This is a genomic window from Rothia sp. LK2492 (assembly GCF_040946345.1).
Taxonomy (GTDB): Bacteria; Actinomycetota; Actinomycetes; order Actinomycetales; family Micrococcaceae; genus Rothia; species Rothia endophytica.
On the sequence record NZ_JAYWLX010000001.1, the window covers coordinates 113,110 to 170,780 of the forward strand.

The 57,671-nt window shown below is 56.4% G+C and carries 50 protein-coding genes and 4 tRNA genes (2 of these 54 only partly in view); 24 read left to right on the forward strand and 30 right to left on the reverse strand.

What is annotated here, in order from left to right:
* A protein-coding gene (locus VVR27_RS00535; RefSeq protein ID WP_368546612.1) for a 6-phosphofructokinase crosses the window boundary here: on the forward strand, nt 1-121 show its final stretch. Its footprint begins 911 nt before the window's first position; 121 of the gene's 1,032 nt are visible here — the last part of the coding sequence; its start codon lies beyond the left edge, outside the window; it ends in the stop codon at nt 119-121.
* Nucleotides 122-226: 105 nt separating this feature from the next.
* Here the strand turns inward: VVR27_RS00535 and VVR27_RS00540 are convergent, their stop codons facing one another.
* The 3 genes from VVR27_RS00540 to VVR27_RS00550 all read right to left on the reverse strand — a co-directional run bounded on the left by VVR27_RS00540 (nt 227) and on the right by VVR27_RS00550 (nt 3,090).
* Nucleotides 227-1,378 (reverse strand): folate-binding protein YgfZ, encoded by a 1,152-nt coding sequence (locus VVR27_RS00540; protein WP_368546613.1) that lies wholly within the window; start codon nt 1,376-1,378, stop codon nt 227-229.
* A 23-nt stretch (nt 1,379-1,401) separates the two neighbouring features.
* Nucleotides 1,402-2,079, reverse strand: coding sequence for an FABP family protein (locus tag VVR27_RS00545; protein ID WP_368546614.1), 678 nt, complete (start codon nt 2,077-2,079; stop codon nt 1,402-1,404).
* A gap of 258 nt (nt 2,080-2,337) precedes the next feature.
* The gene (locus tag VVR27_RS00550) at nt 2,338-3,090 is read right to left on the reverse strand and encodes a hypothetical protein (protein WP_368546615.1); all 753 of its coding nucleotides are present in this window, start codon (nt 3,088-3,090) and stop codon (nt 2,338-2,340) included.
* Between the two features lie 144 nt (nt 3,091-3,234).
* Here VVR27_RS00550 and VVR27_RS00555 point away from each other — a divergent pair, with 144 nt between their 5' ends.
* From VVR27_RS00555 to VVR27_RS00590, 8 genes are all read left to right on the forward strand, one after another.
* A complete protein-coding gene (locus VVR27_RS00555) occupies nt 3,235-3,921 on the forward strand; it encodes a winged-helix domain-containing protein (RefSeq protein ID WP_368546616.1) in 687 nt (228 codons plus the stop codon).
* A 109-nt stretch (nt 3,922-4,030) separates the two neighbouring features.
* Nucleotides 4,031-5,005 carry a mycothiol synthase gene (gene mshD, locus VVR27_RS00560; protein WP_368546617.1) on the forward strand — a complete coding sequence of 325 codons (975 nt, stop codon included), beginning with the start codon at nt 4,031-4,033 and terminating at the stop codon, nt 5,003-5,005.
* Nucleotides 5,006-5,041: 36 nt separating this feature from the next.
* Entirely contained in the window at nt 5,042-7,264 is a 2,223-nt protein-coding gene (locus VVR27_RS00565; RefSeq protein ID WP_368546618.1) for an RNA degradosome polyphosphate kinase, read from the forward strand.
* Nucleotides 7,265-7,367: 103 nt separating this feature from the next.
* The gene (locus VVR27_RS00570) at nt 7,368-8,372 is read left to right on the forward strand and encodes an NUDIX domain-containing protein (RefSeq protein ID WP_368546619.1); all 1,005 of its coding nucleotides are present in this window, start codon (nt 7,368-7,370) and stop codon (nt 8,370-8,372) included.
* 90 nt (nt 8,373-8,462) lie between these two features.
* Nucleotides 8,463-9,284, forward strand: coding sequence for a thymidylate synthase (locus tag VVR27_RS00575; protein WP_346872186.1), 822 nt, complete (start codon nt 8,463-8,465; stop codon nt 9,282-9,284).
* Nucleotides 9,285-9,292: 8 nt separating this feature from the next.
* Nucleotides 9,293-9,874: a dihydrofolate reductase gene (locus VVR27_RS00580; RefSeq protein WP_368546620.1), complete on the forward strand. Its 582-nt coding sequence runs from the start codon at nt 9,293-9,295 to the stop codon at nt 9,872-9,874.
* Nucleotides 9,875-9,975: 101 nt separating this feature from the next.
* Entirely contained in the window at nt 9,976-11,115 is a 1,140-nt protein-coding gene (gene asd / locus VVR27_RS00585) for an aspartate-semialdehyde dehydrogenase (protein WP_368546621.1), read from the forward strand.
* Between the two features lie 9 nt (nt 11,116-11,124).
* Entirely contained in the window at nt 11,125-11,586 is a 462-nt protein-coding gene (locus VVR27_RS00590) for a GntR family transcriptional regulator (protein WP_368546622.1), read from the forward strand.
* Nucleotides 11,587-11,623: 37 nt separating this feature from the next.
* Here VVR27_RS00590 and VVR27_RS00595 read toward each other — a convergent pair whose 3' ends face one another.
* The 10 genes from VVR27_RS00595 to VVR27_RS00640 all read right to left on the reverse strand — a co-directional run bounded on the left by VVR27_RS00595 (nt 11,624) and on the right by VVR27_RS00640 (nt 20,399).
* Complete coding sequence (locus VVR27_RS00595) at nt 11,624-12,019, reverse strand: PGPGW domain-containing protein (RefSeq protein WP_368546623.1); 396 nt, start codon at nt 12,017-12,019, stop codon at nt 11,624-11,626.
* Nucleotides 12,020-12,037: 18 nt separating this feature from the next.
* Nucleotides 12,038-13,129 (reverse strand): UDP-N-acetylmuramate dehydrogenase, encoded by a 1,092-nt coding sequence (locus VVR27_RS00600; RefSeq protein ID WP_368546624.1) that lies wholly within the window; start codon nt 13,127-13,129, stop codon nt 12,038-12,040.
* A gap of 86 nt (nt 13,130-13,215) precedes the next feature.
* Complete coding sequence (locus VVR27_RS00605) at nt 13,216-14,466, reverse strand: MFS transporter (protein WP_368546625.1); 1,251 nt, start codon at nt 14,464-14,466, stop codon at nt 13,216-13,218.
* Nucleotides 14,467-14,869: 403 nt separating this feature from the next.
* Complete coding sequence (locus VVR27_RS00610; RefSeq protein WP_368546626.1) at nt 14,870-15,325, reverse strand: MaoC family dehydratase; 456 nt, start codon at nt 15,323-15,325, stop codon at nt 14,870-14,872.
* A gap of 1 nt (nt 15,326) precedes the next feature.
* A complete protein-coding gene (locus VVR27_RS00615; protein ID WP_368546627.1) occupies nt 15,327-15,773 on the reverse strand; it encodes a MaoC family dehydratase N-terminal domain-containing protein in 447 nt (148 codons plus the stop codon).
* Nucleotides 15,774-15,895: 122 nt separating this feature from the next.
* A tRNA-Thr gene (locus VVR27_RS00620) sits at nt 15,896-15,967 on the reverse strand.
* Between the two features lies 1 nt (nt 15,968).
* Nucleotides 15,969-16,042 (reverse strand) — tRNA-Met (locus VVR27_RS00625).
* Nucleotides 16,043-16,084: 42 nt separating this feature from the next.
* Nucleotides 16,085-16,156: transfer RNA gene (locus VVR27_RS00630), tRNA-Thr, on the reverse strand.
* 181 nt (nt 16,157-16,337) lie between these two features.
* Nucleotides 16,338-18,359 carry a DEAD/DEAH box helicase gene (locus tag VVR27_RS00635; RefSeq protein WP_409349907.1) on the reverse strand — a complete coding sequence of 674 codons (2,022 nt, stop codon included), beginning with the start codon at nt 18,357-18,359 and terminating at the stop codon, nt 16,338-16,340.
* 462 nt (nt 18,360-18,821) lie between these two features.
* Nucleotides 18,822-20,399, reverse strand: a complete 1,578-nt coding sequence (locus VVR27_RS00640; protein WP_368546629.1) for a DUF2079 domain-containing protein — start codon at nt 20,397-20,399, stop codon at nt 18,822-18,824.
* Nucleotides 20,400-20,610: 211 nt separating this feature from the next.
* On the opposite strand from VVR27_RS00640, the gene VVR27_RS00645 reads away from it, so the two are divergent.
* Nucleotides 20,611-21,651 carry a DNA-3-methyladenine glycosylase gene (locus tag VVR27_RS00645; RefSeq protein ID WP_368546630.1) on the forward strand — a complete coding sequence of 347 codons (1,041 nt, stop codon included), beginning with the start codon at nt 20,611-20,613 and terminating at the stop codon, nt 21,649-21,651.
* Between the two features lie 64 nt (nt 21,652-21,715).
* Here the strand turns inward: VVR27_RS00645 and trxA are convergent, their stop codons facing one another.
* From trxA to VVR27_RS00670, 5 genes are all read right to left on the reverse strand, one after another.
* Entirely contained in the window at nt 21,716-22,099 is a 384-nt protein-coding gene (gene trxA, locus VVR27_RS00650) for a thioredoxin (protein WP_345444137.1), read from the reverse strand.
* Between the two features lie 126 nt (nt 22,100-22,225).
* Entirely contained in the window at nt 22,226-23,794 is a 1,569-nt protein-coding gene (locus VVR27_RS00655; protein ID WP_409349908.1) for a catalase, read from the reverse strand.
* Nucleotides 23,736-24,155, reverse strand: a complete 420-nt coding sequence (locus VVR27_RS00660) for a Fur family transcriptional regulator (protein WP_368546632.1) — start codon at nt 24,153-24,155, stop codon at nt 23,736-23,738. The genes VVR27_RS00655 and VVR27_RS00660 overlap by 59 nt, the downstream gene beginning before the upstream one ends.
* A 171-nt stretch (nt 24,156-24,326) precedes the next feature.
* Nucleotides 24,327-24,408, reverse strand: a tRNA-Tyr gene (locus tag VVR27_RS00665).
* Nucleotides 24,409-24,534: 126 nt separating this feature from the next.
* Nucleotides 24,535-24,891 carry a hypothetical protein gene (locus VVR27_RS00670; RefSeq protein ID WP_368546633.1) on the reverse strand — a complete coding sequence of 119 codons (357 nt, stop codon included), beginning with the start codon at nt 24,889-24,891 and terminating at the stop codon, nt 24,535-24,537.
* A gap of 171 nt (nt 24,892-25,062) precedes the next feature.
* Here VVR27_RS00670 and VVR27_RS00675 point away from each other — a divergent pair, with 171 nt between their 5' ends.
* On the forward strand, nt 25,063-25,554 hold the full coding sequence (locus tag VVR27_RS00675; RefSeq protein ID WP_237202342.1) for a YajQ family cyclic di-GMP-binding protein: 492 nt from the start codon (nt 25,063-25,065) through the stop codon (nt 25,552-25,554).
* A 91-nt stretch (nt 25,555-25,645) separates the two neighbouring features.
* Here the strand turns inward: VVR27_RS00675 and htpX are convergent, their stop codons facing one another.
* Together htpX and VVR27_RS11575 are read right to left on the reverse strand one after the other, a co-directional pair.
* Nucleotides 25,646-26,542: a zinc metalloprotease HtpX gene (gene htpX / locus VVR27_RS00680; protein ID WP_368546634.1), complete on the reverse strand. Its 897-nt coding sequence runs from the start codon at nt 26,540-26,542 to the stop codon at nt 25,646-25,648.
* A 138-nt stretch (nt 26,543-26,680) separates the two neighbouring features.
* Nucleotides 26,681-28,903 carry a sigma-70 family RNA polymerase sigma factor gene (locus tag VVR27_RS11575; protein ID WP_409349909.1) on the reverse strand — a complete coding sequence of 741 codons (2,223 nt, stop codon included), beginning with the start codon at nt 28,901-28,903 and terminating at the stop codon, nt 26,681-26,683.
* A 901-nt stretch (nt 28,904-29,804) separates the two neighbouring features.
* Here VVR27_RS11575 and VVR27_RS00695 point away from each other — a divergent pair.
* Nucleotides 29,805-30,332 (forward strand): Fur family transcriptional regulator, encoded by a 528-nt coding sequence (locus tag VVR27_RS00695; protein ID WP_251379301.1) that lies wholly within the window; start codon nt 29,805-29,807, stop codon nt 30,330-30,332.
* A gap of 69 nt (nt 30,333-30,401) precedes the next feature.
* On the opposite strand, the gene VVR27_RS00700 is transcribed toward VVR27_RS00695, so the two are convergent.
* Both VVR27_RS00700 and VVR27_RS00705 read right to left on the reverse strand, forming a co-directional pair.
* A complete protein-coding gene (locus tag VVR27_RS00700) occupies nt 30,402-32,861 on the reverse strand; it encodes an MMPL family transporter (protein WP_251379302.1) in 2,460 nt (819 codons plus the stop codon).
* Nucleotides 32,862-32,890: 29 nt separating this feature from the next.
* Nucleotides 32,891-34,195, reverse strand: a complete 1,305-nt coding sequence (locus VVR27_RS00705) for an SseB family protein (RefSeq protein WP_251379303.1) — start codon at nt 34,193-34,195, stop codon at nt 32,891-32,893.
* Between the two features lie 200 nt (nt 34,196-34,395).
* Here VVR27_RS00705 and VVR27_RS00710 point away from each other — a divergent pair, with 200 nt between their 5' ends.
* Both VVR27_RS00710 and rarD read left to right on the forward strand, forming a co-directional pair.
* Nucleotides 34,396-35,733, forward strand: coding sequence for a DUF6882 domain-containing protein (locus VVR27_RS00710; RefSeq protein WP_251379304.1), 1,338 nt, complete (start codon nt 34,396-34,398; stop codon nt 35,731-35,733).
* Nucleotides 35,734-35,811: 78 nt separating this feature from the next.
* Entirely contained in the window at nt 35,812-36,729 is a 918-nt protein-coding gene (gene rarD, locus VVR27_RS00715; RefSeq protein ID WP_251379305.1) for an EamA family transporter RarD, read from the forward strand.
* 37 nt (nt 36,730-36,766) lie between these two features.
* Here rarD and VVR27_RS00720 read toward each other — a convergent pair whose 3' ends face one another.
* The 3 genes from VVR27_RS00720 to VVR27_RS00730 form a co-directional block, all read right to left on the reverse strand.
* Complete coding sequence (locus tag VVR27_RS00720) at nt 36,767-37,528, reverse strand: amino acid ABC transporter ATP-binding protein (protein ID WP_251379306.1); 762 nt, start codon at nt 37,526-37,528, stop codon at nt 36,767-36,769.
* Nucleotides 37,529-37,560: 32 nt separating this feature from the next.
* Nucleotides 37,561-38,355 carry an amino acid ABC transporter permease gene (locus VVR27_RS00725; RefSeq protein ID WP_251379307.1) on the reverse strand — a complete coding sequence of 265 codons (795 nt, stop codon included), beginning with the start codon at nt 38,353-38,355 and terminating at the stop codon, nt 37,561-37,563.
* 116 nt (nt 38,356-38,471) lie between these two features.
* Nucleotides 38,472-39,236 carry an ABC transporter substrate-binding protein gene (locus VVR27_RS00730; RefSeq protein WP_368546635.1) on the reverse strand — a complete coding sequence of 255 codons (765 nt, stop codon included), beginning with the start codon at nt 39,234-39,236 and terminating at the stop codon, nt 38,472-38,474.
* A 229-nt stretch (nt 39,237-39,465) separates the two neighbouring features.
* On the opposite strand from VVR27_RS00730, the gene VVR27_RS00735 reads away from it, so the two are divergent.
* From VVR27_RS00735 to VVR27_RS00755, 5 genes are all read left to right on the forward strand, one after another.
* The gene (locus VVR27_RS00735) at nt 39,466-40,164 is read left to right on the forward strand and encodes a demethylmenaquinone methyltransferase (protein ID WP_346872420.1); all 699 of its coding nucleotides are present in this window, start codon (nt 39,466-39,468) and stop codon (nt 40,162-40,164) included.
* Nucleotides 40,165-40,286: 122 nt separating this feature from the next.
* Entirely contained in the window at nt 40,287-41,309 is a 1,023-nt protein-coding gene (locus VVR27_RS00740) for a polyprenyl synthetase family protein (RefSeq protein ID WP_346872595.1), read from the forward strand.
* A gap of 309 nt (nt 41,310-41,618) precedes the next feature.
* The gene (locus VVR27_RS00745) at nt 41,619-43,211 is read left to right on the forward strand and encodes a sodium-dependent transporter (protein ID WP_368546636.1); all 1,593 of its coding nucleotides are present in this window, start codon (nt 41,619-41,621) and stop codon (nt 43,209-43,211) included.
* A gap of 3 nt (nt 43,212-43,214) precedes the next feature.
* Nucleotides 43,215-43,367 carry a methionine/alanine import family NSS transporter small subunit gene (locus VVR27_RS00750; protein WP_368546637.1) on the forward strand — a complete coding sequence of 51 codons (153 nt, stop codon included), beginning with the start codon at nt 43,215-43,217 and terminating at the stop codon, nt 43,365-43,367.
* 120 nt (nt 43,368-43,487) lie between these two features.
* Complete coding sequence (locus VVR27_RS00755) at nt 43,488-43,868, forward strand: cupin domain-containing protein (protein WP_251379311.1); 381 nt, start codon at nt 43,488-43,490, stop codon at nt 43,866-43,868.
* On the opposite strand, the gene menD is transcribed toward VVR27_RS00755, so the two are convergent.
* Both menD and VVR27_RS00765 read right to left on the reverse strand, forming a co-directional pair.
* Nucleotides 43,865-45,550, reverse strand: a complete 1,686-nt coding sequence (gene menD, locus VVR27_RS00760) for a 2-succinyl-5-enolpyruvyl-6-hydroxy-3-cyclohexene-1-carboxylic-acid synthase (RefSeq protein ID WP_368546638.1) — start codon at nt 45,548-45,550, stop codon at nt 43,865-43,867. The two genes, VVR27_RS00755 and menD, sit on opposite strands and share 4 nt — an antisense overlap.
* Before the next feature lie 208 nt (nt 45,551-45,758).
* Nucleotides 45,759-46,787, reverse strand: coding sequence for an o-succinylbenzoate synthase (locus VVR27_RS00765; protein ID WP_368546639.1), 1,029 nt, complete (start codon nt 46,785-46,787; stop codon nt 45,759-45,761).
* 210 nt (nt 46,788-46,997) lie between these two features.
* On the opposite strand from VVR27_RS00765, the gene VVR27_RS00770 reads away from it, so the two are divergent.
* Nucleotides 46,998-48,473, forward strand: coding sequence for a phosphatase PAP2 family protein (locus VVR27_RS00770; protein WP_368546640.1), 1,476 nt, complete (start codon nt 46,998-47,000; stop codon nt 48,471-48,473).
* Nucleotides 48,474-48,556: 83 nt separating this feature from the next.
* On the opposite strand, the gene VVR27_RS00775 is transcribed toward VVR27_RS00770, so the two are convergent.
* Nucleotides 48,557-49,471 carry an MBL fold metallo-hydrolase gene (locus tag VVR27_RS00775; protein ID WP_368546641.1) on the reverse strand — a complete coding sequence of 305 codons (915 nt, stop codon included), beginning with the start codon at nt 49,469-49,471 and terminating at the stop codon, nt 48,557-48,559.
* 201 nt (nt 49,472-49,672) lie between these two features.
* On the opposite strand from VVR27_RS00775, the gene gluQRS reads away from it, so the two are divergent.
* The 4 genes from gluQRS to VVR27_RS00795 all read left to right on the forward strand — a co-directional run bounded on the left by gluQRS (nt 49,673) and on the right by VVR27_RS00795 (nt 54,356).
* Nucleotides 49,673-50,641 (forward strand): tRNA glutamyl-Q(34) synthetase GluQRS, encoded by a 969-nt coding sequence (gene gluQRS / locus VVR27_RS00780; protein ID WP_409349917.1) that lies wholly within the window; start codon nt 49,673-49,675, stop codon nt 50,639-50,641.
* A gap of 20 nt (nt 50,642-50,661) precedes the next feature.
* Nucleotides 50,662-51,603 carry a DMT family transporter gene (locus VVR27_RS00785; RefSeq protein WP_368546643.1) on the forward strand — a complete coding sequence of 314 codons (942 nt, stop codon included), beginning with the start codon at nt 50,662-50,664 and terminating at the stop codon, nt 51,601-51,603.
* Between the two features lie 202 nt (nt 51,604-51,805).
* Complete coding sequence (gene putP, locus VVR27_RS00790; RefSeq protein WP_346872429.1) at nt 51,806-53,302, forward strand: sodium/proline symporter PutP; 1,497 nt, start codon at nt 51,806-51,808, stop codon at nt 53,300-53,302.
* Nucleotides 53,303-53,402: 100 nt separating this feature from the next.
* The gene (locus tag VVR27_RS00795) at nt 53,403-54,356 is read left to right on the forward strand and encodes a 1,4-dihydroxy-2-naphthoyl-CoA synthase (protein WP_368546644.1); all 954 of its coding nucleotides are present in this window, start codon (nt 53,403-53,405) and stop codon (nt 54,354-54,356) included.
* A 588-nt stretch (nt 54,357-54,944) separates the two neighbouring features.
* Here the strand turns inward: VVR27_RS00795 and VVR27_RS00800 are convergent.
* On the reverse strand, nt 54,945-55,481 hold the full coding sequence (locus tag VVR27_RS00800) for a type 1 glutamine amidotransferase domain-containing protein (RefSeq protein ID WP_368546645.1): 537 nt from the start codon (nt 55,479-55,481) through the stop codon (nt 54,945-54,947).
* 274 nt (nt 55,482-55,755) lie between these two features.
* On the reverse strand, nt 55,756-57,671 hold the 3' portion of the coding sequence (locus VVR27_RS00805; protein WP_368546646.1) for an excinuclease ABC subunit A. It continues 757 nt past the right edge of the window; 1,916 of the gene's 2,673 nt are visible here — the last part of the coding sequence; the start codon falls outside the window, past its right edge; the stop codon is at nt 55,756-55,758.

A 57,671-nucleotide genomic window follows, 5' to 3' on the forward strand; every position in this document is an offset into this window, starting at 1 on the left:
CAAGATGGTTGCTATGCAGGGCACCGATATCAAACGCGTTGATTTCTCAGAGGCACTGGACGGTCTCAAGACCGTTCCCGCCTACCGTTACGAAGAAGCTAAGGTGCTCTTCGGCCGCTAAGTAGCAAAGCTAAGCAGAGAAAAGCCGCCCGCCCTCACCGGGGCAGGCGGCTTTTCTGTAGCTGATAACCGTTTGAGAATGCTTTTAGCTATTCGATTCAGGCAGTTAACCTCGGAAGAAGTCGCCCATAGTGCGGCGGCCAGCCACCTGACCGGCATCCGGAGCAACGATAACGGTCTGGGAGCAGGCGTAGTGGGTGGCAGGTGCCGGGTTGCCGTCCCCATCAAAATCACTGTCATCGATAGCGCGTAGATCTGCGGCCGGGTCAACCGACCGCTTGAGCAGAGCCAGTGCAATGGGGCCAGCCTCATGGTGCAGGGCAACCGAGCTGATGTAACCTACCTTCTTCTCGCCGGCGAAGACCGGGGATCCCACCCGCGGTAGGGTGTGTTCAGAGCCGTCCAGGTCAAGGAAGGTCAGGCGGCGCGGCGGGTGGCCCAGGTTATGCACGCGAGCCACGGTTTCTTGGCCCTTGTAGCAGCCCTTATTCATATGGACTGCCGTGCGCATTAGGTCTAGCTCATGCGGGATGGTGCGCTCATCTACCTCAGTGCCAAATCGCGGCCGCCACGCCTCAATACGCAGGGCATCGGCAGCCCAAGAACCCGCAAGAGCCACCCCTTCGGTGGCATCCAGCAGCTGGTGAGAGGGGACGACGGTCAGGTACCAGCTATAGCCAGAGCCGGGGTGCTCTACCCCTGCCTGTGTATAGGTGTAGCCGCCCTCCGCCACACCGTTAGCCCAGGGGTCCTGCCAGACGATACCCCCGCGCAGGGCAGCCGGGGCACTCTCAACGGTACGGGGGTCAAGGGTGCTACCCAGTACCGCGTGAGTATCGGTGCGGTTGGTGATCTCAACCCGCAGCATAAACTTCATGCGCTCCAGGTAGGTGGTGAGCTCCGCGGCGGCCGCCCGTTCAGTGATGAGCCAAACTGCGCCCTCCTTCTCAACCGCCGCAGCCCAGAAGTCAATGCGCCCCTGGGGCGACAGCAGCAGTAACTCAGCGCTCTGACCCTCGTCTAGGTTGTTCAGCACTTGGCTAGAGAGGGTGGTGAGCCAAGATAGTCGATCGGGCCCTTCCACCGTCACTACACCCAACTGGGAATAGTCCACCAGGGTCAGGGGCACCTTACGTGCCAGAGCGCGCTGTTCGGCGTTGGGATCCCCGTAGTGGGCAGCGACGCCGGCATCCGGCCCCAGGGCGCCAAAAGCACCCTTTCGGCTGAGCAGGGGGCTGCGGTAATCGGTCTTAGTCATGTTTTTACTTTTCCAGCCGGGTTTTACTTGGACTCGCTGTCGCCGGGTTCATCATCCAGGCTGCCAAACATGGTTGCACCCAGATCATCACCGGTCATGGACGAGGTCTTACGAAGCTCAGCCGAAGCGTGCTTCTCCAGCTTGCGGGTAACGGGGTTAGCTGTTTCCCAGTCCCACATGAGATTGCCGTTGACTAGACCCCAAAGACGCACCGAACCGGCGTACTCCTTGGTGATGTCATCCTGCAACATGTTGCCGGTCTGCAGGCGCACTACCGGCCCCTTGATCATACCCACGTAGTTCTCGGTGAGGCCGCCGGGGTGGGCGATGGTGGCAAGGATGTTGAAACCGTCGTCCTCATTGCGCAGAGTTTCAACAGAATCTGCGTCCTTATGGACGGGCACCACGTCAGCTGGCACGAGACCAGGGCCGACGTCCCCATCGACCTGGGGGCGGTCAATCTGCCAGAAGCCAGTCTCGACGGTCAGCGGGCGCAGCTTTTGCCCCTGATCATCGAGTAAGAAAGACTCAGCACGGTACTCCACAAAAGGAAGGCCGTCTTGGGTGAAGGTAATAATCTGCCCGAATGGGGTTTCCTCAGCTCCCTCATACCAGAGAGAACCGGTGCCTTCCCAGGTGCCCAGTAGCCAGGAGAGGGGCACAAGTTCAGGGGTGAGATTTGAAGGAATTTCAATAGCCATAGCCACCAGTTTAGCCCGGGATGGGGCGCTGGTCAGCGGCTTAGGCGGCGGGCGAAACAGGGCTCAGGCTTCAAAAACCGTTTCCCGGTACGCACAAGACCCCGCGCAACGGTGCACGGGGTCTTGTGGTAAGGGGCTTATTATTTCTGGCCGCGGAACAATCCGGTTAGCACAAAGCCGATGCAGGTGAAAATTGCTAGACCTGCTAGGCCCAGGAGGGTCAGAAAGAAGATTTCAAGTGCAAGAATACTCATACGGCTACCCTACCATGCGAGTGAGGAATGTCGCACATACGTAACCGATAACGCCAATGAAGGCCACCGGTGTTACGCCCAGCGTAATAGCGCCGCGACGGGGGCCTTCTTTGGGGCCGGCAGAGATAACGCGTACCCCGATGAGACCCAACAGCACACCAACAATGATGCCGATGGAAACCACAGGCAGGCTACTGTTTTCAAGACGGGTCAGGGCAGCAAGCCCTACCCACCCCGCGACTGATACCGACGCCAGCACCCCGGTAACACAGCTAATCACTGACTCTAGGCGTCCCACTGCCCCTTCACCGCGTGCCAGCTCTACTAGGAAGCTGGCAACAACACCCACAGCTGCGATGGCTGGTAAAGCCTCGAGGGGAAGGGATCCATCAGTGAGCCAGGAATATAGCACAGAGGTGGTGCCTGCCAAGAAAACAATGACCGAGTGAGAGGTAATACGGGTACGGCCTCGCAGCTCGGCAATACCCGTTGCCGCTGGCCACCCGCCAGCGATAAAGAGAACGGCGATAAAGCCCATCAGAGCAGCAACCCAGGGCGCGATAGAGGCGGCAAGCACTAACCCCACCAGAGTTACCACCGCAGAAATGGCAACCAGCAGGTAGCGCGAACGCCGTGTAGCCCCAATTTTCCCCAGGGGACCCTCATACACCGTTTTTTGACGGGCTCGGCGTAGCCTACTCAACTCTGGCACGAAAGTGCGCATGGTCCGGGTGGAGGTGGGTTCTTTGGTAGACACAGGGGCCGTTCTTCTTACGTAGTGGGGTGCGCGTTCAGTATTCATATCATCTTCCCGTATACCGAACCTTTTTATCAATGTTTGGGGTGGGGCGTTTTATACTTACTGTTGGAGCGTTGAGCGCGCAGAAAGGCGGTGATCGGTATGGTGCAGATTGTTCTGTTGAGCGATGCGGCGGTTGAAGGCAGCGATGTCGCCCCGTCCCTAGGTCTACTGACTCACGGTCTGACTGTCTTGCCGCTGAACGCAGCAGCGCCGGTGGTGAGCTCACATTCACCCGATGTGGTGATGGTGGACGCTCGCGAGCAGCTGGTAGCTGCCCGCAACTGCGCCCAGTTGCTCAAAGGTACCGGTCTAGCGACTCCCTTGATGATGGTACTCACCGAAGGCGGTCTAGCCGCTGTCTCAGCACAGTGGATGGTAGATGACATCATGCTGGCCAGTGCTGGTCCAGCGGAGTTAGAAGCCCGGCTACGTTTACTGGCGACACACAGCGCGCCGGCAGAAACCCCGGATGAAACCGTGATTCGTGCCGGCGGCGTCACGGTGGATGAGGCCTCCTATTCAGCCCGTTTGCAGGGCTCCCCTCTCAACCTGACCTATAAAGAGTTCGAGCTTCTGAAGTTTTTGGTGCAGCATCAAGGGCGTGTTTTCACCAGGGCCCAGTTGCTCTCCGAGGTGTGGGGGTATGACTACTACGGTGGCACCCGCACCGTGGATGTCCACATTCGTCGTTTGCGGTCCAAGTTGGGCCCTGACCATGAACAGCTCATCACGACCGTCCGCAATGTGGGTTACAGCTTCAATTCCCCCCGGCTCACTGACCGTTAGACGGGGTTCTCGGTAAATCTTTGACCTCTTTTAGTCCAACCCACCCCGTAAGCGGGGGGCCGCTGCTAGTAGAGTGGTTTTAGGTAAAGAAGTGTAGGGGGACACACCAGTGAGTTCAAGAGATTTTCTATGGCAAGAACCGAGCAGTGCGACTGTTGAGCGGCTTGAAGCCCTAGCCCAGCGAGCCTTTAGCTTCGATGAGGCTCAGCCCTTCTCGGAACAGACCCTGGTTGAAGCACGTAAGTGGTCTCGCGGGGAGAGTAGCGCAGTGCGTATTCTCGAAGTTTGTGAGGCTGGCGAAACCAGAGGTTTTGCTGCTCTGGTGACTGATGGTGATAGCTATCTTCTTGAGGCCGCCGTGGACCCCTCAGCCCGCGAGCGCGGCCTGGGCACAGCCCTCATTACAGAAGCCTTGACGCGGGTGGGTGGAGAGGTAGCCGCCTGGGTACACGGTGGACCTGATGCTTCAAGTTCTGCAATGATTTCCGCCCAAAAGCTGGCTAAGAGCCAGGGATTTGTGGCTCAGCGTGAGCTTTTCAAAATGGGGCTTGCCTTGACTGATGAGGCACGTGCTAGCATCCTCGCTGCAGCTGAGGCTGCCCCCTTACCTGCTGACATCAGCTTGGAGACCTACACCGAGAAGGACGCCGCTGGCTGGGTAGAGGCTAATGCAGCGGCTTTTGCTGACCACCCCGAGCAGGGAAAGCTGACCCTCAAAGATCTTGAGGAGCGTACCGGTTCTGATTGGTTCAGAGCCGAGGGTTTCTTCTTAGCCAAAGATGGTGCTGGGAGCATTGCCGGTTCCCACTGGACCAAAATTCCGCACCACCAGACCGGGGTGCTAGAGGGTGAGGTCTATGCCGTGGGTGTTACTCCCGACTGGCAGGATAAGGGGCTAGGACGGTCGCTGACTCTAGCGGGTATGGCGTATTTAGCGCGGACTCACTATGCCCCGGGTAAGAAACTCGACCGGATCGTGCTTTACGTGGATGCAGAGAACTCCCCTGCTGTTACCCTTTACCGCTCTCTCGGTTTCTCACCGCTAACGATTGATCGCCAATATCTGGCTACCACAGAACGCTAAACTTCATTCAACCCCACACAGTAGGAAAAGGACTCCATGACTACTCAATCTGATACTCGAGTTCATACCAGCAACCATATCGGCGGTGACATCAACAAGATCGAACGTGCAGAGACCCGCGTAGACCGCATCGATATCGGTGAGAAGATTAAGCTACCTAACCTTGCCGGTGACTTTGGTAGTGACCGTTTTTTGGACCGTGAAACCAGCTGGATTGAATTCAATACCCGCGTGCTGGAATTGGCAGAGGACCCCCATCTCTTCTTGCTAGAGCGCCTCAACTTCCTTTCGATTGTGACCAGCAACCTCGACGAGTTCTTCATGGTGCGTGTGGCAGGGTTGAAGCGTCGTATCGCTACCGGTATCGCGGTACCTGCGCCCTCAGGGTTGACTCCTGAAGAGCAGATGGAAGAAATCGCTGAGGCAGCCCACGCTCTGCAGGAGCGCCAGGCCCGTGTCTTTCACGAGCAGGTTTACCCCGAGCTGGAAAAAGAGAAAATCCGTATTGTGGGCTGGGATGACCTTGAAGATGCTGCCAAGGAGAAACTCACCCGTTTCTTCCGCGCTGAGCTCTTCCCCATCCTCACTCCCCTAGCCGTGGACCCGGCACACCCCTTCCCCTACATCTCTGGGCTGTCGCTGAATCTGGCCGTTATCGTGCGTAACCCACAGACCGGCAAAGAGCTCTTCGCCCGTCTCAAGGTACCCGAGACCATCGACCGCATGATCTCTATCGACGGCTCCCGCGCCGTTAACTCTTCCTCCTCAGAGGCACGATTCATCCCTCTGGAAGCTATTATCGCCCAGCATCTGGATGTTCTCTTCCCCGGCATGGAGGTCGTAGAGCACCATGCCTTCCGCGTTACCCGTAACGAAGATTTGGAGGTGGAAGAGGACGACGCTGAGAACCTGCTCAAGGCTCTAGAAAAGGAGTTGCTACGTCGCCGCTTTGGACCGCCCGTGCGTCTTGAGGTTGAAGACACCATCAACCCCAATATCCTTGATCTTCTCGTCTCTGAACTGGGGATCGACGGTCACGAAATCTACAAGCTGCCCGCTCCCCTCGATATGCGCGGCTTTGCTGCTATTGCCAAGGCAAACCGCCCAGCTCTGCACTACCCCAAGCACGTGGCGCATACGTCCCGCTGGCTCAACGCTAACGAAACGTCCAAGGCTGCTGACGTCTTTGGGGCAGCACGTGAACACGATGTACTGTTGCACCACCCCTACGATTCCTTTGCTACCAGTGTGCAGGCCTTTTTGGAGCAGGCGGCAGCTGACCCTAACGTCCAGGCCATCAAGCAGACCCTCTACCGCACCTCGGGTGACTCCCCCATCGTGGACGCTCTCATTGAGGCAGCAGAGTCAGGCAAGCAGGTGCTGGCGCTGGTTGAGATTAAGGCGCGCTTTGACGAGCAGGCCAACATTGAATGGGCCCGCAAACTAGAACGCGCTGGCGTGCATGTAGTCTACGGTATCGTGGGCCTGAAAACCCACTGTAAGCTCTCACTGGTGGTGCGCAAAGAGGCTGACGGTCTGCGCCGCTACTGCCACATTGGTACCGGCAATTACCACCCCTCCACCGCCCGTTTCTACGAGGATTTGGGGCTGATTACATGTGATCAGCAGATTGGGGAGGACGTTTCTCGTCTCTTCAACCAGCTATCCGGCTACGCCCCCAAGACCACTTACAAGCAGCTCTTGGTGGCTCCGCGTTCCCTGCGCTCAGGTCTAATTGACAACATCAATAAGGAGATTGAGCACAAGCTGGCAGGCCAAAAAGCCAAAATTCAGATTAAGTGCAACTCCATGGTGGATGAAGCTATCATTGATTCCCTCTACCGCGCTTCCCAGGCCGGGGTTGAGGTCAACGTGATTGTTCGCGGTATCTGTGCCCTGCGCCCCGGAGTTCCTGGCCTTTCTGAGAATATCAAGGTGCGTTCTGTGCTGGGCAGGTTCCTGGAGCACTCCCGTGTCTTCACCTTTGAGAACGGCGGATCACCTAAGACCTACATTGGTTCAGCCGATATGATGCACCGTAACCTGGACCGCCGTGTCGAGGCACTGGTTCAGGTCAAGGCACCCGCCCACGTGAAGTATCTCCTGGATATGTTTGATAATTACCTCTCTCCCAAGACCAGCAACTGGCACTTGGACGCCAATGGTAAGTGGGAAAGGCACCACCTCAACAAGGACGGTCAGCCGCTCCTCGACGTCCAGGCTTCCTACCTATCAAGTAGGGATAAGAAGAAGAAGTAGACAGGGGGCGTACCGCCCCTACTCCGACAGATAGAATGTCCTTGGGTTAACGCAGGGTTAGCCCAAGGGCATGGCCCTGCCCGTCACACAGAGAGCTCAGCTTATGCCCAAAGCAACCACAGAATTCGTCTATGCAGCACACAGCGCAGACGAATCCCTCAGCATTCAGCGCGGAGCCGGCAACAGTGCAGAGATTAATGCAGCTGGCGCCCTGATCTGGCGTTACCGCCGTGATCAACTGCAGGTTTTGGTCATCCACCGCCCCAACTATGATGACTGGTCGTGGCCCAAGGGCAAACAGGACCCGGGAGAGACGCTGCCTGAGGTTGCGGTGCGAGAGGTCAGGGAAGAGGTGGGGCTGCAAATCACCCTGGGTGTGCCGCTGGCTGTCACTGCCTACCGCGTTAAGAAACGCTCCAAAGAGGTCTTTTACTGGGCGGCAGAGCTACCCCAAGGTGCCAAGGCTAAAGCAGATGAGAGTGAAGTGGATGAACTGCGGTGGGTTAGCCCCCAGCAGGCCCGAGAGATGCTCACCAACCCTACCGATTGTGAGCCTCTGGATGCCCTGATCAGCCTCTACGAAAAAGGCCTCTTGCGCACCCGCCCCGTGATCGCCATCCGCCATGCAAAAGCGAAGCCTCGTTCTACCTGGGCTGGAGCCGAAGGCGAACGAAGCCTCGCTGCAACCGGTAAACGTCAGGCGCTTGCCGCTGGTCGTCTCATGGAAGCCTGGGGGCCTGAGAAACTGATCTCCTCGCCCTGGGTGCGTTGCATGCAGACCCTTTACCCCTATGCTAAGAGCCAGGGGCTACCTATCAAAGAAAAGCGTGCCTTGACAGAGGCAGCTAATGAGCGTTCACCTAAAGCAGCTGCCAAGATAGTAGAATCCCTTTTTGACAAGTACGATAAGCCGGTAGTTCTCTGCACCCACAGGCCTGTACTGCCCACTATTCTGGGGGTTCTCACCCAGCGCCTACCCTTCTCTCTTTCTCGGCACCTCCCCACCGAAGATCCCTACCTGAAACCCGGTGAGATGTGGGTGCTACAGGTAACTCGCCAGGAAAAGACCGTGGTGAGCCTAGAACAGATTAAACCCTTCGACGACTAACTCTTCCTCTGCGGGCGCCCTGGGGCCCGATGAATACTGAGTTAGGTTCAGACTCCCCTACCGTGACCGCCGTTTGATTGAAAGATTGCCATGAGCACCATCCCCACCCCCTATGAAGACCTGTTACGCGAGATTATGGACAGCGGGAATGAAAAAGGCGACCGCACCGGCACCGGCACCAAGAGTGTTTTTGGGCGCCAGATGCGCTTTGACCTCTCTGAGTCCTTCCCCCTCATTACCACCAAGCGGGTGCATTTTAAGTCGGTTGCTATTGAGCTGCTCTGGTTTTTGCGCGGTGAATCGAATGTGCGCTGGCTACAGGAGCGCGGTGTGAGTATCTGGGATGAATGGGCTGATGAAGACGGTGAGCTGGGGCCGGTCTACGGCGTGCAGTGGCGCTCATGGCCTGCTGGCTACGGGGAAACAATCGACCAGATCGCTAGGGTCATCGACTCCTTGAAAACTAATCCAGATTCCCGCCGTCACATCGTCAGCGCCTGGAACCCCGCTGAGGTTGATGATATGGCGCTACCACCCTGCCACGCCCTCTTTCAGTTTTACGTCAAAACTCGCCAGGACGGGGTCCAGGAGCTTTCCTGCCAGCTCTACCAGCGAAGCGCCGATATGTTCCTTGGCGTACCTTTCAACATCGCCTCCTACGCTCTATTGACCCAGCTCATCGCCCAAGAGGTGGGCATGGAGCCCGGCGAATTTGTATGGACCGGGGGTGACTGCCACATCTATTCCAACCATTACGAACAGGTTGAAGAGCAGCTCTCCCGGGAACCCTACCCCTACCCTCAACTGCGCATTAAGAATAAGAAGGCCTCTATCTTTGACTACGAATTTGAGGACTTCGAGCTGGTGGATTACCGCCACCACCCCACCATCAAAGCGCCCATAGCTGTTTAGGGGTGGGTATGAGCAAGCCGGTATTGGGTGCAATCTGGGCACAAAGCCTCAACGGGGTTATCGGTCGGGACGGAGATATGCCCTGGTACGCCCCCGAGGATCTAGCACACTTCAAAACGGTGACTCTGGGAGCGCCAGTCATCATGGGCCGGAGAACCTGGGAGTCCTTCCCACCCCGCTTCCGCCCCCTGCCCGGGCGCACCAATATTGTGATCACCTCTTCTGCGGCCTCTCAGGTAGAGAAAAATGGGGTTCTTTGGGTGCCCTCTTTCGATGATGCCCTTATGGAGGCCGCTGGTGAGCAACCCCAAACTATTTGGGTCATTGGGGGTGGCTCAGTCTACGCTGAAGCCTTAAGTAGAGCTGATGTGCCCGTGATTGACGGTGGGCGCATACAGCGGGTGGAGCGCACCGTCTTTGATCTTGAGCTCACCGGGGACACCTATGCTCCTGCCCTCGATAGCTCCTGGAGGCTGGTCACTGAGGGCGAGCGCGTCCTCTCAGAAAAAGGGTATGGACTTTCAGCAGAGGGCACCAAGCTACCGCTAGTTATGCGTTTCCAGACCCTGAAGCATATCTCAGCACCATAATCTTTTCTCCGCTGCCTACGAGAGATATCGCGCATCAGATTTTGCGTTTCGAACAGTGAACGCCCCATCTCATTTTGAGGCAGGCACGTTAGACTGGGAGCATGACTTTTACACCCGGTGACTCAGTTGGTTTTGTAGGATATCGTGGCATGGTCGGCTCCGTGCTCATGCAACGCATGGTTGATGAGGGAGACTTTGAGGGCATTAACCCCGTCTTTTTCTCCACTTCTCAAGCAGGCTCACCAGCTCCTACCCTGGGAGGTGCCCTGGAAGAAAGCACCCTCAAGGACGCCCATGATATTAACGAGCTGGTCAAGTTACCTGTCATCGTCACTGCCCAGGGCGGGGACTATACCAAGGCTGTGCACAGCTCACTGCGTGAACGCGGCTGGGACGGCATCTGGATTGATGCTGCCTCTACCCTACGCATGAACGATGACGCCGTGATCGTGCTAGATCCCATCAACCGTGATGTCATTGACCGTGGCCTGGATTCCGGCGTCAAAGACTTCGTGGGCGGCAACTGCACTGTCTCCTGCCTGCTCATGGGTCTAGGCGGCCTATGGAAGCAGGGCCTGGTCGAATGGGGAACCTCCATGACCTACCAGGCTGCATCCGGTGGCGGTGCCCGCCACATGCGTGAGGTTCTCACCCAGTTCGGCGAGCTCAATGGCACTGTGGCGGGTGAACTAGCTGACCCGGCATCCGCCATCCTTGAAATCGACCGTAAGATTCTTGAGAAGCAACGCTCCGGCGAGCTGGATACCACCCAGTTTGGTGTGCCCCTGGCTGGCTCCCTCATTCCCTGGATTGACTCAGATTTGGGCAATGGTCAAAGCCGTGAGGAATGGAAGGCAGAGGCAGAAAGCAATAAGATTCTTGGTCTTGACGGTGACGAACGCGTAGCCCTTGACGGTCTTTGCGTTCGCATCGCCACCATGCGCTCCCACTCCCAGGCACTGACCCTCAAGCTCACCGAAGACTTGACCGTTGAAGAAATCGAAAAGATTATTGATAACGACAATGAGTGGTCAAAGGTCGTGCCCAACGAACGCGAAGCCACCATGCGCGACCTCACCCCCGTGGCGGCATCCGGCACTCTGGATATCCCCGTAGGCCGCATCCGCAAGCTCAGCATGGGCCCTCAGTACATCAGTGCTTTCACTGTAGGCGACCAGCTACTCTGGGGTGCCGCAGAGCCCGTGCGCAGAATGCTTAGAATTGCCACCGGCACTCTGTAAACTGGAGCCATGACTTCACACGAGATGCCCCTAGCACACGGCCCCCATGAGGTGCTGTGCGGGGGCATCTGCGCTTTAAATTTCAAGGTTGATAAGGAGTCGGACGTCCCGCCCTACTCCCAGCTACGCCGCGCTATTATTGCCGCTCGTTCTGACGGGACGCTGGCCGCCGGCGACCGTCTGCCTCCCATGCGCACACTGGCCACACAAACCGGGCTGGCTGTGAACACGGTGGCAAAAGCCTATAAGGAGCTCGAAGCAGCTGGTGCTATCGAAACTCATGGGCGCGCCGGCTCTTTTGTGACTGCCCTCGATGCCACCTCTCACAAAGCACAGCTTCTGACCGAAAAGTTCATTGTAGCTATGCGTAAGCTGGGCTACGAAGACCAGCAGATCCACGCTACCGTGGACCACATGTTGGGGCTAGACCGCGAGCTGTCAAACAAAGCGCAAAACCCGGGGTCAAGCTAGATAATATCTGCCTGCTAGCTTTTAGGCTAAGGCGGGGCTACAGATGGTAGTGACAGTTCGAGGGGCAGTAATGCTGTTTATTGGGTCTGCGTACCCAACGGGCAGTTTGCCGACCACGGCCCCGGCGACGTCTGCGGCGCTCCAGCGTACGCCAAGCTGCTAAGACCTTCGCCTTGGCCCAGAGGTTCATGCGGTGCGCCCAGTGGAATTCGGTGCCCCAGAGGCTCATGCCCATAAAAATGAAAAGCCAGCCAGGGCCAGGTGTCACCAGCATGACGAGCCCCGCAACAATGCAGATAAAGCCTAGGGCAATCACTAGTGTGCGGTAAACCCACAGCAGAATGAGGTGCCGGCCCACGAAGGCCCGGTAGCGTTGCATAGCGCGGTGCAGGGGGCCGCCCTGCCCCGAGGCGATTTCTTTATCTAGACTCAAGAGCTCAGCCCAGCAGTGTTAGAGTTCGAACCCAACGATGACCGGCTCAGCAACCAGGCGCACCCCGAAGCTCTCTTCCACTCCAGCGCGCACAGCGCGTGCGATAGCGGCGACATCAGCGGTGGAGGCTCCGCCGCGGTTGGTGATAGCCAGAGTGTGCTTAGTGGAGAGGGAGGCCCGTCCACCGGCGATATTACGGCTTTCACCTTCTAATCCGAAGCCCTTATCGAAGCCCGCGTGCTGAATCAGCCAGGCAGCGCTCAGCTTGACCATACCTTCAATGGGTTGGCCGGTGGCGGTGGTAGCGGGGAAGCGCGGGGCGTCCTGGGGTAGCTGCGCTGCAGCCTGTGCGCTGACAATAGGGTTGGTGAAAAAAGAGCCGGTGGAGTAGGTGTCGCGGTCTGCAGCATCCAGTACCATGCCCTTACCGGCACGCAGGCGCAGCACGGTTTCCCGAAGGAGCCTCATCTCTACACGGCTACCGGTCTCGGCACCCAGCTGGCGTGCCAGTTCAGCGTAGCGAATGGGGGCTGAAAGGGTGCCATGAGGTAGTTGGAAGTCAACGGTCAGCACCACATAGCGGGGGCTGCCGTCCGCGGTGGACTGTTTAAGCACCGAATCACGGTAGGAGAACTGGAGGTCTGCGTTGGCGAAGGTCTTGTACCCTCCGGTTTCACGATCCCAGGTGCGCACCGAAGAGATGGTTTGTGCAACTTCAGCGCCGTAGGCACCCACGTTCTGCACCGGGGTGGCACCAACGGTGCCGGGGATGCCCGAGAGCGCCTCAACGCCCGAGAAACCCTGCTGTACCGCATAGGCAACGAGAGCATCCCAGCTATGGCCTGCCTGCACACGCAGGTTAGCGCCACCGCAGGAGTAATTGCCGATATCCTCGATGCCCTGAGAGGCTACATGCACTACGGTGCCGTCAAAACCCTCATCGGCAATCAGCAGGTTTGACCCGCCACCAACGATCAGCACCCGGTCACCGGCCTCGTCGGCAGCGCGCACAGCGGCAATAATCTCTTGCTCGCTCGTCGCTTTCACGTAGGTGCGGGCGGGGCCACCGATCTGGGCGGTGGTTAGTTCACTCAAAAGCATGTCAGTCACGCCCCTAAGTTTACAGGGTGAGGCTGACTAATGACTGTGCAGTAGCTCTACCTTCTACCGGTGAAGCAAGCACGGATGCCGGGTGGCTAGTCCTGGGTGCGGATATCGCGGATGACGGGCAGGGACTCCGTGTAGACCGCAGGTTTTTTGCGGGGTTCAAGATAGCGGGTGAGATAGAGAGAAACAGCAACGAAGATGAGGACCGCCAGTAGACCGTTGCGAATGCCGAAGTGTTCACCCAGCAAGCCCAGCAGAGGCGGGCCGCCCAAGAAAGCTGCATAGCCGATGGTGGAGACCACCGAGACCCGCACCGCTGATTTGAGGGGATTATCGGAGGCAGCTGACATACCGGTGGGGAAACCTAAGGAAGCTCCTAGGCCCCAGATGAGGAGCCCAACAAAACCCAGGGGCACATTGGGCGCAAAGATAAAGAGAGTGAGGCCACCTAGGGCAAGAGTACAGGTCACCCGCAGTACTTTGACGCGGCCGTACCGGTTGAGGAAGGCAGTGCCGGCTAAACGGCCCACCATCATCGCTGCCACAAAGGTGAAGTAGCCAGCGGATCCTACTGAACTGCTGGTGCCGTAGTCGTGGGTGAGCGCCAGGGCCACCCAGTCGTTGGCTGATCCTTCAGCCAGTGCCATGCCCATGACAAAGAGACCAATCAGCAGTGTGTGCTTATCGCGCCAAGCATCCCGCACCCGGTAGGTGCCCACGGTCGCCAGTGCTCTGGTGTCGTCCTGACCGTAGCTTTCGCTGTGACACTTCCGCAACGAAAAGAAGACAATAAAAGCAACGGCAGCAGCGAAGTAGAACATGTGCACCATGAAAGGAACACCCAGGGCGGTATCCAAGGTGCCAATAGCGGCGCCCACTACGGTACCTATGGAAAAGAAGCCGTGCATGATGGGGGTGACGTAGCGGCCCAGGGCACGCTCGTTGGAAACTCCCTGGACGTTGGAGGCAACGTTAGAGATAGCACTGCTGAGGCCCTGAAAAATCAGGCCAACAAGGACAAGAGGGAAGCTCGAAAGATGCACGCCCACACCGATGAGCACCATGCCTACGATGGTGACTGCATAGGCAGCTGCGATACAGGTGCGGGAGCCAAATTTTGCCACGGCTGCACCCGAGAAACTGACGGCGGTGAAGGACCCCAAGGTCATGCCCAAAAGCAACATACCCATGGGTCCGGAGCTTAATCCCAAACCGTGCGCGACATCCGGAAGGCGAGTCAGCAGAGCTGCGGTGACGAGCCCACTGGCGAAGAAGAGCCCCAGCACAGCGCGATACCAGACAGTTATTTCACGTTCAGAGAGCTGAAGGCGCTGTGCCATAAAAGATGAGGCCCCTTAGAGAGAGTATTGAGAGATAGCGGTGTGCTTCCCTCTGTATTCTAGTCAGCAAATATAACCACCGACCACGTTACTTCTTGAAGCACCACTATCTGAAGGGGGAAAGCCCCCTGTGAACCTGCCGCTATACTGAAAAGGTGTCTCTGCTCACACGCCCAAAGGTTACCGTGAGCTGGAAGGTTCACCGCCACGCGTCGATACCGCTCCTTACCCCAGGCATCCCCACTATTTTCGCGATCCAGGCGGGCGGGGTGGGCCAGTTGGGTGATGGATTATAAAATCTGCTCATCGCTTCCCCGTTTAATTCCTTCAACCTGGCCAAAGAACTTTCTATCACTTTCGATAGACACCCCGTAGCTGGGGCGGTACGGGGTATTTACATTCTCTAGAGTTTGACTAGCGCTTGTGCCTTCATCAGAACCTTCTGGTCCTTGCCGTCTGTGTCAGGGGCGGTAACCGTCAGGTCAATTCGGGCGATCTGACTTTCTTCGTCCAGAGCGCCTACCTTACCGGCAACCGTGATGACGTTGCCCCCGGTTGCCGGGCTGGCTGCGTCCTGAGCGTCAGGGACAGGGACAGGTTTGGAGAAGCGGGTCTGGTAGTCCACGATGGCACCGGCGTCACCGACCCAATCGGTCACCAGTTGCACCGCCGCCCCCATGGTGAACATACCGTGGGCAATAACGCCCGGCAGTCCGACCTCGGTAGCAAAGCGTTCGTTCCAGTGAATAGGGTTGAAGTCCCCGGACGCGCCCGCGTAGGCAACAAGGTCAGCACGGGTTACAGGAATCTGGCGGGACCCGATTTCGGCGCCCTTTTCAAGATTAGCAAAAGTAGGCATTCTAGTCCTCAGCTCGTACAAGAAGCGACGAGATGCAGGTAGCTACTGCTTCGCCGTCTAGGGTCATAATTTCTTCGCGGGTGGTCAGCATGGCACCGGCTCCCATGACCCGCACGGAGTCAACGTGCAGCTCAGTCAGCAGCTCATCCCCTGCCACAATGGGTCGGTGGTGAGTAAAACGCTGCTCAGCGTGCACCACGCGGGAGAAGTCAATGCCAGCTTCAGAGTCTTGAATGAGGGCGGCATCAGCCTTCTGCGCAAGAATAATAGCAAAAGTAGGTGGAGCGATCAGGTCAGCGTAGCCCGCTGCCTGAGCTGCCTCCACGTCAAAATGCAGGGGGGACTCAGCCTTAACAGCTGCCGCAAATTCACGAATTTTCTCTCGCCCTACTGTATAGGTGCCAGCGGGCGGGTAAATACGCCCTACGATGTCTTGGTTAATAGCCATGACACCACTCTAGAGCTAGCCAAGGTCTTATTTGAAATTATGGGCGCCTTTGACCAAAATGTGCGACCGACCAAGCATACAGAAAACCCCTCCAACGCAATGTTGAAGGGGTTTTAATTCTGAGCCCCGACCGGGAATCGATCCCGGGACCTCCATCTTACCAAGATGGCGCTCTACCACTGAGCTATCGGGGCGTAGCGGTGGACGGGCTCGATCCGTCGACCTCACGATTATGAGTCGTGCGCTCTAACCAGCTGAGCTACACCGCCATGCAATCGCCATGAACATATTTATTTATGAGCTCTTGCGAGAGCCCCGACCGGGAATCGATCCCGGGACCTCCATCTTACCAAGATGGCGCTCTACCACTGAGCTATCGGGGCAACAGATAATACTCTACGATACTTCTGCCGCGAGGCGCAAATTTTGCCAGTACCTTTTACAGGTGTTCTGACCCACAGCTTTCTATGTTGAAATAACACAGGAAGCCGGCCACCTCTGCGCCTTGCTCCATGGAAGCGGGCTGCCCACCGGTTACCCCGGCAGCAGCCCACTCATTAGGCTTTAGTAGCTCTTGCGGCCGCCAAATTTCTTGCCGCCGAAGTCGCGTCCACCACGGTCGCGGTCGCCGTAGCCGCCGCGTCCACCACGGTCACCGTAGCCACCACGACCACCACGGTCGCCGCCGCGATCACGATCGCCATAGCCGCCGCGTCCACCACGGTCACCGCCGCGATCACGATCGCCATAGCCGCCGCGCCCGCCGCCGAAACTGCGACCACCGCGTCCGCCGCCGCCCTTGGGGCCGCGATCACGCTTGATGTTGATGAATTCACCGTTAATCTGGGTGTTTTCTAGACGGTCAAAGAAGTCGCCGGGCAGATCTTCAGGCAGACCAACAATGGAGAAGTGGTCACGGATGTCGATAGAACCAACCTGCTTGCCGTTAAGGCCACCTTCGTTGGTCAGTGCGCCTACGATCATGCCGGGGTTTACGCGGGAAGAGCGACCAACGTTGAGCTTGTAGTCAACCATGCCTTCTTCCTGGCCACGACGCCCGCCGCGGGGCTTGTCGTCACGGTCGGAGTCACGGTCGAAGTCGCGGTCGCGGCTCTTGCGCTTGGGCTCGGGCAGGTCCTCAATGAGGAAGGTTCGACCTTCCTGGGCGATAAAGGCCAGAGCTGCTGCGATTTCTTCACCTTCAGTATCGTGTTCCAGGGCGTAAGCGTTGATGAGCTCACGGAAGAGGCTGAGGTCTTCGGTTTCGATGGTGTCAGTGATCTGCTGAGCAAAGTTCTGCTTGCGGTTTTCGTTCACATCATCCACTGAAGGCATGTGCATCTGCTCGACCGGCTGGCGGGTTGCCTTTTCGATCTGGCGCAACATGTACTTTTCGCGGGGAGTCATGAACAGAATCGCTTCACCGGTACGGCCTGCGCGGCCGGTACGGCCAATGCGGTGCACGTAGGATTCGGTGTCGTGAGGGATATCGTAGTTGACGACCAGGGAAATGCGTTCAACGTCAAGACCGCGGGCCGCGACGTCGGTTGCTACCAGGATGTCAATGCGGCCATCGCGCAGGGACTCAACCGTGCGCTCACGCTGGTTCTGGGGGATGTCGCCGTTGATGGCAGCAGCCTGGAAACCGCGGGCTTTGAGCTTGTCTGAGAGCTCTTCGGTTTCGCGCTTGGTGCGAACGAAGACGATGATGCCGTCGTAATCTTCAACCTCAAGCACGCGGGTCATTGCCTCCAGCTTGTGGGAGTGCATGACCTGCATGTAGCGCTGGCGGATGCTGGAGCTAGTGGTGGTCTTTGACTTAACGCGAACTTCTTCGGGGTTATTGAGGTACTGCTCAGCGATTTTGCGGATGCTCTTGGGCATGGTCGCTGAGAAGAGAGCTACCTGCTTGGTAGCAGGGGTCTGCTCGAAGATTTCTTCAACGGCTTCCTGGAAGCCCATGCGTAGCATTTCGTCGGCTTCATCGAGCACCAGGTACTGCAGGTTAGAGAGGTCTAGTGAACCCTTTTTGAGGTGGTCAATGACGCGGCCGGGGGTACCTACGACAACCTGTGCACCGCGCTTGAGGCCAGACAGCTGGGGGCCGTAGGGGGAGCCACCGTAGACGGGTAGCACGGTGAAGTCGTCCATTTCGGTGGCGTAGGAGCCAAAGGCTTCTGCTACCTGCAGGGCAAGTTCGCGGGTGGGTGCAAGAACAAGCACCTGGGTGTCCTTGGTGTGACCGTTGACGTCGGCCAGTTCTGCCAGGCGTGAGAGGGCAGGTACAGCGAAGGCAGCGGTCTTACCGGTACCGGTCTGCGCCAGACCCACAACGTCGCGGCCGTCAAGCAGCAAGGGGATGGTCTGTTCCTGAATGGGTGAGGGCTTCTCATAGCCGACCTTTTCAAGGGCCGCTAGGACGCGAGCGTCCAGGCCCAGGTCGGTGAAGCGTACGCCTGCTTCTTCAGCGGGTGCTTCGGTAGTTTCTGAAACATGAGTGGTGGTGTCTGCAACCGGTTCTTTGAATAGGTCGTTGGTTGCGGTTTCTGCGTTAACAGCAGTATTTTCAGTCAATGTTTTCCTCATCGAGTGGGGGTTCAGCGCTGTTGTCGTTGGTTGCGCTGCACGGGTTGTTCCCCTGGTTGCTCGCGAGGGGCCTCAGGTGAGGTCTTCATCATGGGCGCTTGTTCTTCGTCTGTTTCGGTAGCCGTGTGAACGGCTGCAACCGGTCTAACTTCTAAAAGCCAGTGACAGGTGGGTTAGATCTCGTGGCAACGGAGCTAACGTGTCTCTGCACGAATGTGCAGGTGAAGGAGGCGCGCTTGGGCGAGCTGATACTTATCAGTTTCTCTATCGGTGGCTCAACCGTTTCACCTGTGCCAAGGGGTGAAAGTTGAACGCGCGTAGCCCTGTCTGTGCCAGAAAATGGGCATGGGCGCTAAGAGAATCGTCGGGGGTTCCCGATACTTACGGTCTCAACTGTACAGGAGGTTTTGATGTTTAAGGTGCTGTGGTGATGGAAGGTACAGCACACCTTATCTGCCTTTTCTAGTTACTGATTTTGCGCACAACGTCGATAGTACCGACGCTGTGGTGGGGCAGGTAGGTAGCTTGGTAGCGCTCTGAGGCGTAAGCGGCGATGTCGGTGGGAGCTTTGCCGTTCCAGGCGCTTCCCAGCCTGTCAATGACCACATAGTCGGGGGCAGGTTTACCCTCGTGCCCAATCCAGTAGACGGTATTCGGCTCGACCAGGTAGGTAAGCACCGAGAGGTCAGCAGCAACGGTGGTACCTGCCGGAATAGAGGCCAGTACGTTGTATTTAGCGGTGTCCGATGCTGAGAGCTGGGAGGTAGCAAAGCTAGGGTCTGTTAGTTGCCAGAGGGGCTGCTGCGGAGTGAGAGCAACCGCTACGACTAGTGCTAGCGCGGGCAGAATCTGGGGTGCTAGGCAGCGGTAAGACCGCCGGAAGCGAGCGCCCCTGCCCGTTGCCCTACATTTAGTTCGCTGTGGCCGAGCACAGACATCCAGTAGCGCGAGAAAAACGATGGGCATGAGCACCAAGGAGTAGTGCCAGGTCGAAAGCCAATAGCCCTCCTGTGGGGAAAGGAAACGCCAAAGGAGGGTGGGGAGAGCAATGAGGGCTAGAGGGCTGGCTACCCAGGCGAGGACGCCGACCAGCAAAATGATCCCCAGGGAGGCTGATTTTTGCCAGGGGTAGAAGAACTGGGCCAGGGCACCCAGGGGGTTACCGATAGCAGCTCCGACATCCAGTTTATCGGAGTAGTCGAAGATTCCCCCGGTGTTGAAGTAGGGCAGAATCAGCCCGACGGCGAGCAGGGACCAGGTGACGCCCCACAGCGCCAGCACGCTTGTTTCAGCAACAGCAGGGGTACTGACCCAAGATGAAAGAGCGGTACGCAGACGCTGACGCACAGTGGCGGGGTCTTTACTCGCTGAGGGGAACACTAGGTCAGTAACTTGTCTCAACCAGCCGGTACGAAGCAGGGCGACCAGCCCTATAGCGGTGACTGTAATACCGATATCCTCTTTGACGAAGACAAGGGGGGCAGCCCAGTAGACGGCCCTCCGCAGCGCTTTTGCAGGCTGATCAGTCACCCTGGAAATCACCAGGTAGCCCAGGGACATGACCAGCAGGGGCAATGCAAAAGCCACCTCGTGGAACTGCACGGAAACGGCCTGTTGCACCCCAAAGCTGAGTGCATACGCAGCGCCCAGGCAAAGAGCTGAGACGGTAGGTAGCACCTGCTGAGCAAACCGCACCAGCAGGTAGACCGATAAAGCAATCAGAGCATTTTGCACGTAGAGCAAGGTTGCTGGGCTGGGCCACACATAGTAGAAGGGCGTCAGAAGAAGCGTGATGGGGTGAAAATGGTCCCCCAGCAGATTAAAGCCCTCACCCTTAATATGAACGATGGGGGCTTGGCCAGTGGCATAAGCCTTGGCCAGCTGAGCAAAGATTCCCAAGTCCCAGGAGGGGATTACAAAATGGCGCCATTGAAACCAGGAGTAAAGGCTGTAGAGCGCAAAAACGACCAACGCAAGGGCAGCAGCGAGTGCCCGCGCGCGGGTGCGGTGTGTCTCCGGGAGTAAAGCTAACGGTGCCATGAGCCTCTTAGATGCGGCTAAAATCTGTCCGTCCCAGTATAGAGGAGGCTTCTGCAAGTGTGCTCTTGCGAGACTTAGTTCTGAGTATTAGAGCCACGGGGGTGTGGGCACAAGGAAGGCGCGCTGGCATGGGTCTGGCATGAATCGGCTTGTGAGCGTTAGCGAACCGGGCGAAAGGGTCAGCTTGCTTCGACTATGCCACCCACCGTTGATGATGTTTCCCGTCAGCTTATCCGCTGGTAGTCGTGAGAAAATGGTGACCATGTTGCGGGCGTCCTTCACCCTTGAGCCAAGCCACAGGTTGCACCTGGGGCAGACCTTTGCTCCCCTGCAGCGTGGCACTTTTGACCCGCTCTTCAGATCGGTGAAGGATGTTCGCGGGCAGGCTTACTGGGCTACAGCCCGTGAGGGCAGCACCGGTCTTCTGGTTCGCTTTCGCCGGGAAGCCGGGGGAAGTTTAGAAGCTCCAGTGGCGGTCACCCTCTGGTCTGAGACTACTGGCGCCCAGGCCGCTGCGGATCTTGAGTCTTTTGCCCGCAGGGTTCCCGCCTGGCTGGGTGAAGATGACCACTGGTCCGCTTTCTACGGGTCGGATACCTGGGAGCTCCTCCCCCAGCGCTTACAAATTACTCGGGCGCGCAATCCGGGTTTGCGGTTACCAGCCATCGGCCTGCTCAGCCAGAACCTGATTCAGGCGATTACCGAGCAAAGGGTGACAGGTATCGAGGCGATGGGCGGCATGCGTGCCCTGTTGCGTCAGTATGGCCAGCCGGCGCCTGCCACCGGTGAGCCGGACCAGCCTACCGGTATGCTCATCTTCCCTGAAGCCTCAGTATTTACAAGTATCCCCTCGTGGACTTGGCATCGGGCAGGTTACGACCGTGCCCGGTCTGATGCCATTGTGCAGTACGCGCGAACCGCAGATCCTTTTGAACGCCTGGCATCCGCAGGTGATGTGGCGCCCTTAGCGCGGGCCTTGGCGTCCCTGCCCGGTGTAGGGCCATGGACGATTTCTGAGACTTTACAGCGTTTCTGCGGGCACCCCGATGCGGTATCGGTGGGTGACTACCACCTGGCACACCATGTGACCTATGCCTTTGACGGCCGGCGCGGGGACGATGCGCGCATGGTTGAGCTATTAGCCCCCTATCGAGGGCATCGGCAACGGGTCGTTAGCCTGATTAAGGCTGCGGGCATTTCTGAGCCACGCCGCGCGGCTCGTCTAGCTCCAGAAGATCACCGGTTCTTCTAACTTTCCCTATAGAAAAACCGCCACCGGGTAGCACCCGGTGGCGGCCAGAAAACTTGTTGAAAGCTTATTCGGCGTTTTCTTCCTGAGCCTTTTCGGCGTCAGCGACCTGCTGGTGAACTTCAGCCATATCGAGGCCTTGAACGGCTTCGATTACCTGATCGAACTGCTGAGCGTTCAACGCGCCGGGCTGAGAGAAAACCAGTACACCTTCACGGAAGCCCATAATGGTGGGAATAGAGGTGATGCCTGCAGCGGCTGCGAGCTGCTGCTGGTCTTCGGTATCTACCTTGCCGAAGGTGATGTTCTCGTGCTTCTGGGAAGCCTCTTCGTAGATAGGAGCGAACTGCTTACAGGGGCCGCACCAGTCGGCCCAGAAGTCGAGAAAGAGAATGTCTGATGATTCGACGTTCTGGGTGAGGTTTTCTTGCGTGATTTCAATGGTTGCCATGAAAAACACGCTACAGGTTTAGCTGTGCTTTTCCAAGCGGTTTCACTTTGAAAGAACTCTCAGCGACCAGCAAGAAGCCCACCTTCTCCCTGAGAAGGTGGGCTTCTGAGCTAGCAAGGCTGAAGCTTATGCTTCGCCTGCACCGACGGGGTCATCCCCACCCTGGCCATCGCGACCACGGGCTTCGAGCTTAGCGCCGAAGTCAGCATCCACGTTCTTCCAGTATTGGATGAAGCGGGGGTAGACGATGTCGTCCAGGTCAGGTGCCTGACCTGCCAGGGTGTCCAGCATACGCTCGCGCTGCTCTTCGGTGTAAACCTCGCGCAGCAGGGTGCGTGCCTGACCGAAGTCATCGTCCTCAGCGTGCAGGGTGTAAGCTGCGCGCACCAGGGCACCATCTGCTTCCCAGCCGTTATCTACAACAGCGCTGTCATTGCTCTGATGTCCGCGGCCGTAGGAGTTGGGTGCATAAACGGGAGCATCGCCGCTGTGGAAGTACTGCATGTGACCTTCCTTGTCGTACGAGTTTACCGCGTTGATGGGAGCGTTCACTGGCAACTGGTTGTAGTTAGTGCCAATGCGGTGACGCTGAGCATCGGGGTAAGAGAAAACACGACCGACGAGCATCTTGTCGGGGCTGATGCCGGTACCTGGAACGGTGTTGGAGGGCGAGAATGCAGCCTGTTCAATCTGCGCAAAATGGTTGACGGGGTTCTCGTTCAGAGTGAAACGTCCTACCTTGATGCGTGGATAGTCCTTCTTTGACCAGGTCTTGGTCAGGTCGAAGGGGTTGAAGCGGTACTTCTTGGCGTCCTCGTAAGGCATGATCTGAACGTACATGGTCCAGCTGGGGAAGTCGCCCTTCTTGATGGAGTCAAAGAGATCACGACGGTGGTAGTCGCCATCTTTACCAGCGAGCGCTTCAGCTTCTTCGTTGGTGAAGTTCTTTACGCCCTGATCGGTAAGGAAGTGGTACTTGACCCAGAACTTCTCGCCACTCTCGTTGACCCACATGTAGGTGTGGGATGAGTAACCGTTCATATGGCGCCAGCTAACAGGCAGACCGCGGTCGCCCATCAGGTAGGTGACCTGGTGAGCGGACTCGGGTGAGTGAGTCCAAAAGTCCCACTGCATGTTGCCATCGCGCAGTCCTGAATCGGGCAAACGCTTCTGGGAGTGGATGAAGTCGGGGAACTTCATGGGATCACGCACGAAGAAGATGGGGGTGTTGTTACCCACCATGTCGAAGTTACCCTCTTCAGTGTAGAACTTCAGCGAGAAACCGCGCACATCGCGCCAGGTATCGGGTGAGCCGAGCTCACCTGCAACGGTGGAGAAGCGTGCCAGCATGCGGGTCTTCTGACCGGGCTGCAGGAAGTTTGCTTTGGTGTACTGGGAAACATCTTCGGTGACTTCCAGTTCACCAAATGCGCCGGACCCCTTAGCGTGGGGGCTACGCTCGGGCACGCGCTCACGGTCGAAGCGTGCTAGCTTCTGCACCAGAGCTACGTCGTGCAGCAACAGAGGGCCGTCATTGCCCACAGATAGTGAGTGAGCATCTGACTGACGACGCTCACCGGTTTCGGTCGTCGAGGGGATGGTGGGATCGAACTTCAAGGTCGTTCTCCTTCTTGTGTTAGGGGGTTTGACAATCGGCACACACGCCCCGAAAGAGCACCTCAGCGATTTTAACATCGAAGCCCGTGCCCTTTGGCGGGTGCATGCAGGGTGTCGCCTGCTCGAAGCAGGGAATGTCCTCCAGTCGCCCGCACGCGGTGCAGACAATATGGTGGTGGTTATCCCCTGAATCCAATTCGAACCGCGATGTCCTTCCGTCCACTGCGGCCCGTCGCAGAATCCCAGCGCCTGTGAGGGCGTTGAGAATGTCGTAAATAGCCTGCGTCGAGACTGAACCCAGCCGCTTGCGCACCTCCACTGCGATGGCATCAGCCTGCAGATGGGGTTGCTCAGCGACCACGCCAATCGTCGTTACGCGAGGGGCAGTTACGCGCAAGCCGGCACCCCTGAGGGCCTCCGTAATTTGCTTGCTTTCCATACTCCCATTCTAAATCAGTTTTCTGGAATCATTCAAGATTACGGAGGGTTCTATCTATATTAACTTTGAGTAAACGCCTGAGATTCTGGTGTAGCACCGGTAGCCCTTACCCGATGAGTAAAGGAGAAGTTTAAACAAAAAATCCCGGTTCATAAGAACCGGGATTGTTTGTGGCAGATGAGGGATTTGAACCCCCGTAGGCAATGCCAGCTGATTTACAGTCAGCCCCCTTTGGCCGCTCGGGTAATCTGCCGTGTTCAATTTCTTGAACCGTTCGTTTGAGCGAACAGTAGAATACTTTACACGCCTTTGCAGAGTTTGCAAACTCCAGATGATATCTGTGACTAAGCCTACGAAACCAGAGGCTTGGGCAACTGTTTTAGGAGGTAACCGTGAGAAAGAGCTCTTGCTCGAGCAAGAGCGAAATCTCCATGTTTTCAAGATAGGTATAAGCCTGCTCCACGGTGCACATACCGCTGAGAATTTCACGACCGAGATTTTCTTTGACACCTTCAAAGCGTGCGCGGAGCGCTTCAACATAGAGTGTTGAGCCAAGACTAGGCGCAAAATTTAGAGGTTCAGTCTCTTGAGAGAAACTCTCCTGGTCAAGTTCAGCAATTAGGTTTTTGTAGTCGCGTTGAACCTGTTCTTCGCTCACCTTCATTTCAGCGAGCGGGGCAGATGACGGTGCATTGTTCCCGTGGGGTGCCCGTATCTCTTTTCTGTTTTCGAACATACTCCCATCTTCGTCCATCAAGGTTAATCCTTCCTGAGAATTTAGTGACAGTTTCATAACGATTTATATTCTGAGCGAGAAGACCCTAAGACAAGGTACCGTTATAGGTAACACCACCCCGCACCCGTGGGGTTTATACCGCTCTATCTATCCACGAAAGAAGGCGCGCTCATGGCTAGCGATTCATCATTCGACGTTGTCTCTAAGGTTGATAAACAAGAGATTTCTAACGCGCTCAACCAAGCTCAAAAAGAAGTAGCGCAGCGCTACGACTTCCGCGGCGTTGGCGCTGAGATTGATTTCTCGGGCGAGAAAATTCTCATTAAGGCTAATTCAGAGGAGCGAGCCCTAGCTGTGCTCGATGTTTTCCAGTCCAAACTGGTCAAACGTGGCATCTCGCTCAAATCTCTGGACGCCGGTGACCCCTATGCATCTGGCAAGGAATACCGTATCGAATCTTCTATCAAAGAAGGTATCGCCCAAGACCAGGCTAAAAAAATCACGAAACTTATCCGCGATGAAGGCCCTAAGAGCGTTAAAGCTACCATCCAGGGTGATGAGTTGCGCGTTACCTCAAAATCTCGCGACGACCTGCAGGACGTTATCGCACTGCTAAAGGGTGCTGACCTTGAGGTAGATCTTCAGTTCATGAACTACCGCTAAAGGTCAATTGGCCTAGCCTCGCAGAACCTCACAACCCCTACCGGGCTTGCCCGGCAGGGGTTGGTTTTATTAGAAGTAGAGTGCCGAGAGCTTAGAGCTGACCGTTCCCCCGAGCCATCGCTTCAAGACGAGCAATGCGGTCAGCCATGGGCGGGTGAGTAGACATCATGTTCTTCACGCTACCCCCGCGAAAGGGATTGGCAATCATCAGGGAGGCAGTTCCCGCCACCTGCCGGTTATTCGGGTTCATGGGATAGCGTGAAATGCCGTTTTCAAGTTTGTGCAGAGCAGAAGCCAGCCCCAGCGGGTCACCGGTCAGTTGCGCGCCGTCCTCATCAGCATCGTATTCACGAGTACGGCTAATAGCCATTTGCATGACACCGGCAGCTAGAGGTGCAAAGAGGGCGATCAGCAGTGAGAAGAGAAGACCACCACTACGGTTTTCGTTATTGCCGCCGCCACCAAATATCATGCCAAATGAAGCGAAATTGGCTACCGTACCAATCACCGAGGCAACCGCCGCTGCAATAGAACCGGTCAAAATATCACGGTTATAAACATGCATCAGTTCATGCCCTAAAACCCCTCGCATTTCGCGCTCATCTAGAAGCTGGAGGATGCCCTCGGTGCAGCACACAGCAGCATTCTGCGGGTTACGGCCCGTAGCGAAGGCATTAGGGGTCATTGTGGGGGCAACGTAAAGGCGTGGCATAGGCTGGCCGGCTTTAGCTGAAAGTCCCTCAACAATGGAGTAAAGACCTGGTACCTGTTCTCGGGTAACGGGGTAGGCCTTCATCGACTTAATAGCCAGCTTATCGGAGTTCCAGTAGGTGTAGGCAACGGTAATGACACCCAGCAAACCGAACAGCAGAATCCAAATTGAACTACGCGTGAAGGCCGCGAGACCAGCGCCGATGAGGAGCAAGAAGCCAATCATGGAGCCCAGGAGTAGCGCCGTTTTTAGGCCGTTATTGTGGTGGTGCTGCACTTTTAGCCTTTCTGCTATTGATGACCGCCAGCGTGCCGGTCTTTATTAAAGAATAAACCTTATCACTCCGTTGAGGGAACTTGTCAGCTGAGGGCTATCAACCCATAGGCCGCTGACGACCAGCCCATACCTTTAGCGCTAGCACGCCATCAAATCAATAGAGGGTAAACCAAAAAATTCCTTAAGAATATAGATGGCATGGGGGTGCTCCAAAACTATCTGGGGGATATAGGTTATAAAGAATGTTTGTTCATTCCAGACCGAATAATGAATGATGCAAAGACTGTTGCCGGCGATGGGCTGATCAAAGGCATCCCAGGGCACACTCTGCATAAATTCTTGGTATTCAGGGGTTCCTACCCAATCGTTAGGATCAGCCGGGGTAGCTGGCTCAATGGGTTCCTCAGGTTCGGCAGGTTCGGCAGGTTCGACCGCTTCGACCGGTTCGGCAGGTTCGACCGGTTCGGCAGGTTCGACCGGTTCGGCAGGTTCGACCGGTTCGACCGGTTCGGCAGGTTCGGCAGGTTCGGCAGGTTCGGCAGGTTCGGCAGGTTCGGCATGTTCGACCGGTTCGACCGGTTCGGCAGGTTCGGCAGGTTCGACCGGTTCGGCAGGTTCGACCGGTTCGGCAGGTTCGACCGGTTCGGCAGGTTCGGCAGGCTCGACCGGTTCGGCAGGCTCGACCGGTTCGGCAGGCTCGACCGGTTCGGCAGGTTCGACCGGTTCGGCAGGCTCGACCGGTTCGGCAGGTTCGACCGGTTCGGCAGGTTCGACCGGTTCGACCGGTTCTGCAGGCTCGGCAGGCTCGACCGGTTCTGCTGGCGGCAGGGGGGCAATCGGATTGGTGGGATCAGCAGGATCAATGGGATTACCGGGCTCATCTGAAACCGCCGGAGGTAAAGGATCAATAACCGCCCCGTTATCTTCCGCATTGCCAGGTAATCCTTCATTAGATGGAGTTCCATCTCCATCTCTCGCGGGTTCCTGCTCTAGTTGCGGACCGGGTGCTAACGAATCCGAAACCCCCAAGGATTCCTCTGAGGAAGTGCCGCTGCTTCCCCCAGCATCATCTGCACTGCCAACAGAAGATTCATCAGAGGATTCACTGACAACATCTTCTTCGAGCGACGGTGCCCCAACCGCCCCATCTAGTCTTTGTGAAGCTAGGGCTACCTCAGGGTTGCTTGCTCCATCAGCTAAAAACCGGTCAGATCTATCCGAGCTTGCATTCTGGCTCCGCGCCTTGTCAGCAGCACTGGCACCAGCAGCGTCGTTTTCTGCTCCCCCCTTGTCTTGATTGACGCCAGAGTCTGATACTTCGTTAGCCTGAGGCATCGAGAGGCCCTGTGTCACTTGGGAATCTGTGGTGGATTCGGCAGAATCACCTACGGGTGAATCGCCGACCATCACGATGCCTCCCACAAGAGCGAGCACAGCGGTGATAACGGCGGCGGTACCTGCAAGTGTTGGGTGACGCGGAATAGGCTTCATATTCATTCCGCCTTGCGACGCGCTGCCGCCGGCGGTTACGCCGGTGGCTGTAGCACCGGTAAGGAAGGGTACTAACACGCGTGAGCTGTCGGTAACTATCGGCAGTAGCCCGGCCAAAACGGGAAAAACCCACACACGCATTGACTTGTTGATTCCGGATAGCGTGAGGTATTCAGAGGTGCAGTAGCTACACTCTGCTAGGTGAACCCGAAGTGCTTCGGTGCGCTTCCTGGTGAGGGACCCCCGAACCATGGAGCTGAGGTGCGAGCCGTACTGTTCACATTCACGGGTTTTAGGAACATTTTGATGTGCCTTCAAAAACCCTTCTCTAAGGCTCTCACGGGCACGGGTAGCTAAAGCTGACACAGCATTGGCTGAAAGGTTGAGGCTCATGGCGACCTCGCGCGGCTTCTTTGCTTCAACCTCGGTCATCCACAAAACTGTCTGCCACCGTTCGGGCAGGGATGTGAAGGCGGCAATAAGCTCATCGGAGTCATTCAGGTGGAGCACCGTTTCATCTATGGAGCTAGCTGACTCGAGGTAGTTATCCTCACTGGGAACTTCTTTCTGACGAATAAGCCCGTTTTCAGCTGCCAGGTGGGCGATAGTGGTCGCTAGGTAACCGCCCATAAATGTCTTGGGGCCTTTACCATTTTTGAGCGCCTGGAGTATGCGAACAAAGGCCTCAGAAACAATATCTTCTGACAGAGTGGGGTTAGAAGTATGTTTGATAGCGACGGCCCGGGCCATGCTGACGTAGCGCTCGTACAAAATACCGTAGGAATCCAGCTTCCCTTCACGGATATCAGATAGCAACAGTTCATCAGACGGCCCGCTATGCGCCGTAGTAGTGGCGTTACGCTGCGGCATAAAAGCTCCCCATCAAAGACACGCCCCGCCTAGTCAAAAAGGGGCTGTCTTTCAGTCTATCGACAAATGAGACTCAATAAAATGTCACAGCAAAAGAGTGATGTAGATAAAAAAGTAGTTTGGCTAAGGCCCCGGGCCTTAGCCAAACTATTGCGACCCTAGAGCCAGAACACACCACGCGGTATTCCGGGCTGAACGCTTGCGATAGCATTCTTTCCTCTTAGGCTTTGTAGGTCTTTTCAGTATGCAGTTCAAGCGCTTACTGGTATCACCACCCGCGAACGGTCGTGTTACCTGTTGCTCTCTTTTTCTCTAGTTCTAATGTAGCGAGCATGTACGATGCAGAGCCCGCGAACGGCCCTGCACTTACTATGCCTGTCAGGTGTGGGGGGCTACCGTTCTTTTCAGCGGAGGTAGCCTCCCGGGTAGCATCGGGGGATGCTACCAAGCTTCGTTCCTTAACTGCTTCCCAGTACAGCTAAGGTCTTCCGCCCCAAGTGCGCTGGTCTCCATGACCTTTGCACATATGTTGTCCGCTATTACTATCTCTGTGATTTCCCAAGACCACAGAGAAACCGAGCCTCCGGGCCATCTGACTAGTAATAGCACCGGTCTGCTCAGTGACAGTTTTGTACTGTCATAGATAAAGAGTGGTTTTAGGGTAAAACATGACGCGAAAATTCAGAAAAAGAATAATTTTTTTGTAAAGTTTTTTTCTTATAGCATCTGACAAGGCAAAATAGCACCTTAGGGGATGTTACGAAGAGTGCTTACGCACAGCAATCTCTCTGGAGATAGCTTCAGAAAGCCGGGATTCACAGAAAAACTACCGCCAAAGTCAAAACTCGATCCACATACGCCGCTTATTGTGAAATATTCTGAACAAGCTTAAAGTGGGGGGATGACCTCTTACAATGACACCTCATCAGCAGACGGTTGCCACCACCTTCCTGGTTACACCCCAGCGCCAGCGAGCGCCCATCACGAAAGATGGTCAGCCCAGCTTCGGTCCAAAGGTAGGCGGGTTACCAAGCAAAGGCTCGCTGTTCTCACAGCGGTGCACGAGCACCCGCATTCTACAGCCGATACCATAGTCAAAGCGGTAAGAGTAGAGCTTCCTCATATCACCGTGCAGTCGGTCTACGTAGTCCTAGCTGATTTAACGGATATCAATATGTTGCGCAAGTTTGATCCCCCGGGGTCTGCTGCTCTCTTCGAAACCAGAACCGGCGATAATCACCACCACGCAGTCTGTATTAGATGCGGCAGGATTGAGGATGTCGATTGCGCCATCGGAAGCGCGCCTTGCCTGGCCCCCCAAAGCCTCAACGGTATGACTTTGCTGAGCGCGGACGTCCTCTATCAGGGTATCTGCACCAGTTGTCAGAGCAAATCAGCAGCTGAGCTAGCGGACCAGCAGGCACGCTAAGGGTCAGCGGATTTCTAACACAGTTTTGAATCACCCGTGAGCTTTGATTCAAGGCTGTGGATCCGTAACCTATTGGGCTACATGCTTGGGACTTTCTTCCTGCGTGCCTCCTTCTTTTGCCCCGAAAGGCCAGTACCAGGCCTTCTCCCCTAGAAGGTACATGGTGGCAGGAATGAAGGTGGTACGAATCAGGAATGCGTCCATGGCCACTCCAAGCGCTAGGGCGAAGCCGATGGGCCGTACCGCCGTAAGATGAGAGAATATGAAGCCGGCGAATACGGCAATCATAATCACCCCACAGGCGGTAACGACTCTGCCGCCCTGACGGTACCCCAGCAAAACGGCGTCCTGCGCAAGATGTCCAGCCCTGTGAGCGTCTCGCATGCCTGAGACGATAAAAATCTGATAGTCCACCGACAGCCCGAAGAGTATGCCGATCAGTAAGATGGGCAGAAAGGCCAGGATGGGGCCGGGTTGAGTGACCCCGAAGAAATCCCCCAGCCATCCCCATTGGTAGACAGCCACCACAGCGCCAAAAGACGCCAGGGTAGAAAGCAAAAAGCCGATTGTTGCCATGAGCGGCACCAGCAGGGACCTGAAAACAAAAGCCATAAGAACGAGGCAGAGGCTAATAACTACACACAGGTAAAGTGGCACTGAGCTGGAGATGCGCTCTGAAATTTGAAGGTTAGCGACAGTTTGACCTGTTAACCCTACAGTCGTAGCAGTTGCTTTCTCCGTGGCTTCTATTTTCTCTACCATGGAGTGCACGGTCTCAGCAGTGCTATCGGCGCTAGGTCCCTCTGCCGGGAAGAAGGCTAGGAGGGCGGTGCTTTGGTCTTTGCTGATTGCCCCAATTGCTATGCTATCGATGTCCTTAGTCGTGAGCCGGTCGGCCACATCAAGGGCGACAGCCCGCAGGCGATCCTCGTCAGTGGGTACTGCAAGAGTAACCTTCGCGTAGATAGGGCCATTAGCCCCTTCGCCAAAGTGCTCGCTGATGGAATTGTAGGCGGCAAAGGCAGTGGAGTCCGGCGTTTGGTAGGAGCCATCGGGCAGACCCAAACGGAGCGAGGCGGTGGGAATAATGGCAATGAGCAAGATTGCCAGTGATAGCAGAATCATGCTCACCGGGCGGCGGGTGACGAAGCCTCCCCAGCCACCGCGGGCACTCTCTAGCTGGGCAATTGCCTCCCTACGATTTTGGGGCAGATGCTGAGTGTCCTTGTGAGCTGGTTGGGAACAGCTCGCGGTCTCCCGCTGTTTTTTAGTGAGTACACGGTAGCCCAGAAGCGAGAGTACAGCGGGAACGAGTGTAAGAGAAGAAGTAATAACCAGGGCTACAGCGAAGGCTCCGGCCAATCCCATGATGGAGAGAAAAGGTAGGCCTGTAAGGGTCAGGGCCGCAAGCGCAATAATGTTGGTGAGACCCGCAAAAAGCACCGAATGCCCCGCAGTTGAGTTGGCATCTGCAACCGCCTCTTGTACGCCCTTGCCCGATATGAGTTCCTCGCGGAAGCGGTAAAGGATGAGCAGGGCATAGTCAATGCCTACGCCCAGCCCTAGCATCAGAGCTAGCACCGGGTCAGTCGCTGTCATTCCCACAAAAGCTGTACTGGCATAGACGAACCCAACTCCCACGCCCGCACCTACAAGCGCGAGAATCAGAGGCAAACCTGCCGCTAGAACCGTTCCGAGTGTAACGAGCAGAACCAAGAAAGCGACCGTTAGGCCGAGTGCTTCTGAGGCTCCAACCACACCAGAAACATCCGAAGCCAGTTCATAGCTGTAGTTGACCGTCATCCCCTGATCTTCAAGAACATTAAAGGCCGCAAAGATATTTTCTCGCTCTTGGGGAGTCAGCGAGTTAGGGTCCTTACTCAAAGCGAGGGTAACGAGGGCAGCTGTACCATCAGCGCTGATGGTATCTGTTTCACCGGCGAGGGCTAGCTCACGCTCGCCCGTTACTAGGCTGTCTTCTTCCCGTTTGAGATTGACTTCCGCCCGCTCAAGTTCCTTTTCCTGGGCCAGCAATTCCGGGGCAATGTCTGCGATAGCCTCTTCGCTGAGCCCTTCCGGCAATGCTGAGCGAGCTACGGCAGCAGCAGCCTTACCCTGCTCTAGCTGGGTCTGAGCTTCCGCAAGCTGAGGCCGGGCGGCCTCCAGGCCCTCCTCGGCGTCAGCTCTTTTCTCAGCAGTAATGAAGGGGTCAAGCACACCGGCGATATCGGGCAATTCAGCGGCTGAGGTAAGCGCATCTGCAACCGCTTCGCGCTGATTCGGTGAAAAGCCTGTGGACGATTCAATGATGATTTGGCCTCTAGCGACTCCTTTTTCAGGAATCTTAGCCTGTAAATCCTCTTGGACCGTTGTAAAAGCTGCACCGGGAATTGTGTACTGGGCAGTGGCGCCTTTGGACAGGGTCAGTGCTCCAACACCGGCCAACACTAAAAGGAGCAGCCATACTGACACCGTCGCTCGGGCATGCCGAGCAACAAAAAAGCCGAGGGCACGCAGGGCACCAGTCATGAGAGACTCCTGACCAAAAGCATCATGAACTACTGAGATTCTACTATTGAAATAAGTTCTCGAACCTGCTGCATAGGCAGAGTTGCATGCGGGTTAAGCGCGTTGATGCGCACCCGATCAGCATCACCCGCTGCGAGCAGTTTCAATACCTCCATCGCCGGGGCGGTGCGCACTTCAAGTGAGGGATCCAAGGCAGCTATTTCGGTGGCTGAGGTAAAGACCAAAGCCGTTTTTCCTTCCTCAGCGCCATCATTGCGCATCACCACGGGGCGGCCAGCGGTATCACCTTGACGCACTCCCATGAGAAGAACTGAGGCAGGGGCCCCTAAAGCGGTGAGCAGACTGCGCATATCACCTTCAACCAGCGCCCTCTTGGCCGGCTCGTTGTGCGGGGTGCTCACTGCCCACTGGAGCTGAGCTTTTTCAATAAAGCACTCCTGCGGTGTTTGGGGGTCAAGCACCAGCACATCAATGGCCTCATCATGGACTACCTGCAAGAAAACTTTCATGGCAGGCTCTACCTGTAGCCGCAGGTCTCCCCCACCCAACCTTGCAGCAGCGTTCTTCGCCTGTTCAGGTGAGGAGTAGGCCGTGAGAGCTTTCAAGCCGTTCGTTAAGCTCAATACCTGGTAGCGCACCTGGAGAGCACCGTTATCCGACGTAGTGCTCTGCGAGATATCCATAACGACGTTGCCGCCCTCGCATGCCCTTACCACGTTAGCGAGCGCTGCCTCGCTGCGCTGGGCAGCAAATGCTTGTAGGGCCGAGTTGAGGTAAGGGTTCACTTCGTCTACCCCGGATGCAGCGGGGGCATCAGCTATCCCCAAACCGCGACGTCCGGCTAGACGGGTGGCTGCCCACTGCGGCAGCTGACCTTCGGAACGAGGGAAGGTCTTAAGGTGGGAACGAATATCCCTGCCGGTCAGGCCTCCTTCACCACCCCAGTCCTGAGGTTCATGGGAGTAATCATAGGAGGCCCCAATCTGATACTGGGGCGAGGGCCAACCGGTAGCAATCACCACTACCGATGCGGTGAACCAGCTGCCCTGCCCCTCAACGAAAGCAGCATGCTGAAGTTTTTCAATATCAGCGACCACCGGGCTGTCTTGCTTCACCGGCCCTGTAGACCCTACGTAATCTTGACCGCCCCTCGACTCGGTGATTCTCACAAAAATAGCGTCAGATAAGGGTTTTATATCTAGCGTCAGCTCATCCCAGCCCGGTTCCAGCCGTGCCGCACCCAGCATCCAGCTACCAATACCGTTTAAGGCCTCCTGCACCATGGCGGGGCGATCTTCTGGTCTATAGCAGGGGCGGGTTTCAGACATACTCATCAGTACCTGTTCCTTGGTTTGCGGGGTTCTCGTGAAGCCCGCTCTTCACTTCTTACCTCCCATTAAACCAAGAAAGTAAGCACCAGGTCTTTGGCTCTTCTCACAGCTCACTGCTGAGCAGATAAAGAAAGTAGTAAATAGTGGACGTCTTGTAGCAGAAAATGTGCACCAACCCGGCAACAGTTGTTAGCCTTAAGGCTATGACTACAACACTGCAGGATCTGATTGACGATTCAATCTTTATTTCCACCGAATACCAGGCCCGCCTTGCTGAAATTTCAGGAGGCGCAGAATGGACGGTGGATTTCTCTGCACCGTCATTCACCCTCCAGTCTGATGACTCCGTCACCCTGACCCCCTATCTGCTCGGCACAGAGTCAGAGAACCGCGGTTCCTGGATTTGGTCCTGGCAGGAGCTCGGGCATTTCCCCGAGCGCGTGGTCTCAGCGGCAGTGCAGACTCGTACTGGCGGCGCACAACACGGTATTTCCGAACTGACCACCGATGAGCTCCCCTTGGACGAGGGTCTGGCTCGTAAGCTCACTCTGGCAGCTAAGACCCTGACCGGGGCTTACGCGCACTACCCGGTTACCGCCGGTGCAGGTGTGCGTGCCTGGATTCTCCTAGAGGGGTCACAGCTAGAACTCGATGCCCCCACCGTTAACCGTATGGGTCAGGTCATGGCGCAGGCTCTACAAACTGGTACTGCTGTGAACCACCTGCGCGCCGTAGATTCCTATGCCAAGCTACGCGGTGCCCACATTGCGTGGGACACCGAAGCAACTGCTGTCATTACTGCTACCGACGGCGCGCTGCGCCTCTGGTTTGATCAAGGCAAGATCTCAGGGATTGAAGCTGCCGAGCCTACCGTTGGAGCAGATGAATTGGCCCGCTTGGCTATAGCCGCTCAGGACCAGAGGGAACAGCTCGTCGCCGAGCGTGACGAGGTTGAGCGCCTAGCTGCAGCTGAAGCAGCTGAGCAAATGGCTGCACGCGAAGCGCAGGCTCAGGCAGCTGCTGAAGAAGCCGCCCGTGAAGACGAGGCCCGTGCCGAGGCTGCCCGTCTAGCCGAGGCTGAGGAACTGGCAGCTGAAGAAGCTCGTCTGCAGGCACTTGCTGAGGCTGAAGCTCGTGCAGCAGAAAAGGCGAAGGCTGAAGAGGTGGAGGGTACGGTATCAACCGACCGCGTCTACCCCAACGCTGACCAGCCCTTTGATCAAGAGCCCACCGAGGATGCTCAGCCCGGCCGTGTCACTACCAGCACCATTGCTGATGAGGACATCGTCACCGCAACCGAAGATGAAGATAATGAGCTGCTGACTTCCGAGGGAGAGTCCGTTCAGACCGAGCAGACCGCAGGTTCGCTGGCTGCTGGCGATCTTGAAACAAACCAGGATCAGGCTACGGAGCAGGCAGGTGGCGACATTCGCCTGGCAGGCGCAGCACCTGACTTTGAAGCCGAACGCGCTGAGGCTGCAACTAAGCCTCAGCCTAAGGAAGAGAAGAAGGGCTTCTTCAGCCGCTTCTTCGGTCTCTAAACCACCACCATCCAGATGGGGCGGTAGCACTACACAGGTGTTACCGCCCCTTCTCTGCCCCGCGTAAGACCAGGAATCATGACGCACCCAGAGAGCAAAGAGCCTGCAAACCGCGGGGTAATCTATGTTTTTCTTTGCTACCTTATTTGGGGTGTTTTCCCACTCTATTTCTTACTGACTGCCCCAGCCACACCCTTTGAAATCGTGGCGGAGAGAGTGCTCTTTAGCCTGCTTTTCTGCGCAATTTTGGTGCCGCTCACCCGCCAGTACCCAGCGCTTCGCAGGGTGCTAGCCAGACCGCGCACCCTTCTCTTACTGGGAATTGCGGGGCTGCTTATTTTTGCTAACTGGTTGCTCTACATCATTGCAACCACCAGTGGAAATGTCATGGAAGCATCTTTGGGCTACTACATCAACCCCATCGTCTCGGTAGCTCTGGGGGTAGTAATTCTAGGCGAAAAGCTGAGGACGTTGCAGTGGGCCGGTATCGCTATAGCAGCTCTAGCAGTGCTCGTCATGTGTTTCTTCTACGGGTCTGTGCCCTGGCTGGGATTGGGGCTGGCTTTTAGCTTCGGTCTGTATGGTCTGCTAAAAAAACAGGCTGGAAACGTTCCAGCGGTTGTCTCACTGACCGTTGAGACTCTACTGCTCTCACCCCTTGCCATTTTTATTATCTGGCATTTCGCAGCCACCGATCAGCTCACTCTCTTCACGCAGGGAACCGCCCACTTCTGGATTCTTGCAGCCTCAGGCTTGGTCACCGCCGTCCCCCTCTTAATGTTTGCCGGGGCAGCTTCCCGGGTGCCACTCTCGATGCTTGGCATGGTTCAATATCTGACCCCCACCATGCAGTTCGTGCTGGCTCTTTTCGTTACTCACGAGACGCTCAATACTGGCCGCTGGGCTGGCTTCATACTGATCTGGGTGGCTGCCGCCTTCTTTATCGCTGATTCGGTACAGGTCCTAAAAGCACAGCGCCGGCTGAGAAAAATCTAGCCGGCGCTGGGAGGTTTCAGGGCGTGTGCCCCGCTTTTTACTGGGCGGTGGGGTTGAGTACGCGCGAGAGGAAAAGCTGAGTGCGCTGATGCTGGGGGTTGCCGATGACCTCATGGGCGGGACCCTCTTCAACAACAACACCACCGTCCATAAAGACCACGCGGTCAGCGACGTCGCGGGCGAAGGCCATTTCGTGGGTCACCACAATCATGGTCATCCCCTCGGCGGCGAGCTGGCGCATAATGCTGAGTACATCCCCCACGGTTTCGGGGTCCAGGGCGCTGGTCGGTTCGTCAAAGAGCATGAGTTGGGGGTCCATGGACAGGGCACGGGCGATAGCCACGCGCTGCTGCTGACCGCCCGAGAGCTGATCGGGGTGGCGGCCTGCCTTGTCAGCTAGGCCCACCTTTTCGAGGTTCTCGAGGGCAATCTTCTGAGCTTCAGCCTTGGACCGTTTCAGCACCTTGATCTGAGCAACGGTGCAGTTTTCAAGCACGGTGAGGTGGGAGAAAAGATTGAATTGCTGAAAGACCATGCCCACATTAGTGCGCATCTTGTCGATATTTACGTCCGGGTCAGTAACCGAGTGACCCGCAACTTCGATCAGGCCTGAGTTGGGAGTCTCCAGAAGATTGACGCAGCGTAGCAGGGTGGATTTACCCGAGCCAGATGGGCCGATGAGACAGACCACTTCACCGGGGCTGACGTTGATATCAATACCTTTGAGCACTTCAACTTCACCGTAGGACTTGTGCAGATCCTTGATAGTGACTGAGGCGGGAGCAGAATGTGATGTCATGAGGTGTCCTTAGACGTAGAGCTGAACCGAATTTACTTACGGGAACGCGCGCCAGCACGCTTCTCGAAGTGGCGGGCAAGCAGCCCTAAGGGAACGGTAATAATAAGATAGCAAGCGCCCGCTACGACCAGGGGTGTTAGACCAGCGCCGCTAGCTGAAATGCCCTCACGCCCAAACTTGGTGAGTTCGTACTGGGCCACAGACATGCCCAGCAGGTAGACCAGGGAGGAATCCTTGGTGAGCAGGATGATTTCGTTGGTCAACGGGGGCAGAACAATACGGAAGGCCTGGGGGATGATAACGGTCATCATAGCGCGGGAGTGCCCCATACCCAATGAGCGGGCAGCCTCATACTGACCCTTGGGCACTGCCTCAAGGCCGGCACGTAGCACTTCACCGATGTAGGCTGCTGAGACCATACCTAAAGCAAGCATAACCGTGACGTAGTTGTTGAGACGCAGACCGAATGCCAACGGAATACCGTAGCCAAAAGCAATGAAGACTAGCAGGGCGGGTAGACCGCGGAAAAGCTCAATGTAAAGTGTGGATATCCAGCGGTATGGTGCAATGGAAGAAATCTTCATCAACGCCAGCAGCACACCCAGGCTGAGCCCCACCACGAAACCCAGCGCGGTATAGATAAGGGTGTTCTTGAGGGCTACCGTGATAACGCCCGGGAACTGGTGGGCAATAATGTCTGGGTTGAAGACTTTATCGCGCAGGGTGCCCCAGTCCGCGACAATCACCAGCACGATTGCAATCAGAGCCAGCAGCGCATACTGCGAGTAGCGCCAGTAGTTTTGTTTCTGCCGGGGTGACAGTGCCATGATCAAGTTTTCCGTTCGTTGGCAGGTCAAATATGGATAAAGGGCAGGACGCCGCAGCGCGGGTTTCGCGCGAAACCCGTTCTGCGGCGTCCTTGCTTCAGAGTATGAGAACCAGTTTACTCAGAAATACCCAGGTACTTCTCACGAAGATCGGCCATACGGCCATCTTCTTCCATAGCTGCCAAGGTCTTGTTGGCAGCCTCAAGAAGATCTGAATTCTCGGTAGCAACCGCACCAGCAATCTGCTCACCGGTTTCAATCTCTTCAACAACAGTGAGAGTCTCATCGCTGGTCAGCATTTCTGAGAGCACGGTGATGTTACCGACTACGGCATCTACCTGGCCGGTCTGCACAGCCTGCAGCAGAAGACCGTTGTCTTCGTACTGCAGGGTATTAGCACCGGCGTCCTGGGCGTACTTTTCACCGGAGGTTGCCTGCTGCACGCCAACCTTGGCGCCTGACAAGTCAGCAGCACCGGTAATGGATGAACCTGACGGAACCAGCACAGCGAGGTTGTCATCGACATAAGCCTCGGTGAAGTTCATAACGCTCTTGCGTTCTTCGGTGATGGTGATACCTGAAAGTGCTAAATCACACTGCCCTGAGGACAGTGCAACGCCCGACTGGATTCCCTCAAAAGACGTGCTGAACATTTCTGAAGTGACGCCGAGGTCTTCAGCAATAGCCGCGGCGATGTCAGCGTCCAGACCTACAATCTTGCCGTTCTCTTCGTATTCGAAGGGGGCGTAGGGAGGGTTGGTGCAGACAGTCAGCTTGCCCTCTGCAATGAGAGAGATGCCGGATTCAGTGGTACCGCCACTGGTTCCGCAAGCAGTCAACATCAGGGCTGCCGCAGCGAGGGCAAAGGGTGCTTTCTTCATGAGGTGTCCTTAAAAAGTGTGGGCATAAAGCAGTATCTGATGTCCTATTGTGCCTGTAGCTGAGTAAAAATTCAAGATAATGCATGAATATACATAGCTATATTTAAATATCCTACCTCACACCATATGACCTATCAGTAACCAAAGACTCCCCCACCACCTCCAAGATTCTTTAAGCCCCCGCCATAACCAGCATGAGCTTTAGGAGCAAACATGAAAGAATGGCAGGGTGAACCGAGCAGACCTTAACAAAAAGACCACTGACATCTCTTCAATGTTTGACCAGGTAGCTGAACGCTATGACCTGATGAATGGCATTATGTCGCTGGGTCAGCACATATACTGGCGCCAACAAACCGTCGCCGCCGTAGACGCCCGTCCCGGCCAAAAGGTATTGGATATTGCAGCCGGCACCGGCACTTCCTCCGAGCCTTTTGCCGACGCTGGGGTGAAGGTTGTTGCTGCTGACCTATCAGAAGGAATGCTGGCAGTGGGCCGGCGCCGCCGCCCTGACATCGAGTTTGTTCAGGCAGATGTCACCAACCTACCCTTCGCCGACGAGGAATTCGACGCCGTCACCATGTCCTACGGGCTACGCAATGTGGCTGACTACCCTCAGGCGCTTCGTGAACTTTACCGAGTGACCAAACCTGGCGGACGCATCGTGATTAACGAATTCTCCACCCCCACCTTCACTCCCTTCCGCCTGGTCTACCGCAATTACATCATGAAGCTGATTCCACCGGTGGCACGGGCAGTTTCATCCAACCCTGAAAGCTATGTCTACCTCGCTGAATCCATTCTTGCCTGGCCCAACCAGGATGAACTGGCGCGCCACTTCCGTGAGGCCGGCTGGCAGGACGTGCAGTATCGCAACCTTACCGGCGGTATTGTGGCCCTCCACCGCGGTTTCAAACCCAAAAACTAAACCGAAAGATGCCGGTAGACTAGAAACCGGCCATCTCTTGTACGCGCACGTTGCGCACCCCCAAGATTGTGAAAGACATCGTGACTGAACCCACCGGCTCACCCCTAGCGGCAGACGCCCTCATGCCCGAAGCTGACTTCAACCTGCCCAAGGGCTTTGACCTCATTGCCCAGGACCCTGTGCTGGGGCCCAAGATTCTAGAGGCTCTCACTGAGGTTGAGGTACGACTGGAGCGCGCTGTAGCCCAGACCAATCACCTCGCTGATGTTGCCTCACGCCACCTGCTCTCCGCAGGCGGCAAACGGGTGCGCCCCCTCTTGACACTCCTGGCAGCTGAAACCGGTGGCGGCATTAATGACCGCGTCATTGACGCTGCCGTGGTGGTTGAGCTAACCCACCTTGCAACGCTGTACCACGACGATGTCATGGACGATGCCCCCAAGCGTCGCGGTGTGGATACCGCTCAGAATATTTGGGGTAATTCTGTGGCTATTCTGACCGGTGACCTCATCTTCTCGCGAGCTTCCCTGATTGTTTCGGAGCTGGGCGGACGCGCCCTAGCGGTGCAGGCTCAGACCTTTGAGCGACTGGTCTTGGGTCAGCTCTTCGAAACAACCGGCCCTGAGAAACACGAAGACCTGCTTACTCACTACATTAAGGTCATTGAGGGCAAGACTGGCTCTCTGATTGCAGCCGCCGGGTCCTACGGCACCATTCTCTCGGATTCACCGGAAGCAACCGTGCAGATGCTGACCCGCTACGGTGAGCTCGTAGGCGTAGCCTTCCAGCTGGCAGATGACGTCATTGACGTCACCAGCTCTGGTGTGGCGTCCGGCAAAACCCCCGGTACCGACCTGCGCGAAGGCGTACCGACCCTGCCCACCATTCTGCTAAACCGCGCAGCCGCAACAGGCGACCTGGAAGCCCAACACGTGCAACAGATAATCCGCGGAGACCTCAACAGCGACGAGGCACTCGCAGAGGCTGTGGCGGCCCTATCCGCCCACCCGGTCACCGAAGAAGCCTGGCAGGTAGCCTACCGCTGGGCTGATGATGCCATCGCAGCTATTGAGCCCCTGCCTGCCTCAATCATTAAAGAAGCGCTTAAATCATTTGCACACGCCGTGGTGCACCGAGATAACTAGTCGACCAAGTACTTCTCAAGTGCCCGCCAGCCCTCAGGGCTGGCGGGCACTGCTGTTTATAATACAAACCAAAGGCCACCATATGAGATTTGATGTGTAGAATAGCTTCATTACTGCGTTGAGAGTTATGTTTCAACACAGCACAAGGTCGGTTACCCACCGGTAACCTTGCCTTCAGGCTCAGCAGCACACCCAGCCGCAGGCGCCCGCATCAATAACCAGCACCACCTACGTGCCCAGGTTCAGCAGCACCTTAAGCGCCGTCCACGGTGCCCTTTTTATATGTACACACACTGAGGAACTACCATCATGAGTTCTACCTCAACTAGCGCACCCAAAAAGCGCGAAGGCTTCTCAAGCCGCAAGGTCTTTATTTTTGCTGCCATCGGTTCAGCCGTGGGTCTTGGCAACATCTGGCGTTTCCCCTACGTTGCCTATGACAATGGCGGCGGTGCCTTTATGATCCCCTACCTGGTCGCACTGTTGACTGCCGGTCTGCCCTTCCTTTTCTTTGACTACGTCATCGGTCACCGTGCCCGTGCGTCCTCCCCACTCGCCTTCCGCCGACTAAACCGTAAAACCGAATTCATCGGCTGGTGGCACATGGGCATCAACTTCATCATCGCTGTCTACTATGCAGCGATTCTGGCCTGGGCCGCGCGCTACGTCATTTATTCTTTCACCCACGAATGGGGCGATGACCCAGCGACCTTCCTGATGACTGACTTCCTGCAGGTCTCAGACCCCGCAGCCGGAGTCACCTTTGACTTTGTGCCCGGCATCCTGATCCCCATCATGATTATCTGGGTTCTCTTGGCCGTTGTTATGTCTCTGGGCGTGCAGAAGGGTGTTGGCCTCGCCAACATCTTCTTCATCCCCCTGCTGGTCGTCATGTTTATTGGCCTCGTTGCCTACTCACTGACCCTCAACGGCGCATGGACCGGCCTTGACGCCCTCTTCACCCCTGATTGGTCAGCACTGACCCGACCCGAAGTATGGGTAGCAGCTTACGGTCAGATCTTCTTCTCACTGTCCATCGGCTTTGGCATCATGATTACCTACGCCTCCTACCTTAAGAAGAAAACCGACCTCACCGGAACCGGCGCTGTCGTTGGCTTCGCCAACTCAGGCTTCGAGTTGCTGGCAGGCATCGGTGTCTTCGCAGCTCTGGGCTTCATGGCAACCGCAGCAGGCATCGGCGTCTCGGAGGTAGCCACCTCAGGTATCGGCCTCGCCTTCATCGCCTTCCCCACCATCATCTCTCAGGCACCGGGAGGCACCCTCATCGGCGTGCTCTTCTTCAGCTCCCTGCTCTTCGCCGGTTTCACCTCCATCATCTCCATTGTTGAAGTGATCGTTGCCGGCATTGAGGACAAGTTCAACCTGGGCCGAGTACGTTCAACCCTGCTAGTGGTCCTGCCTATCGCCATCATCTCAACCCTGCTGATGGCAACCACTTCGGGCCTCTTCGTCCTGGACATCCTCGATAACTTCGTCAACCAGTTCGGCATTCTCGCCGCAGGTTTGGTCTCCATCTTTGTGGTCGCCTACCTGGTACGAGCCCTCCCCACCCTGCGCGATCACATCAACGCTCGCTCCTCCTGGAAGATGGGTAAGCTCTGGATGATCCTGCTGGCAGGCGTCACCCCGCTTATTCTGGGCTACTCACTGGTTAACACCTTCATCACCCTCATGAATGAGCCCTACGAAGGTTACCCGGCAGAAATGCTCAACATCTTTGGTTGGGGCATGGTTGTCGTCTTGCTGATCGCAGCGGTTATTGTTTCTCTGCTCCCCTGGCCTAAGACCTCACGCGCATCACTGACCCCGCCGGCTCCCCCCGTTTCAGGCGGCAAAGTGCAGCACGACCACGTTGATTCAGCCGCACAGAAAGGTCTATAAGCCATGAGCACACCGGCAATCATCATGCTATTTATTTCAATCGCCCTCATCTGGGGCGGGCTAGGCGCCGCTCTAGTGCACATGTCCCGTCACCCCGATGAAGCGGGCAGTGAAGCCAACGATGGCAGCGAAGTACCTGCGTCCACCCAGCTCTAGCTAGCTCTCTGCATAGAAAGTGCCCCGGCAGTTATTGCGATAGCTGCCGGGGCACTTTTATGCTGCTGAATAGAGGGGTAAATTAGTGTAATAGATACTAATTTATGAGAGGTTAGCGCCATGCCCGGAACTCACGAAGGAACAGCCCTTGTCTTCCCCCACCTACCCCAGGCACTCAAGCCTTTTGACACCAAGCCCCAAGCGAGAAAACTGGTGGATGCTGACGGCGCCAACCTGGTCTTGCTCAGCTTCAAAAAGGGGCAAATATGGCGTGAACACCATTCGGTGCACCCTGTAGTAGTTCAGGTGCTTTCCGGAGCTGTTGATTTTGAAGTCAAGGGGCAGATTTTGCAGCTTCAGCCCGGCTCGCCCATCCACTTGACTGCTTATCTGCTGCACGAGGTACGCGCCACTGAGGATGCCACAGTCATGGTTACCATGCTAACCGGCGAGCGTCATGACTCCGCCCGTATCAATCTAGACGGGGTGCACGCCCTCTAGGGGTGTACAACCTCCAGACTGATGCCGTTCTTGCCCCAGGCTGACGCCAGCTCTTCGAGATTGGCGCTATGCGGGGTGATGAAAAAGCGCTGGACGGTAGCACCGAACTGCTGCGTGCGCCCCAACTGACCATGTTCAAGGGTGGCAAAGATGCCGCCGCCACGGTCATCCAGCACGAGAATTTCAACATCGGGGGTGCGCTCTAGGGGACCAATATTGAGGGCACCAAGATCATGGAGGAAGGTCAGATCTCCGCAGAGCACTCGCACCTTTGTGTTGAGCGCCAGTGAAATCCCGCTAGCGGTGGCAATAGTGCCATCAATACCGGCTAAGCCTCGGTTAGCAAAAACTTGGGGGCTGCGAGCAGCGGCAGGAGCCACCAGGTCAAGATCACGGATAAGGTTCGAAGACCCCAACAGAAGCACTGCGTCATCTTCAAGGCAGGCCTCCCAGGCGCGCAGTGCCAGGGAGAAGCCGGGGACGCGGGGGTCATTCTCAGCGTTATACATTCCGCTGGTGCGGTAATCTGCAACTTTCCGGCGCAGTGTTTCTTGCAGCTCTGCCCCGGCCTGCGCCCAGGCGTCTAACCAAGGCTGCCCCTGGTCAGTTTTACTGTCACCACCACCAGCGAACTCTGCTAACTGGTGCAGGCTTTCTAGACCGGGGTAATCCAGCGTGCCAGGCTGATGCCAGGGAGCCGGGTTGGGCTCATAGATGGCATGGTCAACACCCTTATTAGCTAGCAGGGCAGCAACTGGGCGGCTAAGCGTTGTGTGGCCAAAAATCACGGCTCGCTCAATCTGCTGACCCAGTTCACCGGCTAATATCTGGCGATAGGCTGGCACAGCAACCGGTGAGAACCGAGCATTCGAGGAGGGCTCAGCCAGCAGGGGCAGGCCCAGTTTTTGAGCAAACCGCTGAGCAACTGCACCTGCTCCATCACCGGCAACAACCACGGTGCGGTGGGGTTTTGCGGGTAGGTCATCGGAGCGCAGCCAATCTTCAGCGGTGAGATCAAGGTGGCGGGGGTGACGCGGGGCAGTAGCTGACGCCACCTCCTGCAAAGACTGCGCCCAGCGTTGAAGAATCTGCGCATCAGCTTCATGAGGTGTCAGCGGAGTATCGAAAGCAATATTGAGGTGTACTGGGCCAACCGGCTGGCCAGAGGGCTGACCCCAACTCTCGGGGTCTCGCCCGGTGAGCGCCGCAAGGGCACGATGGAAGACAATATTTTGGGGATCGTCATCAGCCGCTGTGTAGTTTTCTAGGGCAGCAAAGGCACGCACGTGGCGCCCCAAAAGGGCACTTTGATCGGTGGTCTGATTAGCTCCGGTGCCCTGCAGGCGTGCAGGCCTGTCAGCAGAAAGGACGGCAAGAGGAGCCCCTGAATGATAAGCCTCCATAACTGCAGGCAAGCACTCCCCCACCGCTGTGCCGCTGGTAGTGACTACCCCTACAGGGGCTCCGCTGACACGGGCGATACCGAGGGCAGTGAAAGCAGCAACCCTCTCATCGATGCGAACATGCGCTTCTATCACGCCGGCGTCCACCAGTGCACCGATAGCGTAGGTTAGTGGGGCCGAACGGGACCCTGGCGAAACGAGGACGTGCCGCATGCCCGTGCGCACCAGGGTGTCGAGCACGGTCACAGCGGTCATGATGGAGGGGCTAGGTGAAGTCACCTCACCAGTTTACTCCGCCTGGGCTTGCGGGCTTCTTTTTTAGCCTCCGTCTTAGCTGCTGCGGGGACAGGCTGCATGTAGAACAGGTCAGCCATAAGCCCTCCTTGCTAAAGCGTCCGGTCATCACAGTCTACAACAGGAAGTGACCCAGCCCATAGGAGTTGTATCAACAATGGAGTAGCCGCGCACAAGACCCCACCAGCGATGATTAAGGCCTCTGGGTCTCTAACAGGCGGTAGCAGTCCCTGATGCGGTGATGCCAGTGAGCCACACGATCAGCCGGTGCCGCCAGTTCTTGAAGCAGAACTGGGTCAGGTTCCACATCGCGCAAGGGTAGCTGTCCGTCCACCGCCACCAGTGGGTTGCTGGTGACATCCTTACTCATCAGAGATACCGTACCTAGCCCGCACCCGTAGGGTAAATCTGACAGGGCAGCCGCGAGCGCGGCGCCCGTCCGGATCCCCACTGAGCTTTCCAGGGCAGAGGAGACCACAGCGGGCAGTCCTGCAGCTTCAACGATGCTCAGTGCTCGGCGTACCCCACCCAGCGGTGCCGCTTTGATGATGAGCAGGTCTGCTGCTCCTAGGCGAGCAACGCGCAGGGGATCTTCTGCCTTACGCACAGACTCGTCAGCGGCGATCAGCAGGAGGTTGCCCGCAGAGCGCAGTGCCTCTCGCACCTTCGCCAGCCCTTCCACCGTTTCCACGGGCTGCTCAGCGTAGATAAGGTCATAGTCAGAAAGAGCTGTGAGTGCTTGCACTGCCTGATCTTCTGACCAGCCCATATTGGCATCGATCTTGAGACGGGCGTCCGGCAAGCACCTGCGGACTTCTGCAAGACGGGCACAGTCCTGCGCCAGCGATTCTGCAAAGGGCCGCCCCGGCTCGGCAACTTTTACTTTGACCTCGTGAACTTCTCCACGGTAGCTCGCCAGGACGCCAGCGACCTGCGCCGGTGGGACAGCGGGTACGGTGGCATTGAGGGGCACTGATTCCCGCAGCGGAGCGGGATAGCCCAGCCAGGCGGCTTCGAGGGCGCAGGCGAGCCAGGCGGCGGCCTCGTCGGGTTCATATTCCAGAAAGGGAGCGAATTCTCCCCAGCCTGCTGGGCCTTGGATAAGAGCCGTTTCGCGTAGAGTTACCCCGCGGAACTTGACGCGCATAGGCAGATGCACCACACGCGTCTGAGCTAGCACTGTTTCAAGCGGCGGCAGGGAACCGTCAAAAGGGTCAAGCATGCCTCAAATCTACCCCACCTGCGAGAGGGCAGAGGACTGCCGCATGCCGCGACCGTGCACCGAATACTCCGGCGGCTCCCAGGAAAGACTCATGTGGGTTTGCCACAATAGCTATCAGTCAAGGTTTTGCCCGCAGTTTTCCTTGCGAGGCTACCGATTGGTAGGCTCGAGGAAGTTCTCGCATTTTCAGAAAGGTAGTTGGGGGTCACTGTGAATTTTGAGAAGCGCACCGACCGCGCTCATGCCGCTCCGCCTGAAGATGCAACAGAGGTGCTTCCCCCGAGCACATACCCTCAACGGGGCGCCGACCATGACGCTACTATTGTGCTACCTACCCGGCACTATAATCGCGCAGAGAATACCGACGCCACTGTTGTGCTACCCGTTTCACGGGAGGGTCGCCCCGAGGCGTCCTATAAGGCCAGCGCCAAAACCTCTCATACCGCTGATACTGCAGTGCTCACTGATGCAACGGAGCCACTTGCTACGACTCGCCCAGCCTCAGTAGGGTCCCGTCTGCTCTCGTCGGTTGCCACCCAGGGAAAACGAACCGCAGAACGGGTCAAAAAAGAAAGATCTGCCCGAAAGGCTGAAAAGACGCAGAAGAAGAGCGACAAACCAACTTCAGCGCCCACCGTGCCCGGCACCCAGCAGTTCACCCCACCAGCTGCTCAGTACAACCCCGGCAAGCTCATGTTTGGTGGCAGAATGAGCAACCATCAGCCTCCCACCTACGGGTCGTCGCAGGTCGCCCCGGCTACCTCTGCCGAGAATTCCCCCTCGGGCAGACTGCACATGCTGACTCCCTCGCACCTCCGCCAGACTCGCCCTTCCCTCTGGACGCTTTTGCAGCACTTCTTTGCGGCCGGGACGATGGCCTTCCTGCTCATTGCTGCCATGGTCTTCTTTATTACTACCCCCGCCGGTCAGCAGCTAGATGAAACCTCCTTCCAGGAGTTCTCCTACCGGTTCATGCTCTACACCCAGCAGACCTCTAATCTGCTGGATATGATCCCAGCAGCAGCGGGCGTTATTGCAGCCGTGGGCATTCTCTTTGTGCTGATTTGGAAGCACCGCTTTGTGCCAGCCCTGGTGGGCCTGGGAATGGCGATAGGTGCTAACATCACCACTCAGCTGCTCAAGAACTATTTCATCGTCAAACCCAACCTGGGTATACAAGAGGCAACTATCAACTCAGCACCGTCCGGTCACACGACCTTTGCTGCAGCTGCCGGATTGGCACTTTTCCTGGCCTCGCCCAAACGTTTCCGGCCCACGATGGCGCTTTTTAGCATGGTATTCACGGTTGCTGCCGGTTACTCCACCGTGGTCAATGGCTGGCACCGCCCCTCCGACGTCATTACCGCTATTCTCGTCACCGGGCTTTGGGGCATTCTGGGGCTCATCATTCTCCGCTTCATGCGCTCTGAGGAGCTGGACATGAGTGATACTCAGCGCTCGGGGCTTATCCTGGTCCCCCTCCTCACTATTACGGGTTTCTTTGTGGGGTTCTGCGCTTTCTCGCTCTACTGTGTCACTTGGTTCAACCCCATCCCGGGTAGCTCTTTCGTGGCAGCAATCTGCATGATTGCAGCGGTAGCGGCGCTGACCACCAGCATGCTCATCGCCCTGCTCCGGCCACAGAACAAGCAGCGCAGTGCCTACCGCAAGGTTTGGGTCTACTAGAAACCGTGCCTACTCATAAAAATGAGGGCGCTGACTCCCCTACCAAGTAGGAGAGCCAGCGCCCTCTATTGTTGTACTAGCCTTTAGCCGTTGCCCAGGGTAATGGGCCCGGTGAGCCCTGAAGGCTCAGTGGCATCAAAGTTAACGGCGGCAAGGGGCTGACCCTGCTCTTCAAAGCTCTGCAGCTTCCGCAAGCGATCAAGCAGAATGCGGGTAGAGCCACCTGAGTAGGGTAGCTGATACATCGAGGCAGTCGTTGTCCCCTTCACGCGGGTAAGTGCCGATTCAGAAATTTTCTGGATGGCGTCCTGCATAGTTTCTGCCATGCGCTCAATGAAGGTACGCTCCACGGGGGTGCCGTGGCCGGGCACGAAGATGCGGTAGCGATCCAGCCCCACCAGCGTCTGAAGGGTTTTGACCCAGAGCTCCGGGAAGGAGTCATCGAAGGCGGGGTCTGAGCCTTGCTCCACAATGTCACCGGTAAAGAGAACGTCATCGACGCCCACCAAAATGTCATTATCGGTGTGTGCAAGCCCCAGGTATATGAGGGTGATAGCACGTTCACCCAGTTCGACGCGGGTAAAGGCGGGGCGGGTACCGTCACCGGGCAGGAAGCGGGTGGGGGGCACAAGCTCAGTGTTGGGGCCCTGAGCATGCGCCATTTCGGGTTCTAGCACCTCGACGTAGGGGCGTTGGGTGTCCCCGTACTTTTCGATGGCGCGGCCTGCGCGGGGGTGGGACCAAAAATCAGTGACACCGTCTGCTTTGAAAACAGCGTTGCCCATGAAGCGGTCAAAATGAGCGTGGGTGTTCACCGCGACCAGGGGAAGGTCTGTAATACGCCTGATGGCGCGCAGAATTTCGGCACCCTGGCGCGGGCCAGCACCGGTATCAACAATCATGGCGCGCTCAGCACCAACGATCAGACCGGAGTTGAGACGGTAGTTATCAGTCGAAATCTGATAAATGCCGTCGGCAATTTCAATTGTTCTAGCCATACTTCTAAAGTTACTGGAAATCTTCGCCCTATTTACCCTAAAAGTGCACTGTGTGCACCGGTTTCTTGAGGCTAACCATCAATAAGCGGAGAGTTTTCCCTCATCAGCGTGTTTTGGTGGGGAAAAGCACGCGATAATGATAGTCGGAGACGGCATCAAGTGGGCCCTGTAGCCTTAGCTGTTTTTCACCCCTCCACTACACTGGGAAGCGTGTTAGATTCTCCGTTATCAGTACCCGCCTCACGCCCCTATGGCGGTCGCTATGCACCTTCCCCTTCAGGCGACTTACACCTGGGTAACCTGCGCACGGCTCTCCTGGCCTGGCTGATGGCCCGCAGCGCTCAGGGGCGCTTTGTGATGCGCGTGGATGATCTTGACCGAGTCAAAAAGGGGGCAGCCGAGCGCCAACTGGCTGACCTCGCCGCGTTGGGTGTGGACTGGGATGGCGAGGTGCTGTATCAGTCCAGCCGCCTGGGGGCGTATGAGGACGCCGTGAAGCAGCTGCACCACGCTGGTTTGGTCTATGAATGCTACTGCACCCGTAAAGAGATTCAGGCAGCGTCAACGGCACCACACGGCGCTCCGGGGGCCTATCCCGGCACCTGCCGTAGTCTCACCGAGGTAGAGCGAGAAGCACGTCGAGCGCAGCGACCGGCGGCACTTCGGCTCAAAGCCGAAGCATCATCCTGGCAGGTGACCGACCGCTTTGCCGGGCACTACACCGATACCGTGGATGACTTCGTGCTGGTTCGGGGCGATGGGGTTTTTGCCTATAACCTCACCTGCGTCATCGATGACGCCTTCCAGGGTGTTACCGAGGTGGTGCGCGGGGATGATCTGCTGCCCAGCGCACCACGTCAGGCGTACTTGGCTCATCTTCTGGGTTTAGAAGCCCCGCTCTATGCCCATGTACCCCTGGCGCTTAACAGTGATGGTGCGCGCCTTGCTAAGCGCGATGGCGCGGTAACGCTGGCGGATCTCCGGGAGGCAGGAGTCAGCACCCGCCAAATTATGCGCATGATGGCAGCCTCTCTTCCCTTGCCCCTGGTCACCGACAACAAGGGTCAGACCTATCTGCCAGAAACAGCGGAACAGATGCTTGAAGTATTCTCACCAGCTCTGATTCGCCAGGAGCCCTGGATTGTGACCGACCCACTCACCAGCGACTAACTTACCCGAAAGGGGGTACCGTGAGCCTGACCGACCGCATTCCCCAGCACCGCAGGGGCACTGCCGCGCTGTTGTTGATTATGACGGGTTCCTTGGGTATTCAGTGTACTGCCGCCCTGGCATCCTCCCTCTTCGAGGCCTTTACACCGACCGAAGTTGCCGCGTTGCGAGCGTTACTGGCCGCCGTTACCCTGCTGCTCTTAGTGCGCCCCAACCCGCTGAATCTCAGCCGCAAGGATTGGGTGCAGGTGGTGGTCTACGGGGCGGTGCTGACCCTTATGAGCATCTGCTTTTACAACGCTATTGCTCTCATTCCGCTGGGTGTGGCCGTTACCTTTGAGTACCTAGGGGCTTTTCTGGTGGCACTTCTTGGAGTGCGTCAGCTGAGAGACGGGCTTTTCGCCCTCTTTGCGTTGGCCGGGGTCATCATGATTGCTACCCCCACCATGGCGGGGGACGCTGCCCCTATCGGTTTTCTCTGGGCGCTTGGTTCAGCAGCGTCCATGGCTGGCTACACCCTTTACTCAGCACGCATGGGTACGGTCTCGCCAGCGACAGCCGGGTTGCGCGGCACCGCCCTAGCACTCGGGGTATCAGCCCTGATGCAGCTTCCTCTTGCCGTCCCTGCCGTGAGCCGGCTGGATGCAGGAGCCTCGCTAATCCTAGCGATTACAGCGATTTTCGGGGTAGCGCTTGCCTACTCAGCAGATAATATCGCCGGTCAGCTCACCAGCGCCGCGGTGATAGGAGTGCTCTTCTCCATTGATCCTGTTATTGGCGCTATTGCTGGCACTGTACTCCTGGGTGAAGTGCTCTCCTGGTGGGCTTATGCGGGCATTGTCCTTATAGCCGCCTCCGGGGCTTACATCGTCTGGAGCACTAACCGCTCAGCTATCCACCTCACAGCGCACACAGGAATGCTTCCGGTTACCTCCACCCCACCAAAAGGTAAGCAGAGCTGAATGATAGGTGGAGGGCATTCGAAAGGTTGCATTTACACCGCATTAGTGTCACCTCAACCCTAAGCGTGTAAGCTAACCCACATATCATTAATTGAGAGCATAAAGAGTTACAAAAACTACATGATGTACTTTAGAAACTCTACACACTTATCTGGTGCACTAGCAGAGACCGCATCCTGCGCACCATCTACAAGGGAGTCCCATGAGCGATACAGCCTTCCAACTCATCGCGCTCGCAATCTATTTTGCAGCCATGATCGCAATCGGCTTCTGGGCAAGCCGCAAAAACAACAACCTCGACGACTACGTACTCGGCGGCCGAGGGCTGACGCCCGGCGTCGCTGCGCTCTCAGCTGGCGCATCCGATATGTCTGCCTGGCTACTCATGGGCATCCCGGGCATTATGTACATGGTGGGCCTCTCTGAAGCCTGGATCATTATCGGTCTAACCATTGGCGCCTGGCTCAACTGGAAGCTCGTAGCCCCCCGCCTGCGCACCTACACCGAGGTTTCCCGTAACTCAGTCACGGTTCCAGCCTTCTTCGGCAACCGCCTGCGCGATAAAACCCACATCCTACGCATTGTTGCAGCCATCATCATTCTGGTTTTCTTCACCTTCTACGCCTCTTCCGGCATGGTAGCTGGCGGCAAGTTCTTCCAGTCCTCCTTCGGTGGGGACTACCTCACCGGCATGCTCCTGGTCACCGGCATCACCGTGCTCTACACTCTCTTCGGCGGGTTCCTGGGTGCCTCCTACACCGACACCGTGCAGGGTCTACTCATTTTTGCCGCACTGATTTCAATGCCCATCATGGCCTTCTTCTATGTAGGGAGCTGGGACGACTTCTACACCACCGTTACCACCCAGAACCCGCAGGCGCTGTCGCTCTTTGCCGGCACCACCGCACTTGGTATTATCTCAGCGGCGTCTTGGGGCTTGGGCTACTTTGGGCAGCCGCATATCATCGTGCGCTTTATGGCACTACGCTCCCCCAAGGACGCCCCCGTTGCCCGCCGTATCGGCATCAGTTGGATGGTCCTGAGCATGGTTGGCGCTATGTCCGTGGGCCTCATCGGTCTGGCTTACTTCACCCGCCACCCCGAAGCCACCCTCACCGATACCACCTCAGCAGAATCAGTGTTCTTGGATCTAGCGCAGATTCTGCTGCATCCTCTGGTTGCTGGCTTCGTTCTCGCTGCAGTTCTTGCAGCCATCATGTCCACCCTGTCCTCACAACTGGTCGTCTGCTCATCAGCGCTGGCAGAGGACCTCTACAAGGTGGTTTCGCACAGGACTCTCTCTAACAAAGTTTCCCTTCGTCTGGGCCAGGCTGGCGTTCTCGCTGTCTCACTGGTTGCAGCGTTGCTGGCCATGAACCCCGAGTCCTCGGTGCTTGAACTGGTGTCCTTCGCCTGGGCCGGCTTCGGTGCCGCCTTTGGTCCGATTGTTCTACTCTCGCTCTACTGGCGCAAGCTCACCGCCTGGGGCGCTATCGCAGGTCTCATCGCGGCGTCAGTGACCGTCTTCGTCTGGGGCAATACCGAGGCACTGCACTCAGCCATGTACGAAATTGTGCCCGGCTTCATCATCAACCTGGTGATTGCCGTTGTGGTCTCTCTGATCACTTACAAGGCCAACTCCGTTGAGGCCGCTGAAATCAACGAAGAGTTTGATCGCGCGGTGGCACTCACTCGCTAGGCGAAGAGTTTTCAAGCTGGAAGGACACCGGTGGGCGGGCCAATAAAACGGCTGGCCCACCGGCGTCCTTTTGTCTGCTCTGAAAGCTAGACTAGGGAGCATGACTAACGCTCTTCCCGAAAAAGTATCTGACATTTTTGACCCCAACTCCTGGCGCCTGGTGGAAGGTTTTGAAGGCCTCACCGATATCACCTACCACCGCCAGGTTGAGCGTGATGAGGTAGGCGCCGTTGTGCGCGACCTACCCACCGTGCGCGTCGCCTTTGACCGCCCCGAAGTGCGCAACGCCTTCCGCCCCCACACCGTTGATGAACTCTACCGGGTGCTGGACCATGCGCGTATGACCTCCAATGTAGGCACAGTGTTGCTGACCGGCAATGGACCCTCCGCCAAGGACGGTGGCTGGGCGTTCTGCTCCGGTGGCGACCAGCGTATTCGAGGCCGTGATGGCTACCGCTATGCCGAGGGTAAGAATGCGGATAGCATTGATCCGGCCAAGGCTGGCCGTCTGCATATTCTTGAGGTGCAGCGTCTGATTCGCACCATGCCCAAGGTTGTTGTGGCACTGGTATCGGGCTGGGCCGCGGGTGGCGGCCATTCCCTGCACGTGGTGGCGGACCTGACTATCGCCTCAGCGGAGTACGGCAAGTTCAAGCAGACCGATGCGACCGTTGGGTCTTTTGATGCGGGTTACGGATCGGCTCTTCTAGCGCGTCAGACCGGGCAGAAGTTTGCCCGCGAAATTTTCTTCCTGGCTAAGGAATATGATGCTCAGCGTATGTACGAGATGGGTGCTGTGAATGATGTGGTTCCCCACGAGGACCTGGAGCGCAAGGGTTTAGAGTATGCCGCGCATATCGCCCGCCAGTCCCCTCAGGCGATGCGCATGCTCAAGTTCGCTTTCAATTTGCCGGACGATGGCATAGCGGGCCAGCAGGTCTTCGCTGGCGAGGCAACCCGCATGGCTTATATGACCGATGAAGCCGTAGAGGGCCGCGACGCTTTCTTGCAGAAGCGCGACCCCAACTGGGAGAATTACCCCTACTACTTCTAAATTATTGGATTTCATACAACAAGTGGGCGGCAGTACTGTTTTCAGGTGAGAAAACGGCACTGGCGCCCACTTTTTAGGCAACTTACCTCCCGTAGGATTATGTAGGAGACTTTGTCGGCACATTATCTCGGCTAGTCTTTCAGAAGGTTGGTTCTGTATAAGTTCGACTTGGCCGACGTTCACCCTTAGAAAGAATCAGTGGAATCATCGTAGCCCGTTGGCTTCTCTAGGGGTTGTTTGGGTGAGAATCTGGCGTATTTTGCATACGGGGGTGCCGGCAGCCGCTTGGGCTTATATGCGCGCGCGTTTTAGGCGGTGGGAGGATTGGTCCTTCATACCAGTAGAGGCACTCTTGAATAACTCTCATCCCCTATGGATAAGCCTCAAGATTGTTATCTCTTATTCATTACGCTGGTAGCCGGAAACCAAGGAACAAATATTAAGCGATAAGAAGTTATTTTCTTTGGCCGAGCCATGAGTAAGAAACACTAAGCATACAAAAATACGCAGGTAGAGAACGTCCCAGCAAAATTAACCGGGCGCTTCCCTACCTGCGTATCGTGATATGAAGACTTACATCAAAAAGAATTAGCTCAACTTAGCAATGATTGCCTTGTTGAATGCCTCAAGGTCGCCAGGGTTACGGCTAGTAATGAGATTGCCGTCTACAACTACTTCCTCATCTACCCATTCAGCGCCAGCATTTTGAAGATCTAGCATGACGGAAGTGTAGGAAGTGAGCTTCCTGCCTTCCACCTTCTTGGAGTCAATGAGCAACCAGGGTGCGTGGCAAATCGCCGCAACGGGCTTCTCTGCCTCAAAGAACTGAACGGTGATGGAGCGAGCCTCAGGGTTAATGCGCATTGCATCAGCGTTGAGGGTACCGCCGGCGAGTACCAGTGCGTCGAATTCTTCAACGTTAACGTCTGCCAGTGCGAGATCGGGGGTGAAAGTATCTGCCTTCTCCCAGTCACCGTTCATGCCCTGAAACTCTTTACCCTCAGGTGCTGCAAGTGAGACCTGCACGCCAGCATCTTTAAGTGCATCGCGAGGTGAGGTAAGCTCAACCTGCTCTACGCCCTGACTCGCGAGAATAAGTACTTTTTTGTTGCTAAGGTCAGCCATGACTTGCTCCTTAAATTTAGTGAGACTATAAAAACTTACTGTTCCAACAATACTCGAGCAGGAAGAGATATACAAGATTTTTTCGCAGTTACCGCATCGAGCTAACATAATAAACAGATGTTAATCACCTCTCTTTAAGACCACCAGATAAACACGGGAGAACAAAGCAGCTAATAATGTTCGATGCGGCACTCAGTTTAAAAGGCTTATCAATTTAGAAGGCTTATCAATTTAGAAGGCTTATCAATACGTCTTCTACATCATGAATTCACTCTTACTTCAAGGCCGCTGCTAAAAATGGTGCCGAAACACTTTCTATTGAAGTCGCAACCTCGGCTGGGGTACCAACGGCCACGATGTTACCGCCTTCTTCTCCTGCCCCGGGGCCCATATCAATCACATAATCCGCAGCTACAATAATTCGCATATCAAGCTCGACCATCACGACAGTATTACCAGAATCAACTAAGGTCTGAAGATGAGACATCAAACGGTCAGCATCAGAACAATGTAAGCCTGTAGTGGGTTCATCAAGTACATACACAGTGTCACCGCGTTGTCCACGCTGCAATTCAGTGGCTAGTTTGACGCGCTGAGCCTCCCCACCAGATAGCTCAGTTGCAGACTGACCCAAACGCAGATACCCCAAGCCGACATCCCTCAGGGCAACCAGTGAACGCTTAATATCCACTTCGCCGTCGAAAAAGCCGAGAGCTTCCTCCACGTTCATTTCTAAAATTTGGGACACATTTTTACCACGCCAGAGAATTTCCAAGGTGCTCGACTGATAACGAGTGCCGTGGCAGTCTGGACACTTTGTATACACCGAGGGCAAGAAGAGGAGCTCTACCATCACCGACCCCTCACCTTCGCAGGTAGGGCAGCGTCCACCAACTACATTGAAGGAAAATCTACCCGGTTTATATCCACGACGTTTGGCTTCTGCAGTCTCGGCAAAACGTCGTCGCACCTGGTCAAAGAACCCTGTATAGGTTGCAATATTGGAACGAGGGGTTCGCCCGATAGGTTTCTGATCGATGGCAACCACACGGCGTATACCGCTTAAGTCGCCTTCAACAGCTCCCTTCGTCTCAGGGGCCTGCTCGGCTCTTAAAATTTCATCTCCCTCGACGGATGTTTCATCTACCGGGCGCGTTTTACCTAGGCGATCAGCTATCAGCTGAGGTAGGCACTGGCTGATTAAGCTAGACTTCCCCGAACCTGAAACACCTGTGACTGCTGTAAGAACACCTAGAGGGATGTCTACATCTACGTTATGAAGATTATTTCGGCTGACTCCAGAAAGTTTTATCCACTGCTCGGGTTTCCGAGGAGTATGCGGTGGTAGCCCACTGCCTCCGAAGAGATAGCCACGTGTAAGGGATTCCTGAACGCGGGCTAAACCATCAACTTCACCGCTATAAAGGACTTGACCCCCATGTTCTCCAGCTCCTGGTCCTACATCTACAATCCAGTCAGCATGTTGGATTACTTCCATAGAATGTTCCACCACAAACAGACTATTTCCCCGTGCTTTGAGTCCGTCAAGAACGCTAAGAAGCGCACGGGTATCTTGAGGATGTAGTCCAGCAGAAGGTTCATCTAATACGTAGACCACACCAAAAAGATCAGACGTCAGCTGAGTGGCTAAGCGCAAACGTTGCAGTTCACCACCGGAGAGGGTGGGAGTCATCCGATCGAGAGAAAGATAACCCAAGCCGAGGTCAATGATGGGGCGAATCCGCTCAATGAGGCCAGCGGCCAACCGAGAGGTAGCGGCAAGTTTTTCAACAGGCTGGGGTGGAGCCTTATAAGCTTCCGGTTCTTTCTCAGCAGCAGGTTCACTTGCGTGACTGACCGACTCTGTAGCTTCTGCTTCCGTTGTCTGGTGCAACCCTTGCCCCATCGCTTCTTTTTCATCTGCATTCGGTGAGATGTTGCGTGAAGCATCTTCAACAGCTTTTTCAAGAAGATTGGTTAGATCATAGAGAGGGATCTGGGAAAAATCAGCAATATCTAACCCTGCAAAGGTTACGGAGAGGGCCTCTGGTTTGATGCGTTTGCCGTGGCAGGCGGGGCAAGGGATGGATGTGAGGAACTGCGCTACCTTGCGTTTCATGGAGGCACTTTTAGTATTGGCAAAAGTGTCAAGCACATAGCGTTTTGCGCCCACATAGGTGCCGCTGTAGG

Bases quoted from the DNA above. Each gene is read 5' to 3' on its own strand.
- VVR27_RS00580 (WP_368546620.1), top strand. From the start codon at position 9,293: ATGAGCAAGCCGGTATTGGGTGCAATCTGGGCACAAAGCCTCAACGGG.
- VVR27_RS00745 (WP_368546636.1), top strand. From the start codon at position 41,619: ATGAGTTCTACCTCAACTAGCGCACCCAAAAAGCGCGAAGGCTTCTCA.
- VVR27_RS00710 (WP_251379304.1), top strand. From the start codon at position 34,396: ATGACTACAACACTGCAGGATCTGATTGACGATTCAATCTTTATTTCC.
- VVR27_RS00765 (WP_368546639.1), bottom strand. From the start codon at position 46,787: ATGCTTGACCCTTTTGACGGTTCCCTGCCGCCGCTTGAAACAGTGCTA.
- VVR27_RS00610 (WP_368546626.1), bottom strand. From the start codon at position 15,325: ATGCCTACTTTTGCTAATCTTGAAAAGGGCGCCGAAATCGGGTCCCGC.
- VVR27_RS00705 (WP_251379303.1), bottom strand. From the start codon at position 34,195: ATGAGTATGTCTGAAACCCGCCCCTGCTATAGACCAGAAGATCGCCCC.
- VVR27_RS11575 (WP_409349909.1), bottom strand. From the start codon at position 28,903: ATGCCGCAGCGTAACGCCACTACTACGGCGCATAGCGGGCCGTCTGAT.
- trxA (WP_345444137.1), bottom strand. From the start codon at position 22,099: ATGGCAACCATTGAAATCACGCAAGAAAACCTCACCCAGAACGTCGAA.
- VVR27_RS00675 (WP_237202342.1), top strand. From the start codon at position 25,063: ATGGCTAGCGATTCATCATTCGACGTTGTCTCTAAGGTTGATAAACAA.
- VVR27_RS00540 (WP_368546613.1), bottom strand. From the start codon at position 1,378: ATGACTAAGACCGATTACCGCAGCCCCCTGCTCAGCCGAAAGGGTGCT.
- VVR27_RS00755 (WP_251379311.1), top strand. From the start codon at position 43,488: ATGCCCGGAACTCACGAAGGAACAGCCCTTGTCTTCCCCCACCTACCC.
- VVR27_RS00730 (WP_368546635.1), bottom strand. From the start codon at position 39,236: ATGAAGAAAGCACCCTTTGCCCTCGCTGCGGCAGCCCTGATGTTGACT.
- VVR27_RS00635 (WP_409349907.1), bottom strand. From the start codon at position 18,359: ATGAGGAAAACATTGACTGAAAATACTGCTGTTAACGCAGAAACCGCA.
- VVR27_RS00795 (WP_368546644.1), top strand. From the start codon at position 53,403: ATGACTAACGCTCTTCCCGAAAAAGTATCTGACATTTTTGACCCCAAC.
- asd (WP_368546621.1), top strand. From the start codon at position 9,976: ATGACTTTTACACCCGGTGACTCAGTTGGTTTTGTAGGATATCGTGGC.
- VVR27_RS00615 (WP_368546627.1), bottom strand. From the start codon at position 15,773: ATGGCTATTAACCAAGACATCGTAGGGCGTATTTACCCGCCCGCTGGC.
- VVR27_RS00570 (WP_368546619.1), top strand. From the start codon at position 7,368: ATGCCCAAAGCAACCACAGAATTCGTCTATGCAGCACACAGCGCAGAC.
- VVR27_RS00775 (WP_368546641.1), bottom strand. From the start codon at position 49,471: ATGGCTAGAACAATTGAAATTGCCGACGGCATTTATCAGATTTCGACT.
- VVR27_RS00655 (WP_409349908.1), bottom strand. From the start codon at position 23,794: ATGTTAAAATCGCTGAGGTGCTCTTTCGGGGCGTGTGTGCCGATTGTC.
- VVR27_RS00555 (WP_368546616.1), top strand. From the start codon at position 3,235: ATGGTGCAGATTGTTCTGTTGAGCGATGCGGCGGTTGAAGGCAGCGAT.
- VVR27_RS00720 (WP_251379306.1), bottom strand. From the start codon at position 37,528: ATGACATCACATTCTGCTCCCGCCTCAGTCACTATCAAGGATCTGCAC.
- VVR27_RS00565 (WP_368546618.1), top strand. From the start codon at position 5,042: ATGACTACTCAATCTGATACTCGAGTTCATACCAGCAACCATATCGGC.
- VVR27_RS00800 (WP_368546645.1), bottom strand. From the start codon at position 55,481: ATGGCTGACCTTAGCAACAAAAAAGTACTTATTCTCGCGAGTCAGGGC.
- VVR27_RS00700 (WP_251379302.1), bottom strand. From the start codon at position 32,861: ATGACTGGTGCCCTGCGTGCCCTCGGCTTTTTTGTTGCTCGGCATGCC.
- VVR27_RS00575 (WP_346872186.1), top strand. From the start codon at position 8,463: ATGAGCACCATCCCCACCCCCTATGAAGACCTGTTACGCGAGATTATG.
- VVR27_RS00605 (WP_368546625.1), bottom strand. From the start codon at position 14,466: ATGGCACAGCGCCTTCAGCTCTCTGAACGTGAAATAACTGTCTGGTAT.
- VVR27_RS00740 (WP_346872595.1), top strand. From the start codon at position 40,287: ATGCCCGAAGCTGACTTCAACCTGCCCAAGGGCTTTGACCTCATTGCC.
- VVR27_RS00590 (WP_368546622.1), top strand. From the start codon at position 11,125: ATGACTTCACACGAGATGCCCCTAGCACACGGCCCCCATGAGGTGCTG.
- putP (WP_346872429.1), top strand. From the start codon at position 51,806: ATGAGCGATACAGCCTTCCAACTCATCGCGCTCGCAATCTATTTTGCA.
- VVR27_RS00640 (WP_368546629.1), bottom strand. From the start codon at position 20,399: ATGGCACCGTTAGCTTTACTCCCGGAGACACACCGCACCCGCGCGCGG.
- VVR27_RS00750 (WP_368546637.1), top strand. From the start codon at position 43,215: ATGAGCACACCGGCAATCATCATGCTATTTATTTCAATCGCCCTCATC.
- VVR27_RS00545 (WP_368546614.1), bottom strand. From the start codon at position 2,079: ATGGCTATTGAAATTCCTTCAAATCTCACCCCTGAACTTGTGCCCCTC.
- VVR27_RS00695 (WP_251379301.1), top strand. From the start codon at position 29,805: ATGACCTCTTACAATGACACCTCATCAGCAGACGGTTGCCACCACCTT.
- rarD (WP_251379305.1), top strand. From the start codon at position 35,812: ATGACGCACCCAGAGAGCAAAGAGCCTGCAAACCGCGGGGTAATCTAT.
- VVR27_RS00670 (WP_368546633.1), bottom strand. From the start codon at position 24,891: ATGTTCGAAAACAGAAAAGAGATACGGGCACCCCACGGGAACAATGCA.
- VVR27_RS00660 (WP_368546632.1), bottom strand. From the start codon at position 24,155: ATGGAAAGCAAGCAAATTACGGAGGCCCTCAGGGGTGCCGGCTTGCGC.
- VVR27_RS00725 (WP_251379307.1), bottom strand. From the start codon at position 38,355: ATGGCACTGTCACCCCGGCAGAAACAAAACTACTGGCGCTACTCGCAG.
- VVR27_RS00645 (WP_368546630.1), top strand. From the start codon at position 20,611: ATGATGTTTCCCGTCAGCTTATCCGCTGGTAGTCGTGAGAAAATGGTG.